Here is a 56,868-nt window from a genome sequence, read left to right on the forward strand (position 1 = left end):
TAGCGGCCAACTAAAATTTTATCATAGGAGTTTTTGTTCTTGAAGCTTAAGCTGATTTTGTCCACCTGCATAGCAGGTGGTTTATTTGTTTCAAATTAACCATTTGAAACGCACTAAAGTGACACAATACAAGAAGAGCTTTTCCGATGATGAGTCGGATAAGCTCTTCTTCATTTGAATCAGATCTTATGTCCATAGGCTTTCAATATGCGCAGGCATCTAAGAGTGTTGAACCGTCCGCGTCTTCCTTCTTCCAGAGGAAAATGGACACTTCCTGAATAGGAGGGGCCTCTGGGGAAGGTGCCGTCTTTCCGCTGTTTCTCCATAAGGAGCAGAAGCGCTTCCTTCATCCTTGCATCATAGGGAAGTGTTGCATCAGCAAAGTGATACAGTGCCCGGTGGATGTCATATTTCCAACGGGTGGGGAAGGCGAGAAGTAGAAACTTCGGATCGATGATCTCACCAGTCCGGTCGGACCGGAACAGGTGGTGCATCAGAAGAAATTCTGAGGCTTTCTCCATGGCTGTTTCCACATCCTTCAGTCTATGGGTGTAGCCTCTTCGACGGTATTCCAGAAAGCCCTCCAGCACACTGATGGTGGTATGCATGGAGCCATGATGGACCTTGTTCCGGTTGAATCGGCAGTTGAAGCCTCCGTCAGGGAGAAGAGATGAGAGCAGCTGGTCCACAAGGGGAATCAGCAGCTGCTCCTCTACACCGAAATAGGAGGCAAAGTTGAGATACATGCCGTTGACGCACAGATCGCTGAGCTTATCGCTGCTGATGGCGATGCCGCCATCCCGGGCCCGATGCTCCAGCAGGATGTTTCTGGCTGGAATCCGGGCTCTTTCAGTATCTTCTGGAATCTCCAGATACCGAAGATCCAGCAGGGTGTAGTGGGTGCTGGTCCATTTTCCCACATAGTGGCTCTGCCCGAAGCTACCGTCTTCATGCTGCACATCAAAGAATTTTTTTCCGAAACCTGTCAAGAGCGTTTCCTTCTGAAGGTCTTTGAGTGTTTCCTCTTCTTCTTCCAAAAGGTATTTTCTCGTCTGATAGGCGATGGAGGGGTCTCCTGTAAGCAGAAAATCCAGTACACTTTCATTCAGCTCAAACTTCTTCATATTCTATTCCTCTTCTTTCAGGGTATAGATTCTGCCCTGGAAATCCACGATGTAGAGTTCCCCCTGATTGTCTAAACCGAAAGAGGAAATCATGAAGTCCGTGTCAAGAAGTGTATGGTTTTCCGCCTGATTGTTCGGATCCAGCCAGAGTGCCCAGATGGTCCCGGATATGAAATCTCCATAGATATAAGCGCCCTGAAGGCTTTCCATGGCGTCTCCGTAATAGGTGAACCCGCCGGTGATGGATCTGCCTTCCGAATGCGGATACTCATAGACCGGAGGAATGTGATCTATTGGTGGTGCCCCATCCTTGTAGGGTCTGGTTCCCTCGAAGCGGTTCCATCCATAATTTCCACCCGAGACGATGAGATCGATCTCTTCGATTTCTCCCTGGCCTACATCCGCCGCTACAAGAAGATCTTGTCCTTCATCGAAACTGAACTTCCAGGGATTTCTGAGACCATAGGCATAGATCTCGGGTCTGGCTTCCTCTTCGGAATGAAGCAGTGGGTTGTCTGCTGGAATCAGATAGGGCTGATCCTCTGTATCCACATCGATTCTTAGGATTTTACCAAGATAGCTTGTGAGATTCTGCGCTTCGTCATTGGGGTCTCCACTGGAACCGCCATCTCCAGAGGAGATGTAGAGGTATCCGTCGGGTCCGAAGAGAAGCGTGCCGCCATTGTGGTTGCTGTAGGGCTGGCTGTAGGTCAGAAGCATCTTTTCTGAAGCGAGGTCCACAGTCTCCCTGTCGCTGCTATTGAATCTGGAAATCACGGTTTCGCCTCGTCTTGTGTAATTGACGAAAAGGAAGCCGTTTTCTTCGTAATCGGGATGAAAGGCCAGACCCAGTAGGCCCATTTCCTGACCGCTGGTGTCCACAAGCTTCGTAAGATTCAGAAACGGTGTTTTTTCAGAGTCAGGTTTTTTAAGGTTTAAGAGATAAACCATTCCTTCTCTTTCCACCACATAGATGCGTTCATCAGAAAAGCCGTCAGAAACCAATGCTAAAGGCTCCTGGAAGGAAGCGGAGGGGAAGGTGTCTTCTACTCTGTAGCGGGCAGGACTGAATTCATCCGGCAGGATAAAAGGATTCTCCTCTTGTGGCTTTTCCTCCGCAGGCTCTTCCGACACAGGTGGTGTTTCGGAAGGGGTCTCCACGGGCTTCTCCATCACAGGGTCTGTCGGAACCGGCTCTTCTTCAGGATCTATTGTGCAGGCAGTCAGGATCAGTGCCAACAGCAAAATCATCAGTTTTTTCATGGTCCTTCACTCCTTATAAATGAAAAGAATTTTCAGATAACTTTTATGTAGCCTGATTGTAGCAAAGTTCCCGGCAGTTGTAAAATCCATTGCGACTGCGATCTCTGCGTAAAACCAATCTTTTGGCGGATGGATTCATGAGGGGATGCAGGCCTCTAAGGCATCGGAAGGTCATGGTCAATCTTCGCGGATTGTGCTAAAATTCTGAATATAGAGCAAAAAAAATCAATGCTGAAGATCAATGAATGCGAAGTGAGGTGCAGCATCATGAATGAAAAATCCGGAATCACCATTTCGAAGAAATCATTTTTCTCATCCGTCACGATTCTTGGCGTGCTTATGGTCCTGGCAGGGGTGCTCACAAGAGTCATCCCGGCAGGGGTTTATGAGCGCGTCATGACTGAGGGGAGAGAATCCGTTGTTCCGGGGTCCTTCCAGTTCATCGGGGAAGTGGACTACCCTCTCTTCAGGTGGCTTACTGCTCCCGTGGAAGTGCTTTTCGGATCTGACGCGGTGACCATCATCGTCATCATCCTGTTCCTTCTGTTCATAGGATCCTCCTTCCGGGTGCTGGATCGAAGCGGAATCCTGCGCTACATCATGGAGTCCATCGTGAAGCGCTTTGAGAAGAGGAGATATCTGCTCATGGGGATTCTCATCCTTTTCTTCATGCTTTTCGGTTCGCTCTTCGGCATTTTCGAGGAGCTCATTGTCCTGGTACCCTTGGCGGTGACCTTGTCCTATTCCTTCGGATGGGATTCTCTGGTAGGTCTTGGCATCAGTGCCATGGCTTCGGGTTTCGGCTTTGCGGCAGCAATCTTCAATCCCTTCACCCTGGGTGTGGCGCAGACCCTTGCGGACCTTCCGCCCTACTCCGGAACGCTCTATCGGGTGCTGATCTTTGTGACCATCTATCTGATTCTATATGGATTTCTCTATTTCTATGCAAGAAAAATTGAAAAAAGGCCTTCTGCATCGCCGGTCTATCAGGAGGACCGTGCTGTGAAGATGCGGTTCAATCTTGAGGAGAAGGAATCTCTTCTGGGCAAGGAGAAGCTGAAAAAAGCGGTGAAGATCTACGTGGCCTTCCTGGGCCTCATGATCGGAACCATTCTTCTGGGATTCTTCATTCCTTCCCTTTCTCTTCTCACGCTGCCTCTGGTGGCTGTGATTTTCCTTGTGGCAGCGGTTCTGGGTGGCATCATCAGTGAGTATGCAGAGTTTGCAGATCTTCTGAAAGATCTCTACAGAGGGCTATTCTCCATGCTTCCTGCGGTGGTCCTCATACTCATGGCCATGAGCATCAAACACATCATGACGGAAGGCCGTGTCATGGACAGCATTCTCTACTATGCATCAGGGTACATGGAAGGACTCAGTCCCAATCTGGGTGTAGTGGGTCTTTACCTTTTGATTCTGGTCCTGGATTTCTTCATAGGATCCGGTTCAGCCAAAGCGTTCCTTGTGATGCCCATCGTACTGCCGCTGACCGACATCATCGGCATCACCAGACAGACCACCATACTGGCCTTCTGCTTCGGAGACGGGTTCAGTAATCTTCTTTTTCCCACCAATCCCACACTGATGATCGCTCTGGGGCTCACGGTGGTGAGCTATCCGAAGTGGATCAGATGGTCCATAAAGATCCAGCTGGTGGTGTTTCTTGTGACAGTAGTGTTTCTATTTCTGGCCAATAATTTCGCTTACGGACCGTTTTAGGAGGAACAGGCATGACAGCAGCAGACAGAAGCAGAGCAGCAGCGCACCTTTCGAAGGCGCTGACCTACCGCACCATCTCTTTTTCTGAAGAAGACCTTGCGGATGACAGCGCCTTTGAGGCATTTCTTTCTTTTCTAGAAAGAACCTATCCCACGGTCTACGAAAGGATGAACGTCACTCTCATCAATAAATACAGTCCGGTTTACCACCTGAAGGGAAGGCAGAAGGGGAAGCTCCCCGTTCTTCTTCTGGGGCACTATGATGTGGTGCCCGTGGAAGAAAACACGATGACGGATTGGAAGAGAGATCCCTTCGGTGGAGAAGTTCATGAGAGTCATATTTATGGAAGGGGTGCCATGGACGACAAGAATCAGGTGATCTCCATCATGGAATCTCTGGAAACGCTTCTTCACGAAGGATATGAACCGGACAGGGATATTTTTGTGGCTTTCGGCTTTGACGAGGAAGTCGGTGGAGAGCAGGGCGCCAAGGCCATCGCGAAGTATTTCGAGGAGAAAGGTCTTCGCTTCCATCTGGTTCTGGATGAAGGCGGCGCAGTGGTTCTGGATACGGTGGAAGGGGTGAAGACGCCCCTGGGTCTCATCGGTGTTGCGGAAAAAGGTTCTTCCATGATCCGGATCACCGCTTACGGAGATGGAGGACATTCCTCCATGCCGAAAAAGGGCTCTTCTGTGGAGGTTCTCTCCCAGGCGGTGCTGAATCTCATGCGAAATCCCATGAAACCCAGGCTCACTCCACCGGTGAGAGAACTGTTTCATGGCATGGCGCCGTTTCTGGGCGCAAAGGGCATTCTTTTGCGTCACGTGGACTGGACGTTTCCAGTGCTTGCCAGGATTCTTTCCTCCAGCAGTGTCATGAATTCCATGGTGAGAACCACCATGGCCATGACCATGGCAAAAGCCGGATCCGCCATGAATGTGATGCCTCAGGAGGCATCGGTCTATGTGAATGTGCGGATTCTGCCAGGGGACACCTTTGAGGATGTGCTCCTTCATATGAAGACGGTGAACAAAGACTTGGATCTGTCCTACGAAGTTCTTGTGAGAGAAGAGGCCTCGCTCATCTCTCCCCATGAGTCGGAAGCTTTCAAAGCCGTGGAGCGCAATGCGCTGAAGGTGCATCCGGATGCCAAGGTGCTGCCGTACCTCATGGCTGGTGGAAGCGATGCGAGAAAATATGAGAAGCTTTCGGATCATATTCTGCGCTTTTCCTGCGTCAGAATGACCAGTGCGGATCTGGACTCCATTCATGCCACCAATGAAAGAATCCATGTGGATCAACTTTTCGGCATGATCCGATTCTACGTGGAGCTTCTGAGGGATTACGAGACATCCGAGTGATCAGCTGTAGCATCCGAATTACAGGGAATTCTGCAGCATAATAAGAGACCTGGTCCTTTTCAAAGACTTGCTTTGAAAAGGACCAGGTCTTCTGTCTGCGGATCACTTGTTGGAGAATTTCTTCAGAAACTGATTCTTTCTTTCCATGAGGGCTTCCACTTCATTGATCAGCAGATTGTCCTTATGGTGTCCGGTCTCCATGAAGAAGAGGGAGAGTCCGCCGGGACCCACGTGGGTTCCTACCGCAACGCCCATCTGCATCATGTAGATGTCGCCTTTGAAGGAGGTTTCTTCCAGAAACTTCGTTTTCAGGTTGTCGGCATAACTCTTGTCAGTGGTATAGCCGATGATGATGAAATCCGTCAGGGCTTCATCGTTTCTTTTGTTGAATTCGTTTATGTAGTGGGACAGTACTTTTCTTCTTCCTCTTTCTTTAGCCACGATGGAACCTTTTCCTTCCTTCATGGACATGATGGGCTTCAGCTTCAGCATTTTGCCGATGATGGCGCTGGCACCGGAAAGTCTTCCGCTTCGGATGAGATGGTTGAGATCGTCCACTGTGAGAAAGTGCTTCACGTTGGTCTTGTAGGTTTCGTTGAAATCCACAAGTTCCTGGAAGCTTGCACCTTTTTCGCGAAGTCTTGCACTCTTCATGAGCAGCCATCCGCTGCCATGGCTCATGGACTTAGAATCCACCACATGAATCTTCACGGCAGAATCAGGAAACTCCTCATAGAAGTAATCCTTGGCAAGGACCGCGGACTGATAGGCGCCACTGGTTCCGCTGGACATGCAGATGCAGAGGATTTCATTATGTCCGGTGGTGACGGCTTCCTTCATGATGTCCAGATAGGATGCGGGGCTGGGCATGCCGGTGGTCGGTGGATTCTCCAGATTCTCCATCATGCTGTAGAATTCATCCGCCGTGATGTCCACCCGGTCCAGATAGGTTTTACCGTCCATGGTGACGGTGAGGGGCGCGATACTGATGTCATATTGCTTCAGAATATCATCTGAAAGGTCGCAGGTTGAGTCTGCCATTATTTTAATCATTATTTTCCTCCAATGAGGGCATGGAAAGATTACGTATTCCATTGACTGCCCTGATGTTAATCTTTTACATTATACGTCAATGTCCTTAATTATCCTATAACTTTTTCCGAACATCTAGCCCTGATGAAAAAGATCGGGTAGGGTGTTACGCACTTGAAGGTATGTGCATGCTGATGCATCTTGTGAGAAGGTTTGGAAGGAGAGGAAGAAATCATTGATTCTGAACGGTCTTTCTGCCGATCAGAGGGTATACGGCAACCGCTGCGAGTACGGAGTAATAGATGATGAGGTTATTCAGGCTTATTCCAGGGAACAGGTAAAGCAGGAGAACAATAAACGGGAAAATCCTCTGGGTGAAGTTCATTCTCTTCACATGTACGGGTGTTCCTCTGTCATCCAGGACTCCGGCAATCCTGCTGGAAGGGGTGAAGGCAGGAAACAGAATGAGCACCGACATCAGCAGGAGCTCAATCCTGGGGGAAACAAAAGGCTCTGAAATGGAAAGAAAATTGAAGTAAAAGCTTTCCATGAGAAAGACTGCTGCGGCAAGAAGGGAAAAAACCAGTGATGTGCGGGGTTTTTCTTTATAGAACAGGAGAGAAACGGAAGCGATGAGAAAGGGAATCAGGTAGATGCTGTTTTCGCTGCGGACAGATAAGTATACGCTGAATCCGAATACCACGATAAAATCGACTAGTGTGAGGCTTTTACCGCACACGCCGCTGATCATTCTCAGAAGCAGAATAATCCAGAAGAGGGCGAGCAGATTCAGACTTTCAAAGTAGAACAGGTTCACAAGGCTCAGCGCAGCACTCAAAAAAGCGGAGTATTCATGTTTCGGGTCCACTTCTCTTGTGAGCGCCCATGTGAGGAATATGCTGCCTGCTAAGGAGATCCCTGAAGAAAGAGATCCTGTCATGAAATAGCCGATGATTCCTACTATGATTGAAAACATGAGTATGATTCTATTGGTGGTATAATTGAGATCCACTTTTCTGACTAATGTAAACATCCATTTCACTCCTGACTTGCATCATATTAACTATAAGTATAACATTAGTTTCTTCTGGAACCTATGGCTTTCATCGGAAGCGGAGGATCACCAGACTATAAGATTGAGATGAATGGAGCGCAGCTATACTGAAGAGAGAAGCAGCCTGTTGGACAATTAAGAATTCAGTGCAGAATAGAAGCAGACTGGACAAGAGAAAATGGTATAATCAGTTCATGGATCAAATTAGAAGGTCACTCTGGAGGAAACATGATTTATTTAGCTTTGGCAATCATCTGCAGCGCATCCATCGCGCTGATTTTCAAGTATTCTGAAAGCAGCAATACCAACAGATATGCAATCACCACCACCAATTACTTCACCGCATTCATGGTGAGTCTTCTCATGATTCTTCTGAGAGGCTTACTGACAGGTGTAGAGAAGGAGATCCCCTTCCTGGAGGATTTCAGTCTGGTCTACTCAGGAAATCAGACGCTCCTGACTCCCTATGGCAGCATGCTCTGGGGAGTTCTCATCGGATCGGTGGCAGGAGCGTTCTTTTTCCTGTCCTTCATCTACTATCAGAAAAGCGTGAAGGAATATGGCGTGGGCATATCGGGAACCATTGCAAAGCTGGGTATTCTGATTCCCATGCTGTTTTCGGTCATCGTCTGGAAAGAATTTCCCACGGCCATCCAGGTGGTGGGCATCGCATTGTCCCTGGTGTCCATCCTTATCGTGAATCTCTCTCCGAAATCCCTGGAGAAACTGGATTTCAAACCGATCATCATGCTGCTCTTCGTCTTCGGGGGACTGGCGGAATTTTCAACGAAGATCTACCAGAAGTATGGACTGAATGAGTATAAGGACATATTTCTTTTTGCGGTGTTTTTTGTGGCCTTTTCCATCAGCGCTTATTATACGGTGAGGGCAAAAAGAAAAGTCACGAGGAAGGATCTCCTGACGGGCTTTGCTGTGGGGATTCCGAATCTGTTTTCCTCCTATTTCCTCATTCTCTCTCTGGATACGATCAACACCTCTGTGGCATTTCCTGTCTACAGTGCAGGGAGCATTGTACTGATCAACATCGGCGGGTTTCTTCTGTTTCGTGAGAAAGTGGCCAGAAAAAACCAGGTGGCGATTCTCCTGACCGTCATAGCCCTTGTGCTGATCAATCTGTAGACCATGAGACCTTGAAAGAGAAGGAGTAAAGACCGATGAAGCATATTCATCGGTCTTTACTCCTTCTCTTATAGGGTTCATGATTCATTCAGTCTTCATCGGAAGGTTCTGACTCATAGGTTCTTTCATCCAGGGAGGGGTCTCTTTCCACGCCTGTTTCCGCTTCGTACAGATCGATGTGGCAGTATCCGTTCACATTCTTCTGCAGATAATCCTGATGATAGTCTTCAGCCACATAGAAATTTTTCATGGATGTGACTTCTATAGCGAATTCTTCATCGTATTTCTTCTGTTCCAGTGCCAGTACTTTTTCGATGACTTCAATCTGGTTATCATCCACATAGTAGATGCCGCTGCGATACTGATTGCCTATGTCGTTACCCTGCCTGTCTACGGAGATCGGGTCTACGACTTTGAGGTAGTAGAGAAGAAGATCTGTCAGGTCTATTTTACTCGGATCATACTTCACCTCTACGGTTTCAGCGAATCCGGTGTCTTTACTGATGACGTCCTCATAGGTGGGGTTTTCCGTATGCCCGTTGGCATAACCGGAAACTGCATCCACGACCCCATCGATTCTCTGGAAATATTCTTCTACGCCCCAGAAGCACCCACCGGCCAGATAGATGGTTTCTACATCCTCTTCATTATAGTCTTTCGTTAGGCTGGTACTTAAGGTGCCAGGCGCAGAAGAAGGCGTATTTCTGCTATTCAGGCTGGCCAGGAGCAGAACTGTGCCTAATACAAGGAATGTAAGTACGATATATGTGCTTTTCATCATGCACCTCTTTCATCATGGCTAAGGAATCCTTCTTCATGTATACTGACGCTGGCAAATTCTCTGCGCAACGGATGAAATGAATGAAAAACCTGATTCGATATCCATGATACTTATGGAATGTGGATTTCTACACGTATTATTACGGGTATTATATCATGCTTATCAGTTGAGGCTGATGTATTAACACGTTATGCTATATTAAAGGCAGATAAAGGCAGATAAAGGCAGATAAAGGCAGATAAAGGCAGATAAAGGCAGATAAAGGCAGATAAAGGCAGTATTTCCTGATTGCTGAAAGTGCCTAGACGGACTGTATGAAATCTGAGCGTGTAATCAGGAAGATAAGAGAGTGAACGAGCCTGCAAAAGCTTCCCCCCTAGGATCTTCATGGGAAGGGGCTGGTCCATTTTCCCGGAGGGAACGCATCAGGTTTTATATTGAGCCGGAAGGGGGGTTCAGAATTCAGATAAACATAGCGGAGAACAAGACGTCCAAAGGAACCATACAGTTTCCAGTGAACAGACCACTTCAGGAAGACCTCATCAGGGAGATAGTGACATACCGGGCATTGAATCAGAATAATAAATGAACACCAGAAATGCTTTTTCTGGTGTTCGTTTCATCGATAATCAGAATATGGATTGAGTTCCGTTAGAAGTCTTATTCCAAATAGAATTCCATTCAAAGAATCTGAGCCGGAGGTATGTCCAATATTCAGTATCCTGTTCAGTGCATGATGGATACGATCGAGATTTTGAGATTGGAAAGCATCGTAAAGTTCAAGAACAGGTTGAGCAAACCGGTGCTTTACAGCACTTTGAAGAAAAGACGCAGAAACTCTATTTGTCGCATGTCTTTTCCTTTCAGTAAGTTCAAGCAGCTCTCGATGAAAAGACAGTTCGCAGTGGTTGTCAAAAAATGCAAAAACTGAAATCAAGCCAACAAGAAAATCATCCATGGAAGGAGTAAGGCCGTTTCCCAGTCCAATCAGTGAAGTTATGGGATGGGCTAATTTTGATAGAGATACACCTTCCAATTTACTGCGGATGAATTTCTCCAGGTCAGATTGCTCTATGGCATGAAACATGAGACCTGTCTTGTGAAAAGTGATATTCGATGCAAAATCTCTTAGTCCGGATGGGAATTCTTCTTTTTTGAGCACCATAGTGATCATAAGTGCGAGATTTTCAAGATCAGGTATCAAAATTGTATTTTGCGTTGAAAGCGAACTGGAGTAGATTGCGGTGCTCTGTAACTGCCCGATTAGTGCTGCTTTACATTCATCAATGGATGTTATGACATTCGTTGTGAGCTGGTATTTGAACTGATCAAAAGAATCGGAGTCTTCCATGACGACTGCAAATGGCGTTAGAGGGATATTCTGTTTTTGGACAGAGAAAAGGCCCATATCTGTGTCAATATTTACAATGTCATTATGAGAAGACAGGAGATGGAATCTCTCAGCATGGGTTAGAATGAAGTGCGCTGTCTCAGAAATTCTACTTATATTCACTATTTCCAATCCTCAGGACTGTTTGTCACATCAAATAGTTTCAGTAAAGCTTCCACTTTGAGTTTCCATCTTTCTATAATCTGTTTACTTATGGAATCATCAAGCACTTCGATTTTTTCAAAGGTGGTCATGAATATCACATCCTGTACAACGGAAGACAGAAAAATCTCATTGAATGTATCAGCTGAAAGAAGGCTCAGTTTCCCTCGCATGTTCATTTCATCCAGATATTTCTTCAGAAAATCCTTCAGGTCTGGATAGATTAGAAACTCATAGCCTAGTATCTCGCTTATCTGAATGGCGTTGGACAGATAGATTCTGGTCAGATGAATGTTCTCGAAATAGAAGTTTAAAAAATGCCCTGCAATCATAGTCAGATCTTCAACGGCATCATCAAAGGTCAGGGTGGATAGGATCGGGTTCTGTTTTAGGGTTACATTGCTTCCATATTTCGACAGCACATGAAGATAGAGATCTCTTTTGGTCTTAAAGAGCCTGAATATGGATGTTTCACTGACCCTGGCGTTTTTTGCGATTTCTGAGGTTCTGGTTTCATGATAACCTTGCTCGGAAAAGGACAGCAGGGCGATTCTTTCAATTCTTTCTTCAATGGTTTCTTTCATTGCTTTCACCTCTCAATAAATCCGAAAAGATATCGGTCAGATGAGATACACGGTTTTCTAATTCACCCTCATCATCAGAACTTTCCTTTCGAATCAGATAATCGAAGGCATCAACAAAAATTCTGCTGTAGATGAAGTCAATGACGATGTTGGCGTCGGCTTCCCTGATCATATTTCTGCTCTGCATTCCCTGCAGATAGTGGCAGAAAATATTCTTCTGATCGGCGAGTTCTTTCTCTATGTTTTCCAGAATCTCCTTTTTCACCAGGGATATCTTCACAAGAAGTCTGTAAGAAGGGATAAGCTCCAAGGACAGAATGAAGATGACTTCAATCATTCTGTGCAGGTCTGTCCAGAGATCCCCGCTGTAATCCATGATATCGAAATCAACAGACATCACTCTTCTCAGATTGTGTTCAATGGACGACTGGAAGAGGGTTTCTTTATTTTTAAAGTTTCGGAATAAGGTGCTTTCATTGACTTCTGCAGCCTCAGCGATTTCTGCTGTTTTTGTGGCTTTATAGCCTTTTTCCATGAATTTAATATACGCCGCTTCTATGATTTTCTGTATAGTATCATTCATATCGTTCTCCTTTACGCTCATCATCCTGTTTATTATAGCAAATTTTACTCGGTTGTTTCTCAAGAAAAGGCTTCTACCTCTCATAATTTGTGCGGTTCAGATTTGGGTCAATGAAGATGATAACGATTTATTGTTGACAAGATATCACTTGTTCCATTATGATTGGAGTAGTTACTTGCATGATAGAATTATACGACATGCAGTGATTAAAGTAAATACTTTTAAAGGGGTGGATATAGTGTCAGTTATGGGAATGATTAAGAACAATGCTTATTATGATTCAGTTACTTTGATGCAGGTTTCTCGTGCGGTTGAAGAAAGTGAATTCGTAAAGAAAGCGATGATCAGTATGGGAACTGATATGAACAAGGAACTGCTGAAGGCGGCAGGGCTTTTAGACAAATTATTTGAGGCGGCAAAGCCGAGTGACCTCATCATAGCGTTTGAGGCGGATGAGCATGCAGACATCGAGCAGATTTATCAGATCATTGAAGATAAATTGAACGAGAAGGCGAAAGATGACAAGGAAGAGGAAATGCCTCCGACTTCATTGTCTTCCGCAGTAAAGAGATATCCTGAACTGAACCTGGCAGTGATTTCCGTGGCGGGAGTCTACGCGGCAGCAGAAGTGAGAAAGGCACTGAACAAGAATCTCAATGTGATGCTGTTCTCTGATAATGTGAGCCTGGAGGATGAAATCGCGTTGAAGAAACTGGCCCATGAAAAGGGACTGCTGATGATGGGTCCTGATTGCGGTACAGCCATCATCAATTCAGTGGGGCTCTGTTTTGCAAATAAAATCAGAAAAGGTGACATCGGCGTTGTAGGAGCATCAGGTACTGGAACCCAGGAAGTGACTGTTCTCATTGATAAGATGGGCGGTGGAGTGACACAGGTCATCGGAACAGGAGGAAGAGATCTTTCCATAGAAGTAGGTGGCATCATGATGTATGACACCCTGGAGGCACTGGATCGGGATGAGAAGACAGATGTGATCGTACTGATCTCCAAGCCACCGGTGGAAGAAGTGGCTCAGCGTATCATCAAACGTGCAGAAGAGTCGAAGAAGAATATCGTCATCTGTTTCATCGGTAAGGATAATAATGAGTCTGCAGGGAATATTCACTATGTACCTACACTCGAAGAGGCGGCGAGAAAAGCAGTCCAGCTCTCATCCTCAAGCACATACAAGGAACTGGTAGATGCATATGACAGTGACGCTCTGATGGAGAACGTAAGACCACTGCTACAGGAGTCTCAGAAGTATGTCAGAGGTCTCTACTGTGGAGGAACTGTTTGTGATGAATCCGCAGGAATGTTTGATAAAGCGATACCTGGGAAGGTATTCAGCAATGTAGGAAAGGTAAGAAGACTGGAAGATGCAGGAAGGAGCACGATGCACAGCTTCATCGATTTAGGGGATGACGAGTTCACTGTGGGCAGACCGCACCCTATGATCGAGCCAAGTCTTCGAAACAGCAGAATCATCCAGGAAGCCATGGACGAAGAAACCGCCATCATTCTCTTTGATGTGGAACTGGGATACGGTTCACATAGAGATCCAGCTGGAGAAGCCGTCGCTGCGGTAAGAGAGGCTAAAAAGCTCCTGGCGAGTGAAAACAGGAACGTAATATTTGTTGCATATGTTTTAGGGACAGAAGACGATCTGCAGGGATATCACAGACAGATGGAACTTCTCAGATCGGAAGGTATCATCCTGGCCAGCAGTAATGCCAGAGCAGCTGAACTGTGTCTGAAACTGATAGGAGGCATGAGTAATGAATAAGATAAACGAACTGTTCAATTCAGAGCTGAAGGTTGTCAATTTAGGTATGGATCTGTTCAAGGAGGACATCTCTCTTCAGCATACAGATGCGGTTCAGGTGAAGTGGAATCCTCCTGGCGGAGGAGATCCTAAGCTGATAGAGGCTCTTGGCAAACTTCAGGACAATGAGAAAGTGGATCAGGCAAATGATCAGGCACTGGATATCATGATGAATTCCAGACTGGTGCTGCGTGGGGTTGCTCGAGCCATTGATGTGGTTCCAGGCATGACGCCGAAGACCATACTCCATGCAGGTCCGCCTATAAAGTTTGAAGATATGCCTGGGCCCATGAAGGGAGCTGTAATCGGTGCACTGATTTTCGAAGGACTGGCCGAGGACCCTGATAAAGCGGTGGAACTGGCGACTTCAGGAGAGATCATATTTGATTCATGTCATGATCATCAGATGGTTGGTGCAATGACCGGCGTTACTTCTGCCAACATGATTGTCCATGTGGTCCAGAATGAAACCTATGGCAATTTCGGATATTCAACGATTCATGAAGGTTCCGGATATACAGTCCAGAGATATGGTTCCTGGGATGAAGGAGTCATCAGGAGACTGAAATGGCTGGAAAGTGAATTCAGACCGGTGCTTAATGATGCCATTGAAAGGTCGGGCGGTATTGATGTAGGCGCCACCATTGCCCAGGCACTCCATATGTCGGATGAATGCCATAACAGAAACAAGGCTTCCAGCATTCTCTTCTATAGACAGATTCTTCCGTTTCTTCTGGATACTGACTATGATAAAGATGTGATCAAAAGAGTGTCGGAGTTTATCAACAGCAATGAACACTACCATCTGAGCATCACCATGGCGGCAAGCAAAGCACAGCTTGATGCGGCCACCGGTATCGAACACTGCTCCATCGTTACTGCGCTTAGCCGTAACGGAAGCGAGTTCGGAATCAAGGTTTCAGGATTAGGAAAGGACACCTGGCTGACTGGAAAAGCCCAGCTGGTGGATGGGCTGTTCTTCCCCGGATATTCACAAGCGGATTCGACCCCGGACATGGGAGACTCTTCCATTGCGGAAACGGCTGGTTTGGGCGGGTTCTCACTGGGAAATGCTCCAGCCATCGTACAGTTTGTCGGTGGTACCGTTGCGGATGCCCTATCCTATGTCAAGAAGATGTATGAAGTGACTTGGAGTGAGAACAAGAACTATACCATACCATTTCTGAACTTCAGGGGAACCCCTGCAGGAGTGGATATCAGAAAAGTCATTGAGACTGGAATTCTTCCCATCATTACTACAGGTATTGCACATAAGGAAAGAGGTAAGGGTCAGATCGGAGCAGGCATCGCCAATCCTCCGATGGAGTGTTTTGAAAAAGCCATCGTCAAATTAGCTGAGAAAGAATAAAAATAAATATTTAGGAGTAAAATGATGACAAATTCAAGAAAGAAAATCAAGTTAAGCACAAAAATGATTGTCGCATCTGTTCTCGGTATTGTATTCGGACTGATCTTTGGACCGGCCATGGGCAACATCAAATTTCTGGGAGACATTTTCCTTCGACTCATGCAGATGTCCGTGGTGTTTCTTGTCATGGGCGCCATCTCTGAAGCCATAGGCAGCCTGGACATGAAAGACATCGGGAAACTGGGTGGAAAGACCATAGGACTTTTCGTTGTTTCCACACTGTTCGCTTCCTTTGTCGGCGTGATTCTTTCCATCATCATCCGTCCTGGCGTGGGTGTCACCGGTGTGGAAGCGGCAGCGTACGAAGGTACACTTCCTGAAGGAAACCCGCTGGATCTTCTGGTGAACTTCTTTCCTAAGAATATAGTGGAATCCATGTCTTCCGGTGCGATTCTTCAGGTGATCGTATTCTCGATATTCCTGGGCCTGGCCTTATCCATGATGAAGAATGAAAAACACGGCGAAGCGATTCTTGGTCTCATCAAAAGCTTCAATGTTGTGATCATGCAGATCATCAAGATCATCATGAACTATGCGCCTGTTGGTATATTTGCTCTTGTAGCCTCCATCACAGGTACATCTGGAATCAATATGCTGGCAGCCCTCGGGAAATTCCTCATCGCACTGACGGTAGGATGTCTGGCTGTACTTGCGCTGATGATTCTCATAACTTCAGCCTATGGAAAACTCAATCCTTACAGACTGTTCAAGAAGCTCAATAATACCATTGTGGTAGCAGTGACCACAACCTCTTCAGCGGTATCTCTTCCAGTTCAGATGGAAGACGCGGAGCAGAGAATAGGCGTCAGCAGAAGAGTGTCAAGACTGGTCAATCCTCTAGGCATGAATCTGAACAGCCATGGTCTTGCCATCACCGTTGCAGTGGCATGTGTCACAGTGGCGCAATTCTTCAATATTGAGATGACACTTTCCAACTACATTCTATTTGGTGTCATGTCTACCCTGGCTACATTCGCGAACCTGGCTGTTCCAGGGGGGGCTCTTGTAACCATGGCCATCGGATTCCAGATGGCTGGTCTGCCACTGGAAGGGGTCGCCATCATGGCTGGTGTGGACTGGTTTGCAGGAATCATCAGAACCCTTCTGAATGTCGTAGACGATGTACTTATTTCAGTTATTGTTGCAATCAGTGAAAAGGAACTGGATATGGATGTATTCAATTCTGATGAACCGGTGATGATAGCAGAAGTGGAATAATGTGAACAGGACAGTAAAAACTTTACTGTCCTGATTACTCATCCTGGGAGGTGTATCTTGAAGAAAATCAACTTCAGTCTACAGATTGTCATTGCTACAGTTCTGGCCATTTTATCTGGGCTTGTATTTGGAGAAGCCATGGAGAAAATAAGTTTTCTGGGAGACATTTTTCTTCGTCTGATTCAGATGTCTGTAGTGCTTCTTGTGATGACGGCGATCATAGAATCAGTCGGCGCCATTGAACCTGGAGAATTCGGAAAAATCGGACTCAAAGCAATCATTCTTTTTGTTATTACTACGGTATATAGTGCGGTGATCGGTGTCTTCGCGGTGAATATGATCAAACCGGGAGTGGGGGTCATTGGCGTGGAGCCTGCCGCGTATCAGGGAGAAATCTTCAATATCAGGATTCAGGATCTTATTACAAGCTTCATCCCCAGAAATGTGTTTCAGTCCATGGCCGAAGGGAATATGATTCAGATCATCGTTTTCTCCATATTTTTCGGGATGGCAGTTTCACTGCTGAGAAAAAAGCATAAGGAGCCTGAAATCTATCGGGTGGTAGTCAGTTTCGGGAAAGTGATCATGGAGATCATAAAGAAAATCATGCTCTTTGCTCCTGTGGGTATCTTTGCCTTATTGAGCAGTATTACGGGTAGCATGGGTACCGCAATCATCATGCCGCTTCTGAAGTATCTTTTTACCATGTTCTTCGCTACTTTTTTCATTTTCACTACATTTCTGATTCTGGTTTCTCTTTATGCTAAAGTGAATCCATTCAGACTGATCATGAAAATGAAGGACACCATTATTGTTTCCGTGACGACCACATCTTCAGCCATCTCGCTGCCGGTGCAGATGAGTGACTGTGAGCATAAAATCGGCATCAGTTCAAGGATATCGAAACTGGTCAACTCACTGGCCATGTCACTGAACAGTGATGGACTGGCACTGACCTTATCCATATCCACCATCACCATTGCCCAGTTCTTCGGCATCGAGCTGAGTCTCCAGCAGCAGATTGTCATTGTTGCGGTGTCCACCCTGAGTACATTGGGGAATCTTCTGGTTCCGGGGGGAGCGCTGGTTGCCATGGCCATCGCGCTGAATATGACTGGGCTTCCTTTAGAGGGGATTGCCCTCATTGCTGGAGTAGACTGGTTTGCCGGAATTGCAAGAACGCTTTTGAATGTAATCAACGATGTGCTCTGCACATTTTATATCGCGGTCAGTGAGAGGGAGTTTGATAGAGAAATATTTGATAAAAATTAGACTGATAGGAGAGTAGGAAATTGGGGAATAAAATAGTAGTTGCGCTCGGAGGAAATGCTCTGGGCAACACGGTGAAAGAACAGCTGGAACTGGCATCGGTGGCGGCCAAATCCATTGTGGATCTGATGGAAACAGGCCACGACATCATAGTGACCCACGGGAATGGTCCTCAGGTCGGAATGATCAGTAAGGCCATGAACTATGCGTATGAGAAAAATATTATTGGGACGGAATTACCCATGGCAGAGAGTTCAGCGCTTAGTGTGGGCTATATCGGATTCCATCTGCAAAATGCCATTCAGAATGAACTCAGGAAAAGGGGCATGAATAAAGGGGTGGCCTCTGTGGTCACTCAAGTGTTGGTAGACAAAGAGGATGGTGGCTTCCGAAACCCCACAAAACCCATCGGTGCGTTTGTTGCCAAGGAAGAAGCGCAGATGTTGGAAAAAGAGACGGGATATAAGTTTGTTGAAGATTCAGGCAGAGGGTACAGACGTGTCATCGCCTCCCCGAAGCCCGTGGACATCATCGAACTCGAATCCATTCGAAATCTCAGTGATCATAGTGTGGTAATCGCCTGCGGGGGCGGCGGTATACCTGTCATTGAGGAGAATGGTAAGCTCATAGGGGCAGAGGCTGTCATCGATAAGGATCTGACCTCAGCTTTGCTGGCTAGACTCATCGATGCAGATGTGTTCATTATCTTGACAGCAGTGGAACACGTAGCCATCAACTTCAACCAGCCGAACATGAAGAAGCTGGAGGTCATCACGCAGAAAGAGCTTAAAACTTACGTTGGGGAAGGTCATTTCGCTGCAGGGTCGATGCTTCCGAAGGTATTGGCTGCAATGGACTTTACCGGGAGCGGGAAGAACAAGAAAGCAATCATCACATCCCTTGAAAACTCGTCTAGAGCACTCAGGGAAAACGCTGGTACCATAATCATCAGTTGATCCACAATAGAACCATGAGTGCTGTCAGTTCCTGACGAATACTCATGGTTTTATTGCGGAATGACCTATACAAGGTTATTTTGCGATTTAGACCGAAAATAGGAAGATGACAAGGAAATATCCCCTCATATGAGATGAATCGATGCAGAGAGATTACTGTGGAACAGGACGGGGGGTGCATCAGAGAGAGGGCTCATGAAAGATGATGTGGTCCTTACATTCTAGCTGTTAATCAAGTATAATAGTAATATGTTGAGAAGCATAATATCTGTTGCTATTAGGCGAGGACCAGGATTCAAGCTGGTCTGACAGGAGGTAAAATGAACACTGAATCAGATGAATCCCATGGGAAATTCAGAAGTATCGTCGCCGAGTGGATGAAATCCATGATCGTCGCTCTATTGACAGCTCTGTTTGTCACAACATTTCTTTTCAGCACTGCAGTGGTGAAAGGGAGCTCCATGTATCCGACGCTTGAGGAAAATGATCGTCTGATTGTGAAGAAATATGAAACGCTGTTGAAAACTGAAGAGTACAGAAGAGGGGATATCATTGTGTTTGAGTCTCCGCTTGAATATGAGGAGAAGTATTTCATCAAAAGAGTCATAGGTCTCCCTGGAGATCGGATTACCATCTCAGATGGTAAGGTCCATGTAAATGATGAGATCATCGAAGAAACCTATACTGATCAGAATGCATTTACGGAAACTCTGTTTTTCGGGGACGATTATATCGTTTCAGAAAATGAGATATTTGTCATGGGAGACAACAGACTTTCCGGAAAAAGCCATGACAGCAGAAGTTTCGGGAGCATCTCCATAGATAAGATTGAAGGGAAGGTCCTGTTGAGAGTACTTCCTCTTGATAGAATCGATAGTGATCTATGAGTGCGTGATCCTTATAAGCATATGAGCTTATTTCAGATCTTACGGGTATGATCCAGCAGAAATGGAGTGTTCCGGAATAACAAGAAGGCAGCTTCACATATAGGAAACTGCCTTCTTGTGCTTTAGCACATAAAAATAAAGCAGCTGCTTATGCAACTGCTTTGTCTTTTAAGATTATCTGTTAAATCTTTCTGCTTTTCTTGCTCTTCTGCAATCTGGGCATCTAACAGGATCGTTTTCGAATCCCTTTTCCTTGTAGAATTCCTGCTCACCTACTGTGAATACGAATTCGTTGTTGCAGTCTCTGCATGTGATCTTCTTGTCTTCCATTGATTTTTTCCTCCTTAGAAACAGACATACATAATTCTCTGACGCTAAGGCGAAATTGAAATCTTTGTAATGTGCTGTATAATTTTTTTTGTTCCGTTTACCGGACTATGTCAGTATAACATACTCTCAGGGATAACGCAAATGCGATTCCCTTGATAAAATAAAAAGCAGCTGCCTAAGCAACTGCTGATTTACCAGATTATCTTCTGTTGAACTTTTCGTTCTTTCTTGCTCTTCTGCAATCAGGACATCTTACTGGTTCGTTTTCGAATCCCTTTTCCTTGTAGAATTCCTGCTCACCTACTGTGAATATGAATTCGTTGTTGCAGTCTCTGCAAATGATCTTCTTGTCTTCCATTGATTTTTTCCTCCTTAGAACAGCTATCCTTGAAATTTCCTGCCCCCTAAGGTGAAAGTAAATCTTCTCGTTTAGTACTGTTATTTATGTCCCTTTGTTAGGACTAGTTCAGTATAACAGATTGATTCGGAAATAGATATAAGGATGGAGAGATATGCAACTATGGCTTTTTATTGGGATAAATGATGCCATTTCAATTGATAAAGTCATGTTAATTTACGAAGTAGGATGATATTTCATGAATTTTCTATGCAGAGAACTGAAAATGTATTATGATTTGAGTGGATCGAAAAATAGAAGTGATCCAAATAATAGGCAAAGGAGTGGTACTTTATGATAAAGGATATTGCAGCAGGAGAAAGAAAGCCAGCGGGAGGATCTGCCTATTAAAAAAGCAGCCTCCAAGTAAACACATGGAGGAAAAAGTATTGAATACAAGAATGGAAAATTTAGGATTTACGGAAAGGATCCTCATGGAAGCGACGCTTCATGAGGGCCTATATCTTGGAAGAGTCATCTCACAGTCCAAAGATCTCTACAGGGTTGCAATGACAGATGGAGAACTCTATGCAGAGGTTTCGGGAAAGATGCGCCATCAGGCGGCATCGGTACTGGAATTTCCTGTGGTGGGGGACTATGTCATGGTGGACAGGGAAAGTGACGAGAAGGGCAATGGCATCATCCATGAGATTCTGCATCGAAAGAGCCTCTTCGTCAGAAAAGCTGCAGGGAAGACGCAGAAGCCTCAGGCGGTAGGTGCGAACATCGACACGGTATTTCTCTGCATGGCACTGAACAATGACTATAACCTGAGAAGACTGGAAAGATATTTCGCGGTGGCCCTGGACAGCGGCGCAGCGCCGGTCATTGTCCTGACGAAATCGGATCTCTGCGGGAATCTGGAAGAAAAGAAGATGGAAGTGGAAAAAACCGTACTGGGATATGATGTACTGGTGACCTCCGCTTATGTGGAAAACGGTCACGAGATTCTGAAGCCCTATCTTTCTGCCGGAAAGACCGTGGCTTTTATCGGCTCTTCAGGGGTGGGGAAATCCACTCTCATCAACAGACTGCTGGGAGAAGAAGCCATGGAGACCCAGGGGCTTCGCAATGATGACAAGGGAAGACACACCACAACGTCAAGGGAACTCTTTCTTCTGCCGGAAGGCGGTGCTGTTATTGATACACCGGGCATGAGAGAGCTGGGCATTGATCATGCGAACATCGAAGAGTCCTTTGAGGACATCTCGGATCTGGCCCTGCAGTGCAGATTCCATGACTGCCGTCATGAGAAAGAGCCTGGATGTGCCATCAAAGAAGCACTGGAAGAGGGAAGACTCGACAGGGCACGCTATGAGAACTATCTGAAGCTCAAGGCGGAGAATAAATATGAAGGGTTAAGTTCCAGACAGATCGAAGACCGGAAAATCAAGGAAATGTTCGGCGGAAAGAAGGAAATGAAGAAACTCCGAAAAGAGTTCAAGTCCAAGAACAGATGAGAAGCCTTGAGGTCTCTGAATCGGAAAATCTCAACTGAATAAGGATGAGAAGGTGTATGAAGAATCATATGCCTTTTCTTCTTTCGCAGGTATTCTTTCTCCTTTCGCGCAGCAAAGGGAAGCTGCGGGAAAGGTATGATATAATCAGTATGATATTTGAAGCGCATTTTGATTGAAAAGACCATGCAGGAAATGGCAAGAAGGAGAGAAGATGAGCAAAGTTTTAGTGCTGGCTGAGAAACCCTCAGTAGGAAAAGATATAGGAAAAGCCCTGGGCATCCATGGCGGGAAAGACGGATTCATGGAAGGGAAGGATTATGTCATCACCTGGGCCATGGGCCATCTGGTGACCCTGGCTGCACCCGAGGAATACAGACCGGAGTACAAGGAGTGGAAGATGGAGCTACTGCCCATGCTTCCGGAGAAGATGAAGCTTTCGGTCATCGGAAGAAGTGCGAAGCAGTATAATACGGTGAAGCATCTCATGAACAGAAGCGACATCAAAGAGATCGTCATCGCCACGGATGCAGGACGAGAAGGAGAACTGGTGGCCAGATGGATCATCTACAAGGCAGGAGTCAGAAAGCCCATGAAGAGGCTCTGGATCTCTTCTGTCACAGAAAAGGCCATCAAGGATGGCTTCCGGAACCTGAAGGATGCGAGAAACTACGAGAATCTCTATAAGTCCGCAGAAGCCAGAAGCAAGGCGGACTGGATCGTAGGTATCAATGCCACCCGTGCTCTGACAGTGAAGCATAATGCGCAGCTTTCACTGGGACGTGTGCAGACACCGACCCTTGGTATTGTAAAAACCAGGGAAGAGGAAATCAGAGGCTTCAAGCCTGTCTCCTATCACACCATAAAGGTGAAGGCAGGTGGCGTATACTTCCACCATGAAGGTGGAAGAATCTTTAGAGAAGAGGAAGCCAGAAAGAAGCATAAGTCACTGGAGGGAAAGAAGCTTCTCGTCACCGATGTGAAGACCACGGAGAAGAGAAAGGATGCACCCCTTCTGTACGACCTTACAGAGCTTCAGAGAGACGCCAGTAATCTATACGGGCTGAGTCCCAAAGAGACCTTAAACACCATGCAGGCCCTCTATGAAAGGCATAAGGTGCTGACCTATCCGAGAACGGATTCCAGATATCTGACGAAAGACATGACGGCAACTTTAGCAGACCGCGTAAAGGCATCGGCCAAGGGGGACCTGACCAACATCGGCAGAGAGATCCTGAGAAAAGGAATCAAAGAGAAGAAGAGCTTCGTCAATGATCAGAAAGTGTCCGACCATCATGCCATCATTCCGACGGAAGAATCCGTGGTTTTAAGTACCCTGACGGATAAGGAAAGGAAGATCTATCTTCTGGTTGTGAAGAGATTCCTCAGTGTGCTCATGGACCCTTATGTCTATAAGGAAATGGTTGTAACGGGGATCATAGGAGAGGAAATCTTCAGGAATAAATCCAAGGTCACCGTCAGTCAGGGCTACAGATCTCTCTTGAAGGAACAGGATGAGGAAGAAATCGAAGAAAGAGAAACCCTCTTCAAAAAAGGAGACCAGCTGTCCCTGGAAAAGGTCTATCTGGAAGAAGGCAAAACCAAGCCGCCAGCCTACTTCACCGATGCGACCCTACTCTCCGCCATGGAGAATCCCGTGAAGTACATGGAATCAGACGACAAGAAGCTGGAAGCGATACTGAAGGAAACCAGTGGTCTGGGTACGGTGGCGACAAGAGCGGACATCATAGAAAAGCTCTTTTCCTCCTTTGTGCTGGAAAAAAGAGGGAAGGAAATCCATATCACGGAAAAAGGAAGACAGCTTCTGGATCTTGCGCCGGAAGAGCTGACTTCTCCTGAAATGACAGCCCGATGGGAATCCAAACTGGAGAGGATCAAAAACGGACAGCTGAAAGAGGAAACCTTCATCAAAGAAATGGAGGAGTACACAAAGAAGATCATCACGGAGATCAAGACCTCCAAGAAGACCTTCCGTCATGACAATATGACCGGGCAGAAGTGCCCGACCTGCGGAAAGAATCTGCTGGAAGTGAAGGGGAAAAAGTCCACCATGCTGGTCTGTCAGGACAGAGAGTGCGGCTTCAGAAAAACCTTAAGCAGCCAGTCCAATGCAAGGTGTCCTGAATGCAAGAAGAAGATGGAGCTTGTGGGTGAGGGAGAAGGAAAGTACTTCAAATGCAAGTGCGGCTACAGAGAAAAGCTCACAGCCTTCCAGGCGAGAAGAGAAAAGGAAGGCACAGCCATGAGAAAGGGTGAAGTGAAGCAGTATCTGAGTAAGATCAACAAGGAAAATGATGAACCGCTGAACTCCGCCTTAAGTGATGCGCTGAAGGATCTGTTCAAATAGGCACAGAGGTAAAGTAAATAGCTGCAGATGTATTGCGAACATAGTGCATATAATATAATATGAGTATGTAAATAATACATGATGAATAGATGAAGGGTGCTATAGGAGGATGAAATTGAAGAAGAACAGAAAACTGATGATGGGTATGTTGATGGTGATTCTAGTGACTTCTGTTGGCATTTCCATCTTTCAGAGCTACAAGGTAAGCGTATATGAAAGAGAACTGACGGATGTTGTAAGAAAACATCTGCAGAGCTTTGCAGCCAATGCGGGACAGGTGGAAGGTAAGAGAATCTATGCGGAGCAGTATGCGAACATCACCGCTGCCCAGGAAGCCTATATCGTACTGAGTGAAAAGAGCGCTTATGACGAAAGAGAGTGGGAAGAAAGTCTTCCGGGTCTTTTTCTGAAGCTGAAGCAGGTCATGGTCAATGATGAGGAAAAATTCAGGGAAGCGTTTTCTGACACGGGTGGAAGAAGGCTGATGTTTGATATTTCAGATGACTTTGAGGATCATGAATCCATCAGAAAAGTGTATGAACTTCTGAACTGATGCATCGGAACAGAAATGAAATAGGAAGACAATCAAAAGGGAGCTTATCAGATGATAGGCTCCCTTTTTGGTATAAGCAGATGATGAAACTGATGTGCTAGAGCGACCTGCTTCTTTCGAGATAACTTACGGCATACTCGGCATAAAGCAGCGCACCGTTAATAAGCGCATCCTCATCGATGTCGAAGTGGTCATTGTGATGGGCAAGATCCGTCTTCTTCTCTTTGTTTCCGGACCCGATGAAGGCGAAGCAGCCAGGCTTCTTTTCCAGGTAGAAGGCAAAGTCTTCTCCACCAGTGGTCTTTTCCATAAGGACGACATTTTCTTTCCCCATGATCTTTTCTGCAGCTTCCCGGGCGATCTCTGAGGAGGTTTCCTCATTATGCACCGGAGGCAGATTATGAATGTAGGTCAGCTCTGCTTCTGCGCTGTAGAGAGAGGCCGTGTGCTCCATGACTCTTCTTACAGAGCCTTCAATGGTGTCTCCGATCTCTTTTCTGAAATACCTGACCGTGCCTTCCAGCTCTGCCTCACCGGAAATGACGTTGAAGGCTGTGCCACTGTGAATGGAACCCACAGAGACCACAAGGGGGTCCAGAGGGCTGTATTCCCGGCTCACAATGGTCTGGAAGTTCATGACCATGGCAGAAGCCACCACCACGGCATCCACCGTCTGATGGGGCATGGAGCCATGTCCTGATAGCCCTTTGATGCTGATACTGAACCGGTCCGTGGCAGCCATTCGCTCTCCTGCTTCCACGGAGACCTTTCCTGTGGGCAGGCCAGACCAGATATGGGCTCCGAAAACGTTGTCGGTTTGTTCGTACCAGTCGCCTGTCTCAATGAGAATCTTTGCACCCAGTCCGATCTCTTCGGCAGGCTGAAAAAGAAGATGGACGGTGCCATGAATCTCATCTTTTGAATCCATAAGCATCTTTGCAGCCGTAAGTAGAATGGACATATGGGCGTCATGGCCGCAGGCATGCATTCTTCCTTCTGACTGGGACCTGTAGGGGACATCATTTTTCTGAGTGATCTTCAGGGCATCCATATCGCTTCGAAGGGCGACGGTTTTTCCCGGATGTTTTCCTTCTATGGTGGCGATGAGCCCCGTGGGATTTGCCTTGATGTAAGGTATCCCCAGCTTATCCAGTTCTTGGGCGATGAAGGCTGTAGTCTCCACCTCTTCCATACTCAGTTCCGGATGCTGATGAAGATATCTTCGTAGGGATACGATCTCGTCTTTGTAGCGTTCTTTCAGGACTTTTCTATTCAGCATGTTGTGCCTCCAATATACTCTATTTTCAGACTATTCTAAAGGAAGCTGGATAGCCTGTCAATGAACTTCTAAACAGATTGTGAAGAGAAGTATACAAAACATGAACATTAGGGAGAATGCCTTGAAACTTATACCCCCTAGTGGTATATTCGGTGTAAGAATATAAACTTTGGAGGAAATGAAATGATTGTATATGAAAAGAAGACAGAGAAAAGTTTCGATGTGGCGCTGGAGGATCTCAAGAAGGCACTGGCGGAGCGTAAGTTCGGTGTCCTGTGGGAAATGAACTTCAAAGATAAGCTTCAGGAAAAGGGATTAGATTTCAACAAGAATTTCAAAGTCATGGAAGTTTGTAATCCGCCTAAAGCGAAGGTGGTTCTGGATCGGCATCTGGAAGCGGGCTATATGCTGCCCTGCAAGATGGTGGTTTACGAGAAGGAAGACGGAGTACGCATCGGCATGATGAAACCCACAAGCCTTGCCGGAATCATGGAAGGCATGGAGCTGGATGATGTGGCCATGGAAGTGGAAGAGATTCTCACGGAAGCCATTGAAGCTGCTATATAGGGAAGTATTCTTCTCCTCAAATGAACAGTAAAGTGATAAAAAGGAAGTCAGAAGCCATTAATCAGCTTCTGACTTCCTTTTCATCGGGAAACATATATATAAATGAGTGGAAAACTAGGATGCTTTCCGCTGGGTGGAAGGGCCGGGTGAGCGCTTCCTGTTCTCCATGATATAGATGTCGGAAATGGTGTTCACCGGACAAATGGTGCACCATGTTCTCGGTTTATATAGATAGGACAGGGAAAGCCCTATAAGGGTAGTTGTCATCATCATGGAAAACATGCGGAAAGCAAAATGAGTGATCCACACAGGTATACCACTTAGGGTAATCAGCTGCGGGAATGCAACCGAGATGGGCAGCAGGATCAGAAATCTCGGAATGAGCATGGGTGCCATGTTGCCCAGAGCCACCTGAAGGGTGGACATGAGGGCGATCATCAGACTGATTCCGAAATAAATCAGAACCACATTCTTGACATTTCCTTTAATGAAGGACATGGGGGTAACCTTGCCTTTCTTCTTTCTCATTTTTCCTAAGGTCATGTACAGATTCGATCTCGGGCAGTATCCCTGACACCAGGTTTTCTTCTTGTCTCGCTGAAGAAGAACCATGGGAATGGTCATGCAGATGACGCCAAGTATCGCAAAATGGATGTTTACAAAGGACAGGCCGAAGAAGGCCAGGGTGATCAGATATAAATATTTATGATTTTTCACGTGTTACCTCACTGATGCATTTTTCTTTTGTTTATTGTTTTATGTTAGGCTTTGTCTAAAAAGTTGAACCAAGCAGGGTACCCACTACGGATCCGTATAGAATGGAACGCCAAGGGTTAGAGGATATGGGGCAGGTTCCATCGCAACCGATGAAATAATAATAGAGATAACCTGCAAGTCCTCCGATGACGATGCCAAGGGCAATCTTCATGATTCTCTTTCTCCTTCTGGTTTCTTTTGAAGTGTTTGTATTCTCCATAAGTTCTCCTTCTCTGCAGATGAAGAAAAGGATGGCTGATTGTCATCCTTGTTTCCTCATGTATGTAAGGGAAGTGTATTTGTTATCGTATTATGCGATGCTTTCTATGGTGTTCAGGAATTCCTGGATTGGCTGGTTTCCAAGCAGATCATGTTCATCGTTGATGACGATCTTTGGCACACCGGATACGTTGTGCTTCATGGACAGTTCGCCGAAGGTTTCCGCTTCGATCATTTCCGCATCGATGAATGGATTCATCAGAGCAAGCTTATGGGCCTTCTGCACTGCACCTGGGCAATGAGGACAGCTCAGTGTGATGAACACCTTGATGTTGATGGGCTTACTGATCTTCTTGATTCTTTCTTCCAGTTCTGCAGGCATTTCACTTTCATTTCCTGATACTTCAAGGATTGCAGGGATGAAGGAGTTGATCTCGTGACCAGCAGGAATTCCGTTGAACTTCACGCCCTTGTATTCCTTGTTCCCGTCCAGCATAACGATGGATGGTACCATGGCTACGTTGTACTTCTTCGCAAGTTCGGCATCCTTGTTGATGTCATACTGCACCAGATGAATCTTGTCACTGAGCTCTTCCACTTCCTGCATGTAGGCCAGTGTCTCCGCACATGTTGGGCATTCGCCTTCCTTGGTGAACAGTGCGATGGTCACATCGCCCTTCATTTCCTGGAATATTTCCTTTAACTGTCCCTGGATTTCTTCATTAAACATTTTCATTATTTCTTTACCTCCATAAAGTGTGTTGTGTGGTGTATATTTTAATTTTAATAATTAACTGATTTTCTGTGCATTCAGGTATTCGCTGACGGCAAGAGCCGCCTTGGCTCCATCGCTGGCTGCGATGACGATCTGTTTGTAGGGAAGCGTCGTCACATCGCCTGCGGCGAAAACACCGTCGAGATTTGTGTGATTCTTCTCGTCCACAATGATTTCATTGAAGTCATTCAGCTTCAAATGATCTCTAAAGGGTCCCAGATTCGGTACATGACCGATTTCTATGAATAGACCGTCTGCGAAAAGTTCATGTTCGCTGTTCTTCTTCTTATCGAGTACGCGGATGCCTTTCATGGCGTCCTCCCCGAAGATTTCGAGAATCTGTGTTTCCAGATGCACGGTGATATTGGGATTGGCATAGAGCTTCTCCACAAGGATATTGTCTGCTCTCAACTGGCTTCTGTGTACTAAGGTCACAGACTTTACAACTTTTGCAACATCTATTGCCGCTTCAACAGCGGAGTTTCCTCCACCAGCTATGAGTACATCTTTTCCTTTGAACAGGGGTGCATCGCATATGGCGCAGTAGGCCACGCCTTTCCCGGCGTAGGTATCTTCACCTTTGACATCGAGATGTCTGGGATTGGAACCTGTTGCCACAAGAATGGTCTTTGCCCTGAAGATTTCTCCGGAATAGAGGGTCAGAAGATGGATGTCACCGTCTTTGCCGTACTGCACGACTTCACTGTCGTCTTTGATGGGCACTTCCAGTGTCTCCACATGGGCCAGAAACTCTTCGGCCATGGTTTCTCCGCTCATCTCTTTGGTTCCCAGATAATTCTCCACCGTGGAAGTGTCAAGAAGAAGGCCTCCCTTTCTCTTGGTGATGATGCCGACTTCCAGTCCTTTACGCTTCGCATAAAGCGCTGCATTAAGGCCTGCAGGTCCGCCGCCGACCACAAGCAGATCATAGGTCTTGTCCATATCCAGCTGATTTTTGTTCATTATTCCGAGTCCTTTTTTCAGATCTACCTGAAAAGAAAATGACATGTTAACCCTCCTGTCGTACTGTTCTCCCATTTCATGAGGGGACAGAACTTGAATTGATGATTTAAATAAAAGGCATGTTGCCATGCGTTTATTTTGCACATTCTGTGTTTAAGATTTTGCAGATGCTTGATTCGGAGAGTCCTCCGAACAGAATGCCCAGCTCCTTCAGTGAGAGGGAAGAGTTCTTTCTGAATTTCAGAATCAGATTGTTTCGAAGATCCTTCTGTCTGAAGAGTTCCTTCAGCGAAAGACCTGCTTCTTCTGAAACCTCGAAAAGTCTTTTCTGCGCCTCCTCGATGCTGTCGATGCAGTTTCTGCATTCCTCTGGATCCTTCGTCTCCTTAAGACCAGCAATGGGGGATACCCAATCCAGTCTTAATGGGGTTTCGGGATCGTAGATGCAGTAGCTGTTCCACTGCGTTTCCTGAGCCGCTCCCTTATCGTGAAGCTTCTCCACAACATCCAGTGTGCTTTCCGCATTCTTTAAAAGGGTGCTTTTATATCGGTCTCTGAAAATCGGTTCATCCAGATCTAGATACATGGCGTATCCGATGTTGATGCTTTTCATGACCTTGCTCATATCTGCACCGTTCAGGTCCATGACCAGGTGATAGGCATTATCTGACAGAAGACAGTAGGCATACAGTTTAAACTGATATTTTGCCTGAGCACGTCTTAGAATTTCAAGAAAATGCGCCCGGTCTTCCTCTTTTTCAAACAACTCTCTTTTCACCCCACCGGACTGTGTGATATGAAATGTTCCGTATGGATCTTTTATTCGAGCTTGCCTTGCCACTTGTTTCACCGCCTTACAAAAAGTATGATAACATAGCTTCCGATAAAATTCAAGTACCGTCCCCAAAAATTTAATGCTTTTTCAGAAAAGGATGCATAAGTAGGTAATAGAAGGCTTTGAGGCTTTTAAGGAAGAAGGAGTGTGCTTAGTATGAGAAAACCTGGAATTTATCTTTCACCCAGCAGGCAGCCAAAGAACATCTATGCAGTAGAAAGTACCAATGAGGAGAAGGAAATGGTTGCCGTATCGGAAATCATCCGGGACATCCTGGCAAAGGAGTACAGTTATCCGGTACATCAGGCAACCCTTTCCCTAGACATCGGAAAAGAGGGAAGACCCAGAGAGGCTGAAAGAAAAGAGTGCAGCATCTATCTGGCCATCCATTCCAATGCGGGCGGAAAGGGGAAGGCCAGAGGTGCAGTGGCTCTTTATCATCCGAAGAGTGAAGAGTCGAAGATGCTCGGGACCTATCTTGCCGAGGAGCTCAACAGAATCTGCCCTTACAAGAGCAACCGTGCGCAGACCCTGGTGAACGGGATGGAGGCTTTTAACGGGAAAGGATACGGAGAGATCCGTGCGCCCTATGAGCTGGGCATGATTCCTGTACTCATGGAGACGAATTTTCATGATCATCCGGACATCGCCAGATGGATCATTGATCATAAACAGGAGATCGCCAGAGCCTATGTGAAGGGTATTGCCAGGTTTCTATCATTAAAGCCTGCAGAGGAGGGAGCGGAAGAGAAAAAGGCAGTGGAGAATCATAAGGCTCTGCAGGAAGAAGGGGATAAGCTCTACAGAGTTCAGGTAGGGGCCTTCAGAAAAAAAGAAAATGCGGAGATTCTTCTCGCGCGTCTATATAATGAAGGGTTTGATGGATTCATCCATTTTTCGTGAGATGGATTTCGTTTTTCCGGTTACTCCTCTTTTTCGAAAACCAGATCCACTTCCTTGATGACACCATAGCCGACGAACTTGGCAGGAATAGCGGTTACAAACCGCCAGCCCTCTTTGCTGTGCTGATCAATAAGCTGCTTGTAGTCTGATTCACTGAAGAGACCTCCGGTGGTTGCCCTGACATACATGTATTTATACATAGATGCGTCCTCCTGTTTGGATCTTGTTATCTTTTCCATGACTTTTCAGATGTTTTCCTCAGCACTGCATTTCTTAGCGCTAACCGATATCAGCTGTTTCTCCTGATGTAGGTTTTCAGTGCGTTCGCGAGAATCACCAGGGTGTAGATGGCGACAATTCTCAGCGTGACTTCCAGAAACATGAGTAGGAGACTGAGATAACCGGCGTTGACAAGTCCTAAGTTCATAGTATATTCCTCCTTTTGCATATATCAAATAATCCTTTGTGTATGTTAATAGAATAACATAAGATAATAAATTATACTATGGAACAGAAATAATATGATTTTTGGCAATAAAAAAGCCTCTTCTGGTGTAGGGAAGAGGTTTTTTTATAAATGTGTTAGGGAGATACACTTATGAAAAATAGGTTTGTTGGCACCTATTTGTTAATAGTTTAACATTATTTGAACGTGAAGTAAACCACTATTTTGAAAATATTTTTAGGATTCAAGGGGAAATCTACTGATTAAGCCAATCTCATAGAAAGGAATCATAGAAAATCCGGCAATATTCTGATAATTTTTTAACGATAAAATTCGCGAAATCCTATGAGATTCTAAGCCGATGGTCATTTCTTCAAAGGGAAACAGTCTGGTCAAGATCTTCTCATAATTTGTACAAATTCATAGGGTATGATGAAAGATAAGAATATAGATAAGGAAGGAAGCAGATTATGGATGATGGAATGAACAGATTGAAAAGTGAGCAGTCTCCCTATCTTCTCCAGCATGCAGAAAATCCTGTGGACTGGTATCCCTTTGGAGAAGAGGCCTTTGAAGAGGCGAAGCGAAAAGACAGACCCGTATTTCTTTCCATCGGGTATTCCAGCTGTCACTGGTGTCATGTGATGCGGGAAGAGTCCTTTGAAGATGAAGAAGTGGCAGAGATTCTGAATCGCTATTTCATCTCTGTGAAGGTGGACCGGGAGGAAAGGCCGGACGTGGACCATGTTTACATGAGTTTCTGTCAGGCCATGACGGGGCATGGCGGCTGGCCCATGACCATTCTCATGACAGGAGAAGGAAAGCCCTTCTATGCGGCCACCTATCTGCCCAGGGAGTCCAGGCAAGGCCAGTTGGGTCTGAAGGAGCTGCTTCTTGAAATTCATCGATTGTGGGTGGAGGAAAGAGAGAAGATTGTCTCTTCTTCCGAGTATGCTGTTAAGGCAGTGAAAGAGGCTCTAAACGAGAAAAAGGAAGGAGACCTTTCTTCGGATGTTTTCAGGAAGGGATATCTTTCCTTGAAGAATGCATATGATGAAGTTCATGGGGGATTCTACATCGCCCCCAAGTTTCCGGTTCCCCATCATCTTCTGTATCTACTGAGATACTGGCATAAGGAGAAGGAGCCGGATGCCCTGGAGATGGTGGAGAAAAGTCTTCTGGGTATGTATCAGGGAGGCATCTTCGATCATCTGGGCTATGGATTTTCAAGATATACTGTAGATGAAAGATGGCTGGTGCCTCATTTCGAGAAGATGCTTTATGATAATGCCCTGCTTCTTAGCGTCTATACGGAAACCTATCAGGCTTCGGGAAAGAGAATCTACAAGGAAATCGCTGAAAAGATCATAGCCTACATAGATCGCGTCATGACAACGCCGGAAGGAGCCTTCTACTCGGCGGAAGATGCGGACAGTGAAGGAGAAGAAGGGAAGTTCTATCTCTTCACCAGGGAAGAAGTCCTGGAAGTGCTGGGTGAAGAGGATGGTGCATGGTTTTCAGAGGTCTACGGCATCACCTCCTCCGGCAATTTCGAAGGAAAGAACATCCTGAATCTTCTTCATCACAGTCTGGAGGCGCTGGAGAAAGAGGAGGATGAAAAGCTCGTCAGACTGCGAAGGAAACTCTTTGCCTACAGGGAGAAAAGAGTAAAACCGGGTAAAGATGATAAGATCCTCTCTTCCTGGAACGGACTGATGATTTCCGCTCTGGCCTATGCCGGTAAAGTATTTCAGAAGGAGGAGTATGTACTTCGCGCAGAGAAAGCCCTTCGGTTCATGATGGACCACATAACGGACGAAGAAGGAAACCTCTATGCTTCCTACAGGGAAAGAAGAAGCATGCATAAGGGGTTTCTGGACAGCTACGCTTTCCTTCTTTATGGCGTCCTGTCTCTTCAGGAAGCGACCCTTCGGAACCGCTATCTTCATCTGGCGGAGCAGCTGGCAGGAGATATGGTGGAGGAATTTTATGACAAAGAGAGTGGGCTCTTCAGGCTCAATGGAAAAGGTCATGAGAAGCTGGTGCTGGAAGCGGAAGACATTCATGATTCTGCACTGCCTTCAGGAAATTCCATGGCAGCAGCTTCCATGGGGAAGCTCTGGAGTCTCACGGGAAAGGAAAAATACAAAGCGATACTCGAAAAGACTTTCAACGTCCTGGGCGGAGAAATCATGGAAGACACTATGGGATTCAGTTTTCTTCTTACTGCCTACCGAACTCTATCAGATGGACCCAAGGAAGTGGTCCTTTCAGGAAAGCTGGAAGAGAAGCCGCTTCGTGAGATGAAGCACAGCCTTGCAGCAATATATCTTCCGGAATACACCGTGGTGCATCATGATCCGAAGAGGAAGGATAGAGACGGTGAACTGTTTTCCTTCTGGAGAGAACCGGAAGAGGGAAAAGGCACGGCCTATGTCTGCAGGGACTTCACCTGCAGTATGGGGATTCATGATGCGAAAGCCCTTCTTAAACACCTGAGAGAAGGATGATTTCAAAGAAAAGAATCAGAACCCTGCAAAAAGAGACTGTATAAATTATTATGACATAAAGGAAAGGCTCATGATCCGGTGAATTCCGGTTCATGAGCCTTTCAGGTTATCTGCCCGCTAGTTTCCAACTGGTATCGGAATGAGAATGGGTTCTTCCAGTGTATACTCTGGACCTGAGGTCAGGATAAATTCCAGTTCTTCATAATCCGCTTCTTCAATATGGTAAAGATGAAACTGCTCCGTATCGGTGCTTCGATAAGCTTCTTTCAGGATTTCCACACTATGGCCCTGATCGGATATGAAAGCGAATGGAGAGTAGGGATAACGCTCGGATGTTTTGAAGGTGAAAATCAGTTCTCCATCCATATGCTCTACATCACTGAGCTCGATGCCTTCGGTCTCGGGCGTCAGGGTCCTGGCATCCAGGTCTACTTTGATTTCGCGTTCCTCTTCTCGGATGATCGTATAGCGGTCAATACTGATGCTTCTGGACTTGGGTGGATCAAAATAATCACTTCTGATATGGATGGTTTCTGTTTTGGTGCCATCAACGGTCTGTGAGAGGTAGGCATAGCTGCCCAAAGAGGATTTGACACCATCTTCCAGAAGAGAGAGTCTCAGGTTCATATCCGCATCATTTTCTTCCGAAAATTCAAATGTGATTTCCGAACGGACCGGATAGCTCACCATTTCCTTGAATAGAATCTTCTGTCCTTCGATGATGATTTCCTCGTTGAGTGGGTAGGTGACTGGTTTTCGGAACTCATCCAGGGATAGGTCAAACTGGAAGGAGTCGATGGAGAGGGGACGCTGCAGATACTGGTCCTCATTGCTGTACCTGGTGAGGGACAAGGAGAGAGTGAACGCCTTCGGAAGTTCCTTCACTTCGGGATATCCAGGGAGGTTTCGATCCACAAACTCCATGGATACGGAGAGGAGTGGATCCTGTCCTTTCGTGTAGCTGCCGCTGAAACTTAAGAATCCGCTGGCGATGAAATCATCAGTGGAAAGATCCCTCAGATGATCAATACTGATATCATAGCGTTCATTCTCAGAGAGCTCCAGATTCTCAGGCATTTCAAGAAACAGAACAAGGTTTTTGGAATCGGCGATGACGTAGGGGAGCTTCAGCTCCAGATCTCCGTTTTCGGATTTGAGATTCACATACTGGATGTTTCTGTTCTCCACTGCGCTTTTCAGGGATTTATTGTACATGACCAGTTCCGAAATCCTGGAAAGGATGGGAATGTCTGCCATGGTGCGAGCGAATACAACGCTGGTGTTCATGAGAATCACAAAGAGAAGCGCAGCTGCGGTTGTGGGTATGCTAGAGAAGAGCAGTCTCTTCTTTCTTTTTTCTTTCCTGATTCTCAGCGCCAGTCTGTCTGTGGACTGATAGAGTTCTTCAGGATAATCTGCAGATTCTGTAAGGTAATCATTCCAGTTTTCATGACTTTTTTTCATAGATTTTTTCTCCTTCCTTCTCCATCAGCTCAATTCTCAGGATGGATAATGCTTTTCTGGCCCTGGAGGATACCGTTCCGTCGGGAATGCCCAGAAACTCCGCTGTTTCCCGGATGGTCATGTCCGCAAAATAGCGGAGTATGATGACCTGGCGAAGATCCTCAGGAAGGGACTGAAGGGCGAGCTTCGTACTTAGAGAAATGGGTTCTTCTCTTGCATCGACCACATCCGGTGGTATTTCATAAAAGGAAAGATGGTCTCTTTTTCTGAGCATCCGGTAGCATTCGTTGATGAGAATCCTGGTGAGCCAGGTTTTCGCATAGTCCGGCTCTTTCACGGTCTTTCGTTTGGCATAACCAAGATAGATGGCTTCGTCGATGGCTTCCAGAGCTTCCGCTTCATTTCCCAGATATCCATAGGCGATGCGATACATGGTTTCTCTGTACTGCTCAATCAGTCTGATATAGGCATCCTTCTCGATGCCTTTTCTGTTAAAATAGCCCATTTTTCGCCTCCTTTACCTATTAGAGTATCCAGGACCGGTTTTTCATTACGGAATCTGAAAAAATTCATGAAAAATCTGAAATTTTTTTATATTAGATGACAGAGATCTATTTTTAGTTGTTCTGAGTTGGGAGCGGATCATAGACTTTGATGCTGTTTTTTCTCAGATACTGATTGATCCCTTCGTAATCCTTGTTCTTGTAAGCCTGCCTGTTATCTTTCAGCACTTTTTCAAGTGTCGAGGATACCACCTGACGCTTCCCGTCAAAAAGAGCATCAATCTCCTTTTTGATGGTGGTTACTCTATAGGCGTCTTTACTTACCACCAGATATCCGTTCTCCTTGATTTTTGTAATCATTTCCTTCATTTCATTGTGGGAAGGAGATTTTTCCACAAGAAATTCATCGGTGAGATCCTCTCCCTCATGATTCACAATGACATAGTCTATGCTCCCTGGAAGGTTTGCCAGGGTTTCATTAAGTATCGTATAGAGCTTGCTTCGGATCTCTTCTTCCGGCTCTGCATTATAGGTCAGGCTGCTCTCATAAAAGGGCAGCACTTGGGTATCCACCACGATGCTGCGATTGTAGAGGGTTTCTTCTTCCCTGGTGCAACCGGACATGCTCATGACGCTTAGGATCAGCAGAAGCAGTAGAGTCATCGTTCTCTTTTTCAAAGTTAATCTTCCTCCTCGATATTACATCTGTAAGCATGGAAGGACAGGTGATGCATGGGCTCAAAACGCCTTCATCACCTGTCCTTCATAATTATTCTACAGGAACAGTCTGGTTGCAAACCAGTAGATCACATAGAAGACGGCAAGGATGGCAAGAACACCTGTGAGGTTTCGAAGAAGCCTCTTTCTCTTCTGCGCTTTATAGGAAAAATTCTCCTTGTCTCTTTTTTCCTCATCTGGTATCTCCATCCGGTTCTTCTCTTTTCTGGCCTGTTCCTTGATTTCCACTTCCTGACCCACTCGATTGGCCACGTGTCTGTTCTGATCAAAGTTAAAACTCATATGTTCACTTCCTTTCAGGATGTTAAGGTGCAGGTTCAAATTCTTCAGGGACATCAATAGGTATTCTTATGGGCTGTTCCAGTTTGTGGATGGGCATTTCACTGCCGCTTCTTTTTAATATGATTGTATCATTGATGTCCTCTTCGAAGATATAGGAAATATTTCTATATTCACCGAGATTCTGAAAGCTGCCCATAGGCATGCGTTTTTTCTCGCCGCTTCCTGTTTCATACTCGTAGTGGAAAATACCTTCAAATCCTTCAGGATCCTCTATGGTCACTTTGAAACCTAGCAGCGTTTTGTATCCTGTGGAATAGGTGGTCAGTTCAATGTTCGTCATGCTCTTGTCGACGGTTTTTTCAGCCGGTGTGAAGGTGATGTACTCCTCTTCCTTGTCCAGAAGCTTCACGCCATCGATGACCAGTTCCAGTCTGCCCGGCTGAGAAGACAGTCGGGATAGATCAAGAAAGATGCCGTATTGAGGGTGTGCTTTACTGAAGACCTGGTAGTCCAGGTTATCTCTTATGACCTCCTTTGTTTCAGCGTCCAGAACCTTTCCTCTGATGCTTACGATACGGTCTTTGTTATCAGGTTCCTCTTCAAAGAGAAGGATGGTGGATAGGGAACTGGTCTCGAGAGACTTCACGATCAGGTTGTTTCCGAGAAGGTCAAGGGAGACGTTGATGTCATTTCTTGGTCTTTCTATCATGTTTTCCAGTTTCAATTGGAATGAGAATTCTCCCAAAGCTTCTGAGCCAATCACTTTGTAGTACTCCTTCGTACCGGGCTCCCCCCTTAAGATCACTGCGCTGAATTCGATGCCCAGCTCCTCCGGGAAAGAAAGATCGCTTCCTGGTGGAAGCATCCCCATAAGGCTGAAATAGTGATTGTTGAAATTTCCGGAGGTGACCGCTTCACCGAGATAGAAATACTGTCCATACTCTTCTTTTGTTTTCAGATCATAGACTTTGAAATGCTCTATCTTCAGACGGTCGTAGTCATCCAGATTGATGTTCTCAGAGGTTTCAAAATAGAATCTGATATTCTTATCATCGGATAAAGCATACTGGAGATACATCTGATAATCTCCACTCTCAGAGAGCAGTCCCAATTCATCCAGGTCATCCTCATAAGGAGTAAGAAAGGACATGGCGGATAAAAAATCCTTCAACACGGGAATCTTTCTGATGTTTTCCGCCCAGGCGGTGTCGGTGTTGGCTGTGATGAACATGAAAACAAGCAGAAGACTGGTCACGGCGGAGCTGATCTTGATTCGTTTCTTTCTTCTTTCTTTCCCGAATCGCTTTTCGAATCGCTCTTCCACGCCGGAAAGGGCAGAGGGTTCGGTGTAGTTTTCTTCAATGAGATTTTTCAGATTGTCTTCATAGAGATTCATGGCGAAACCCTCCTTCCATGGAGATGAGATCTTCTTTCAGAAGTTCCAGTGCCTTCCTTGCACGGGTGGCTACGGTTCCCTGGGGAAGATCCAGAAAAATGGCGGTGTCTCTGACGCTGTAATCGGCAAAATACCGCAGGATGATGATTTCCTTCAGCTCTTCCGGGAGATTCTCCACGGCGCTTTTCACAGTCATGGACGTCTCGGTTTCCACTGCCTCGATATCAGGCAGATGCTCAGCTGGAACTTCCTTTTTCCTGCTTCTTAGGATTCTGTGGCATTCATTGATGAGAATCCTGGTGACCCAGGACTTCAGCGCTTCCGGGTCTTTCAGCTGTTTGAGCTTCGCGTAGCCTAAATAGACAGCTTCATCCACAGCTTCCAGGGCATCCGCCTCCCTGGACAGGTAACCATAAGCGATTTTGTACAGGATGCTTTTATAGGATGTGATGAATGAAAGATAGGAGTCCTTAGTCAGTGGTTTTTTCGCAAATAAGCCCAATGGTTTCATCCCCCCTTTACTTATTAGAGTGACCAGATGGCAGTATTATTCGGTTCCATACGCTTTTCGGTGTGATGGGATAATGAGTTTTACAAAGCAGTTGATCCTTCAATATCCACCAGAAGGTTCCGGATGCAGTTGCTCTCCTTATCCTATGTTTATCTGGAATCTCATCCGGGTTTTCATCGCTGCGCTGATTGCAGGTATGCCTGTTTATCGTAGATAGGATTATGGAGCAGGTGCAAATGCTTCAGGGATATCGATGAGGACTCTGGCCGGCTCTTTCAATGGCAGATAATGATTGTCGTTCCATCCATTTTGCTGCAAGGTGATTGTACCCTGAATTTCCTCCTCGAATTCATAGGAAATGGTGGACTTGTCCCCTACAGTGCTGTAGGAAGCATAAGGGAGGGGTTTCACTTCACCATCTTTCGTTTCGTAGTTGAAATAAAACGGGGTTGTAAAACCATTGGAGCCGACGTTGTCGATCTGGAAGGTGAGAACAGATTTTCCGCCGACGCTGCCTATGATAGATTCCATGCCTTCCATTTCCGGGCTCATGGTCTTCTTGTCAAAATCGATGGTAATGTATTCTTCGCTTTTATCCAGAAGATGGACGCCAGTGATGATGAGTTCAGCAGTGTGTGCCTCATTACGCATAGAGCGGGAGCCCAGCGCAATGCTTCGAATGTGAAAATCAGTATCATAGGAAACAAAGGATAAATCATCCGTGATGACTGCGCCTGTTTCCGTATCTATCAGCATGCCCTCGAATACGGTGATCCGGTGAGCGTTTTCAGGATCTTCTGAGACGATCAGATCTGCTGAGAGGGGACTTCTTTCCAGGGATTTGATGTTCAGATTGTTCCCGGCAAGGATCAGCGTCTCATTGATCTCACTTTTCTTTGTCTTGGACATTTTCTGCAGAGAAGTTTCAAAGGAGAATTCACCTAAATCTTCTGTGCTCTTCACTTCCATTCCCTGAGAGGAGGTGAAGTCTCTCCGCTCGATGGAGGCGGACAGGACAAAACCCATTTCAGTCGGGAAATGCATGTCCAGACCATGAGGCAGCATGCCCATGATATTCAGGTAATTGTGCTCAAAGGACTCTGCAAAAGCACTGTTTTCAGGCATAAAGGAAGAGGTATAATCATCACCGGTTTTCAGATCGTAAACCTTTTTTACCTCTACTTTCAGTCGGTCATACCCTTCCAGTGTGATGTATTCTGGAAACTGAAGATACAGAATAATCTCTTTCTCATCAGACAGGGCGTACTGGAGGTAGAGCTCATGCTCCCCATTGTCGGAAACAAGACCCAGCTCTTCAATCTGGTCCTCATAGTTAGAACTGAATGTCATAAAGGAAAAAAGCTCCTGCAATACTGGAATCTTTCTTAAGCTTTCCGCCCAGGCGGTATCGGTGTTGGCTGTGATGAACATGAAAACAAGCAGAAGACTGGTCACGGCGGAGCTGATCTTGATTCGTTTCTTTCTTCTTTCTTTCCCGAATCGCTTTTCAAATCGATCTTCCACGCCGGAAAGGGCAGAGGGTTCGGTGTAGTTTTCTTCAATGAGATTTTTCAGATTGTCTTCATAGAGATTCATGGCGCAACCCTCCTTCCATGGAGATGAGATCTTCTTTCAGAAGTTCCAGTGCCTTCCTTGCACGGGTGGCTACGGTTCCCTGGGGAAGATCCAGAAAAATGGCGGTGTCTCTGACGCTGTAATCGGCAAAATACCGCAGGATGATGATTTCCTTCAGCTCTTCCGGGAGATTCTCCACGGCGCTTTTCACAGTCATGGACGTCTCGGTTTCCATTGCCTCGATTTCAGGCAGATGCTCAGCTGGAACTTCCTTTTTCCTGCTTCTTAGGATTCTGTGGCATTCATTGATGAGAATCCTGGTGACCCAGGACTTCAGCGCTTCCGGGTCTTTCAGCTGTTTGAGCTTCGCGTAGCCTAAATAGACGGCCTCATCCACAGCTTCCAGGGCATCCGCCTCCCTGGACAGGTAACCATAAGCGATTTTGTACAGGATGCTTTTATAGGATGTGATGAATGAAAGATAGGAGTCCTTAGTCAGTGGTTTTTTCGCAAATAAGCCCAATGGTTTCATCCCCCCTTTACTTATTAGAGTGACCAGATGGCAGTTTTTATTTCAATTTAAGAAAATTTTTTATTTTATTTTCATCAAACTATGGTACTATAATAAAAGTCTAAAGATATGCTTAGATGAAAATGCGTTATCTCTATTATAGATTCAATTCTAAAGAAGATGAAGCATCTTTGGGTTCATTTTGAGAAAAGGGAATGGACGGAGCCTGATTATGTATAAAGAATCACAAAAAAATCGGAATCTTATAGTTTCGGTTAAATATGTTTCCGAATGCTTAAGTAAGGATGAAGCTTATCTTAAACAAATGTCGAAACTATAGTATTATAAATGGATTTTGGTATGATAGATTCAAAGAATTATGCACGGAAGGTGCAAGAGGTGAAATGTATGGACAGGATGATCAAAAGACTGACAAAAAACAAATGGACACTACCACTGATTCTGGTCGTGGTTTTATATTTGAAGTCCCTATTTCTTCTGGTGACACTCTATGAGGCAAGTCCCAGAATATTTCTCATGAGTCTTCTGAGTTTTGCGCCCATCAGCGTCATCGTTTCCTTCTCCTTTCTGTTTGAAGGAAGAAAGAAACTGATCTACCTGTTTCTGGTCAACGCATTCTACTCCATCACCTTCTATGCGGACATGACCTATTTTGACGGGCTCAACAGACTCTTCAGTCTCTATGTGCTGTACCTCAAGAACATCAGTCCTGAGTTCGCAGCCAGCACCGGGGAATACTTCATGAATCTGAATTTCCTTGTATTCACCGACCTTCCTTTTGCCCTGTACTTTGTGGTAAAGAGCAAGGGCATCGTGAAGAGAGAGACGGAAGCGGTGAAGAGAAACAGAGAGGCAACACTGAAGAAGATCAGTCTTTTCGGTACGGCTTTCGCCATGAGCTTCATCGTCATGCTGACACAGTTTTTCACTGTGTCAAAGACTGCGGGCATCGAAAACTACGAAAACCATGCACTGATGCTTTCTCCGGTGGGTAATCATATGATCAATATGGCAGCCTATGTAAGAGACAGCGTGAAGAGACTGAGTGAAGAAGAAGTAAGCGAAGTGGATGCCTGGTTCAACAGAAACAGCACCCACTTCAGCATAGATCAGCAGTATGAAGACCTGAAAGGAATTCTGGCAGGAAAGAACCTTATTGTGGTTCACTTTGAATCGCTGGAAAGCTTCGTGCTGGATTACGAGTTCGAAGGACAGGAGATCACGCCAAGCATCAACAAGCTGATGGAAAACAGCATCAGCTTCCCGAACGTATATGAGCAGATCCAGGAAGGGGTCAGTTCAGACTCAGAGCTCATGTTCAATACAGGACTCTACCCTGCACAGAAGGGCAGCGCCTTCATGAGCTATGGAGAGAATACGTACTTTGCCCTGCCTAAGCTTCTTCAGCGAAGCGGATACCATACCATGGCGGTGCATGGGGACAAGGACACATTCTGGAACCGAGACATCGTTTATCCGAATATCGGCATCGACGACTATATCCATGAGGATCTCTTTGAAGACAAGAGGTACAGCGGCCTGGGTATTCTCGATGAATCCCTGTTCAAGCAGTCTGTGAAGGAAATAGAGAGAACCTCAAAACCTTACTATTCCTATGTGATGACCGTCACTTCCCATACTCCGTTCACCATTGAAGAAGAACATCGATACCTTGGCGTACCAGGAGAGGACAATGACGCGGGGTATCTTGAGAGCATCCATTACACGGATTATCATCTTGGAAAGTTCTATGAGGAGCTGGAAGAAAAGGGTGAACTGGACAATACGGCCATCATCGTCTTCGGCGACCATGAAGGAATCCACAAGTATCATGAATCCGCTCTTCCTGAAAACAACAAAAAAGTGCCGTTCTTCATCCACATACCTGGTATGGAAGGAATGGAAGTGGACACCATCGGCGGCCAGGTAGATATGCTCCCTACAATTCTCTATCTGTTAGGAGCTGAGGAAGAGACCTACAGCGATAAGGTCATGGGCAGCAATCTCCTAAGAGAAGGTGTGGGTTCCGTGATTCTCTCCACAGGAGAAGTCATCGGGGTTCCCCATGATATGGACCACCTGACAGAGGCTCCCTACATTTCCAATCTCATCCTTACGGGAGACTACTTCGCGGTTTCTGATACGGATATCGATCTGGATGACATCATTGAAGTGGTGCACAGCGGAGAGAGAAAGAAAGACACCTATCTGGATTAGGGTTTCGTGAAGCGGGATCCAGGATCCCAGAACAGAAAAAAAAGAGAATAATGAATATAAAAATGACGCCTTTTAGAGGGCGTCATTTGCTTTTCAGAAATTCTGTCGGAAACTCAATGCCATACTGTTCTTCGGTGACATCCAGGTAAATGTCCAGAAGTTCTTCCTTCCCCGTCATTTTGAGAATGAAGAAGGCGGAGAACAGAGAGGATTTGTAGGTTTTATGTCGGAGCTTGTATTCTGCGATGCCTTTTCTGTAATAGAGAGAATTCAGTGCGTGAGTCAGTTCGCGGCTGAGGCAGTACGCTATTCCTTCATTGGCGACTTTGATCACTCGTTTGTGATTGTCCTCCAGATGATAGTTGTAGGAAATATTGGTGTAGATCTTGATGATGAGAAAATCCTGGTATTTTGAAGTGGTGCTGGTTTTTAGTCTGTCCAGGATGAAGTAGAGAATTTTAGTGCTGAGGGCCACTTCCTGATCTTCCGCTATGAGGATGGAGAGAAGAAGAAGAATCCGTAGCTCGATGTAGCTGTACTTATACTCCTTATAGTCTTCCAGCCTGAATGCAGGGATGGTCAGCTTCAGCGCATCCTGAAGAATGTTTCGTGCATCCTTGTGATCGCTGGCGAATCTGGAGTGATAGAGAGAGGCGCCTCTGATGAGCAGGAGAAACTGAATCACTTCATTGGGATTCACGATGGAGGATTCATTCTTTCCGGTGAATCCGAGCCGGATGTCCTCTTCCAGCTTCTTCATTTTCTGATCGTCGTAACAGGTGATGATGTCATCGAGCTCATCATGATATTCCGTGAGAAGCTTGTTGCTTCTGGCATTTTTCAAAAGCTCCAGAAGATCTTCCTTATAGATGGAGGAAAGCAGTTCCAGTGTTTCGTATCTTGGAATCACTTCTCCCTTTTCAATACGACGAAGTCCATCTGAACTGACTCCAGCCAGTTTCTGGATTTCCACCTGACTATAGCCCAGACTTTTTCGAAGTTCCTTCAGCTTTTCACCGAATTCCAGCAGATTGTAACTGATAAACATGTTGATACCTCATTTGCTATGTGTTTGTTACTTTCATTGTAAAACATACTTTTCCTGATGTATATCCTATCCATGTGAAATTGTCACAAAATTTAATGACGGTTTATAGGACGTACTTCTTTTTCCAGCGCCTTATCGAAGCAGTTTGTGGAGCAAAGAGGGAGGGATGGAAAGAGAAGAATCTGTATCTAACCTCATTGCAAAGAAAATTTAAGAAGCATAATTATTCACATACTGTGTAAAATCTGCATGGAATGTGCATGAAGTGCAAGGGTTCATATATATAGTAAAATGAAATACTAAATATTCTGAAAAAATACCATTTAGTTTCAGTTGGAAGCATTTTTGCTCAAAACACCCCCGAAATCCCGAAGAAGTTCGGGGTTTGTCCTCCGAAATAACTTGTATAATGAAGGCATAAAATACAAATATGTCTTGAAGGAGGAAAAAATCATGGCCAAAAAGTTTATCGCAAAAATGCTAGTTGCTGTTTTACTGTTTAGTACGGTGTTATCCGTACGAGCCTATGCCGGTGAGAACGATATTCCTCGTGTATTTCAGAGAAGTTCAATCATTGAACCTTTTGAGAGAGGGGACAACTGATTTCAGACAGCTGAAGGGGTAATGCATCTGCACAAGTAAGCGAATAAGGAGGTTTCCCATGAGTATGTTGCATGTAAAAGAGAAGTTCATAAATGTAGTGACGTCCATAAGGAATCCCGCCTTACTGGAAGAAAGATACCTGGAGCAGAGTCTTAGTTATCCCATGGCACTAGTCAGGAGGAACTTCATATACGAAGAAGCTGCTGCCACTAGGGGCCAGAATGAAATTTCCATAACGGATGTGTCCTTAAGAATTGGACAGGAGAAGATGCTGGATTGTGTCAGCATGGATTTTCTCCCAAAGAAGAAGTATCTGATCCTGGGCAATGAAGACTCAGGAGTGGATGTGCTTCTGGGCATTCTCACAAAAAGAATTCAGTCCTATGAAGGTACAGTCAGTGTGAAAGAGAAAAATCTGAAAAGAATAAGCAGAAATAGATTATCAGGGGAGCTTTCACTGATCAGTGAAGACATCCCTGTGCTGGAAGGCGATTATTACCGCAATGTGGTTCTCTCCAAAAACTGTGATCCCGAAACAGTAAGAGAGAATCTGGGGAGAGTAGGTCTTCTGACAAAAGAAGAAGGAGATTACAGGATGGAAAGAAACGAGTTCACTGCAGAGGAAAGAAAGAGAATATCCGTGGCAAGAGCACTGATGAATCATTCCTCCATACTGATTCTGGATGGAACAGCAGGCTCTGAAAAGAATGAGTCTGATTATGAGCTGGAAGAGCTGATACTCAATATGAGAGAAATGACGGTGCTGTCCATCAGCCATAAACTCACGAAATCACTGATGGAGAAATATGACAGAATCTTCATCATGGAAAAGGGATCCATCGTGGAAGAGGGCAGTTTCAGTGAACTGCTGCTGAACAATGATCATTTCTACAAATCCTATGTTTCCAGCGAAACATAGATTGTATAGCTGGCACAGAAATAAGCATGTCACTCTCCTTGGTGAATATAGACTTACTACTGAATGTGCCCCTAATAAGCGAATAGCGGAATCACCCACCCGATCCGAAGATTCTTCAAGTACACTTCCGAAAATGGAAGAAGGACTTGAAGAATCTTTTTTTGTGTTTTCTGTCATGAAAGGAGATGCGAAGAGAAAAGCGTTGGGGTGCATAGAAAAAAACCTATTTGTGAAAAGATTAATTTAATCAGAAATAGCTGTTGACGTTTACAGGTTTTGTGATTATAATGGTCGTATACATTGTATACATCGTATACGGTGAATACAATTCAAGGAGGAAGTTATGATAAATTTTTCGTTAGAAGGTAAAGTTGCGATCGTAACCGGAGCAGGAACAGGACTGGGTCAGGGCATAGCACTGGCTATGGCTGAAGCTGGAGCGGATATAGTGGGCGTGGCGCATATCGCCATGCCTGAAACAGAAAAGATGATTACGGATATGGGAAGAAGATTTGTCGGCATAGAAGCCGATCTTCTGAGCATTGAACCTGTAGAGCGAATCGTTTCTGAAGCAGTGGCTGCCATGGGGCATGTGGACATTCTTGTGAACAATGCAGGAATCATAAGGAGACAGGATGCGCTGGAATTCTCAGAGGAGAACTGGGACAGCGTCATGGACATCAATCTCAAGACCGTATTCTTCCTGTCCCAGGCTGCGGCAAAGCAGTATGTGAAGCAGGGAACCGGGGGAAAGATCATAAACATCGCATCCATGCTTTCCTATCAGGGTGGAATCAGAGTGCCTTCCTATACCGCAAGCAAGTCTGGCGTGAAGGGCATCACCATGGCCATGGCCAATGAGTGGGCGAAGCACAACATCAACATCAATGCCATCGCACCTGGATACATGGCCACGGACAATACGGCGGCACTGCGATCCGATGAAGAAAGAAGCAGCGAGATACTGGGCAGAATTCCAGCGGAAAGATGGGGAACCAAGGAAGACATCGGTGGACCGGCAGTATTCCTGGCATCGGAAGCATCAAGCTATATGAACGGATTCACGGTAGCTGTGGATGGCGGATGGCTTGCACGATAAGCATAAACGAAGGAGAACCAAATGAGATTAGAAACAAGATACTCGACTCATCCGGAGGATTCCAGACACTACACCACGGATGAAATCAGAGACCATTACCTGGTGGAGGAAGTATTTCTGCCAGAGGAAGCAAACTTTGTATACTCCCATAATGACCGAATCATAGCAGGGGGCATCATGCCGGTGAACGGCAGAGTCATCCTGGGCGTCGGAAAGGAATTGGGCGTTGAGTTTTTCTTCCAGAGAAGAGAGGGTGGAATCATCAACATCGGTGGAGCCGGTCAGGTGAAACTGGATGGACAGGTCTTTGACATGGGCCAGTATGACGGACTCTACATCGGCATGGGCACAAAGGATGTGGAATTCACAAGTATGGACAAAGAGAATCCTGCCAAGTACTACTTCAACAGCGCACCCGCCCATCACAGCTTCCCTACGAGAATCATCACGCTGGAACAGGCCAATAAGGTGCATCTGGGAAGCGTAGAAAACCTCAACAAGAGAACCATCAATCAGTATGTGCATCCAGCTGTATGCGAAAGCTGCCAGCTGGTCATGGGCATGACGAGACTGGAAGAAGGCAGTGTGTGGAACACCATGCCCTGTCACACCCATGAAAGAAGAATGGAAGTGTATTTCTATTTCAACCTTCATGAAAACGACAAGGTCTTCCATATGATGGGACAGCCTCAGGAGACAAGGCATATCATAGTAAGCAACGAGCAGGCGATCATTTCGCCAAGCTGGTCCATCCACAGTGGTGTCGGTACAGGAAAGTATACCTTCATCTGGGGCATGTGCGGAGAGAACATCGAGTTCACCGACATGGACCATGTGGATATGCAGGATCTGAGATAATTCAATGAGAGACCGAAGACATTCAGCAGCAGGTATCAATTAATAAAAAAATAAATTTTACGGGGGACAATATGAAAAAGATCGTATCAATCATGATGGCAGTTACAATGGCGCTAGGCGTAATGGCAGGATGTGGTGCAGATAAGGGCGCAGCGGAAGAAGGAAATGGCGGAGCTGTGAAGGAAACGGTTCTGAAGATCGCATTCAACCAGTCTGAAAATCATCCGCAGTACAAGGCGCTTGCAGCCTTCGGTGAAAAACTGAAGGAAGAAACTGCAGGAGCATACAGCCTTGAAATCGCACCCAATGCGCTTCTTGGAGACCAGAGAGCGACAGCGGAGCTTGTTCAGTCCGGAACCATCGCCATGGCAGTGGTAGGAAACCCCATCGTTGAGAACTTCAACAAGGAATTCGCTGTCATCGGACTTCCCTACATCTACGACAGTCTGGATCATCAGAAGGAAGTGTTCACATCCGGTGTTCTGGATGAACTCTTCGCTTCCACAGAAGCCAATGGATTCTTTGTAGCAGGTTCCTTCACAGCAGGTTCCAGAAATGTGTACACAGACAAGCCTATTGAAACTCCAGAAGATCTCGCCGGATACAAAGTCAGAGTCATGGAATCAGACACCATGGTGAAGATGCTGGACCTCATGGGTGGCGTTGGTACACCAATGGGCCAGGGTGAAGTCTACACAGCTGTGCAGCAGGGTGTCCTTGAAGGTGGAGAAAACAACGAAGTGACCTACGCGGATCTCAAGCACTATGAAATCGCACCTTACTTCTCCTACACACAGCATCTTATGGTACCGGATCTGATCATCATCAATGATGACATCTACAATGGCATGACCGCTGAAAACAAGGAGATCTTCGACAACCTGATGAACGAAACCATCATCAATGAATTTGAAGTCTGGAATGAAAGTGTGGAAGCAGCCAAGGCCATCGCGGTGGAGAACGGCGCAACATTCGTTGATGTCAACATCAAGCCTTTCCAGGAAAACGTGAAGCCGCTTCATGACGAAGTGACCGCAGCTTCCGAGGGAGCCAAGGCCATCTATGAAGCCATCAGAGGACTTGTAAAGTAAGCATAGGCAGGCAGTTTTGGAGAATCTGGGAAGCATGCTTTCCAGATTCTCTTTATGAAGAAACCCTATTTGCAAAAGGAGCAAAAAATGAAAACAATCAAGAATGGTTTGGATAAGATTCTAGAGATATTCTGCATAGCAATCATGGGCATCATGACGATCCTTGTTTCCTGGCAGGTGTTCACAAGGTATTTTCTCAATAATCCAAGTGCGAAGACGGAAGTGCTTTCCCAGTACCTCTTTGTGTGGCTGGTCATGTACGGCGCAGCCTATGTATTCGGAAAGAGAGACCATATGGCCATCGTCTTCATCAAGGATAAGTTCAAGGGGAATATGAGAGTTGCGGCAGATATTCTCAGTGAAATCGTCATAGCGGTTTTCGCAGTGGGTGTCATGATCTACGGTGGGTTCATTTCTCTTGGCAGTCAGATGGGACAGACCGATGCGGCTCTACAGATTCCCATGGGCGTCATCTACTCCGCCATCGCTTTCAGCGGTGTATGCATCATTTTCTACTGCATCTACAACATCAAGGAAACGCTGGATCAGAGAAACGCCGGCGTAAAGGAGGCCATCTAATATGGATATTGCATTACAGGCAGGTCTGATCATGCTGGTGGCGGTACCGATTCTACTGATCATCGGTGTCCCCATCAGCATCGGAATCGGCCTATCCTCAACCCTTGCCATGGCACTGATCCTGCCATTCGAGAATGCCATGGTCACATCGGCGCAGAGACTGTTCATTGGAACGAACTCCTTTTCCCTGCTGGCCATTCCGTTCTTCATTCTAGCAGGCAACATCATGAACAACGGAGGCATCGCCATCAGGCTGGTGAACTGCGCTAAGGTCATCAGCGGAAAGCTGCCTGGCTCACTGGCTCAGTCCAACATCGTAGCCAACATGCTTTTCGGCGCCATCAGTGGCTCCGGTGTAGCTGCTGCAGCTGCTGTGGGTGGTACCATGGGTCCTCTTCAGGAAAAGGAAGGATACAGCAAGGAGTTCAGTGCAGCGGTGAACATCGCTTCAGCCCCTACGGGCATGCTGATTCCTCCCAGCAACACCCTCATCGTCTATTCCACAGTGGCCGGCAGCGTATCGGTTTCCGCGCTGTTCATTGCAGGATACATCCCAGGGATTCTATGGGGCCTTGGTGTCATGATCATTGCAGGCATCATGGCGAAGAAAGAAGGATACATCTCAAAGGACAGTTACTCCCTGAAGAGAGGACTCATGGTGTTTCTGGATGCCATTCCAAGTCTTCTTCTCATCGTCATTGTCATCGGTGGTATCTTAAAAGGCGTCTTTACAGCCACAGAGGGATCCGCCATTGCGGTAGTCTATTCTCTCGTGCTATCCTTTATCTATAGAGCGCTGAAACCCAAAGATCTGCCCAGGATTCTTCTGGATTCGGCAAGGATGACGGCCATTGTCATCTTCATGATCGGTGTATCATCCATCATGTCCTGGGTCATGGCCTTCACCAATATTCCACAGATCATCGCCAATGCTCTGCTTGGCATCACCTCCAGTAAGATCATCATTCTTCTGATTATGAATGTGATTCTTCTGGTCATCGGAACCTTCATGGATCCGACACCAGCGGTGCTGATCTTCACACCGATCTTCCTGCCCATGGCGGAAAGCTTCGGCATGCATCCGGTGCAGTTCGGTATCATGATCGTGTTCAATCTCTGCATCGGCACCATCACACCACCGGTGGGACCGATCCTGTTCACGGGCTGCAAAGTCGGGAGTGTGAGCATCGAGCAGGTATTCAGGAGACTGATTCCATTTTTCATCGTCACAGCGGTGATTCTGCTTCTGGTGACGTTCCTGCCTGAACTGTCTCTGGCGCTGCCAAGGCTACTGGATCTTGTGAAATAATTGAAACATTGCATGAAGCAATCGGAAGGGAAAGGTGAAAATATGATATACAGCAGCATCAGAACCTGGAGAAAAGAAGAACAGATCTATACGGAAAGACTTCATAAGGCGCTGACTTTTCTGGAGCGTCTGGATCCTGAAACCATGGAAGATGAGAAATTCGTGCTGGAAGAGGGAACAATCTTCGGATTCATTACCTCTGTCCATACGGAAGAAATCGAAGCCAGAAGACCGGAATCTCATGGAAAACACATGGATATTCAGTTTCTTATTGAAGGAAGAGAAAAAATCGGATTCATCCGAAAAAATCATGCAATAGAGATTCTCACCGATGAGCTGAAGGAGAAGGATAACTGCTTTTATCGGAAAGATCTGGATGGAGAGATATTTCTGGATCTGAAACCTGGAGATTTTGCGGTGTTTTTCCCGGAGGATATTCACAGACCGCAGTGCATCTCCGGAGAAGATTCAGCCATCAGAAAATGTGTCATCAAGATCAGAGTCGATTAGAACGGGAAAGACTCTGATAAAATTTAAACAGCAGAGAGGTTGTTTCACGGGAAGTTCTGACCGTGAGGATCTTCTGTCAGGGAGAAGGCAGACTTTATAATGGTCTGCCTTTCCATGTTTTCAGGCAAGTTCATGGAGATACTTCGGACTGATGAAAAGTGGAGAATGATCAGTGCCATGGCGTGTAATCTGTTAAAAATATAATTAGCATAGCGGAGGACAGGTGAACCTTTCATGAATAGATGTCAAAGTGGTTGCATGAGAAGGGCATTGACGATACAATGATTGTATATGATGTATACAATCTAAAAACAAGGAGGCTGCAATGGATCGATTTTCATTAAAAGGAAAAGTTGCTGTTGTGACAGGTGCAAGAACAGGGCTTGGTCAGGGCATCGCACTGGCACTGGCGGAAGCGGGGGCGGATATCGTAGGAGTGGGTTCCACGACGCTGGATGAGACAGAGAAGCTGGTGACGGATTTGGGCAGACGATTCCATGGAATCACAGCAGACCTTAGAGATACAGAGAACGCCAGCCGGGTCATAGAAGAAGCAGTGGAGAAGATGGGTCATGTGGACATTCTGGTCAATAATGCAGGCATCATCAGGCGTGAAGATGCACTGGACTTCAATGAAAAGGACTGGGATGATGTGATGAACATCAACCTGAAGACGGTTTTCTTCCTGTCCCAGGCGGCAGCCAGGCAGTATGTGAAGCAGGGCACCGGAGGCAAGATCATCAACATTGCCTCCATGCTTTCCTATCAGGGAGGCATCAGAGTCCCATCCTACACGGCCAGCAAGGCAGGCGTCAAGGGCATCACCATGGCCATGGCCAATGAGTGGGCAAAGTACAACATCAACATCAATGCCATCGCGCCAGGTTATATGGCCACGGACAATACGGAAGCTTTGAGAAAGGATGAAGAGCGCAGCGAAGAGATTCTGAAGAGAATCCCACAGGGCAGATGGGGCACCAAGGAAGACATGGGCGGACCCTGCGTATTCCTGGCCTCAGAAGCATCCAGCTATATGAACGGATTCACCATGGCCGTGGACGGCGGATGGCTGGCAAGATAAGAAGAAAGAAGACACAGGTTACAGAAACAACGAAGAAAGACCAATAGGAGGATAAAAATGAAACTGGAAACAAGATATTCCACACATCCGGAAGATTCTAAATTCTATACCACAGAAGAGATCAGAGACCATTACCTGATTGAAGAAGTGTTTGCGGCAGATGAGGCAAGCTTCGTCTATTCCCATAATGACAGAATCATCGCAGGCGGCATCATGCCGGTGAATGGCGAGGTCAAGCTGGGTGCCGGAAAGGAACTGGGCACGGAGTTTTTCTTCCAGAGAAGAGAAGCTGGTGTAATCAATGTGGGTGGAGCCGGGAAAGTGAAGCTGGACGGAGAAGTATTCGATATGAATCCGGAAGACGGCCTTTATATCGGCATGGGTACGAAAGATGTGGAATTCATGAGCGTGGATGGAGAAAATCCGGCCAAGTTCTATTTCAACAGCGCACCTGCCCATCACGGCTATCCCACTAGAATCATCACACTGGAAGAAGCGAAGAAAGTTCATCTGGGCAGCACAGAAAATCTCAACAAGAGAACCATCAACCAGTATGTGCATCCCGATGTTGTGGAAAGCTGTCAGCTGGTCATGGGTATGACAAAGCTGGAAGCGGGCAGCGTCTGGAACACCATGCCCTGTCACACCCATGAGAGAAGAATGGAAGTGTACTTCTATTTCAACCTCAATGAAAACGACAAGGTGTTTCATATGATGGGACAGCCCCAGGAAACAAGGCACATCGTCGTGAGCAATGAACAGGCCATCATTTCCCCGAGCTGGTCCATCCACAGCGGAGTGGGCACAGGGAAATACACCTTCATCTGGGGCATGTGCGGAGAGAACATCGAGTTCACGGACATGGACCATGTGGATATGAAGGACCTGAGATAAGAAGCAGATCGTACTGAAAAGGATTTGAGGTGAACGCATCATGGAAAGAAACAATCTATACAAGGCCAATACCATGGGTGATGATGTCTATGAACTCATGAAGAAAGAGATTCTCAGTCTTGAAATCAAACCTGGCACCCTGATCACGGAACAGATCATCTGTGACAAGTATGGCATTTCAAGAACACCCAGCAGGCACGTGATGCAGAGGTTAAGGGATGAGGGGCTTATCCACTCCATTCCCTATAAGGCGAGCTATGTATCGCTCCTGGATTTTGATAGCATCAAACAGCTGATCTACATGAGAGTCGCCATTGAGACCCGTGTCATCAGAGACGCCATGAAAAGCGGAGGGGAGGGCTTCATCGAAAGGCTGGATGCGAGCCTGAAAAAGCAGGAGAAACTGCTGCAGGGCGACTTCACACCCGATGAGTTCTATGAACTGGATAGTGAGTTCCACAAGAACTGGTTCGTTGAAACGGACAAATGCATTGTCTGGGAAGAGATCCAGAAGCTTCTGGTTCACTACACCAGATTCAGAATGCTGGATATCGTAGTGGTGAAGAACTTCCATGCCATCTATGAAGAGCACAAGATGCTGGTTCAGATGATGAAGGAAGGACGCTTCGAGGAAGTGGAGCCTATGATCACAAAGCATCTCTATGGGGGCATCGAAAGGCTTGGAGACAAGATCCATGGAGAATATGCTGATTATTTCATAAAGGCATAAAGGTATAAAAACATACAAGCCAGAGATTGAAGGTAGACTGAGAAGGTCTGCCTTCCATCCATTTTCAGAAAAAAAGGAAAGAAGAAATCCTGAAACCACTTTGGAGAAGTCAGGCAGGTTTCAGGAAGAGAATTTGAAAGATGAGGATATTTTAACTATGCAACATGAAAATTTTTACACCAGGCTGGACAAACGGGAGAAATTCATCCTGAATGCGGTATTTTATGTGTTTTTCGTCAATGGTATCTTTGCCATGGTCATGGGATCGCTGCTTCCGCTTATAAGCAGGGAGTACGGTCTTTCCGACACCTTGAGCGGATCCCTGATCTCCGCCCATTCCCTCGGGAATCTTGCAGCAGGATTTGTGGCAGGCGTTCTGCCGCTCTATTTAGGCAGAAAAAGGTCCATCGTGATGCTCTCAAGCTTTGTGGTCATCGGATTTACGCTGATGATTGTAACGGGCAGTCCGCTGCTTCTTCTTGTGGCGTTCCTTTTCACAGGGATCAGCAGAGGCAGCGTCAGCAACTTCAACAACACCATGGTCAATGAGGTTTCGGACAGCAGCCCTTCAGCCCTCAGCTTTCTGCACAGCGTATTTGCGGTGGGGGCGATCCTTGCGCCGATCCTGGTGATCTTCTCCACGAAGATCGCCGGAGACAACGGCTGGAGACTCAGCGCCCTGATCATTGTTGTGCTGACCTCTTTCTCTGTGTTCTTCTTTTCCAGAATGGAGATGAAGGAGAAGGTGGCGGTGAAGGAAGGAAAGAAGGGCTACGAATTTCTGAAGTCCAAGGTCTTCTGGGTTCATGCGGGTATTCTTTTCTTCTATCTGGCCGGTGAAGCCACCATCAACGGATGGATCGTGAAGTATTTTGTGGATGCTGATATCATGAGCATCGGCTATGCTCAGGGGCTGGCCTCCATGCTGTGGATGGCCATTCTTGCAGGAAGGCTTACCGTGAGTTTCTATGGTGACCGCATAAAGAAGGAGACGCTCCTCCTTGTGACCACCACAGGAACGGTGCTGTTCTATTTTCTTCTGCTGTCCACCACCAATGTGACACTGATCACCATTGCCATCTTCGGCATCGGGCTGTCCATGGCGGGTATCTATCCCACCACCGTATCTAAGGTGGGAAAGACCATCAAGGATTTCCCCATGGCCATGGGCGTGCTGCTGCTTCTGGGCGGTGTCGGCGCCATCGTGATGCCGATACTCACGGGGGCGCTCTCGGATGCCTTCGGCATCTATGCAGGTATGAGTGCCATCGTGGTGGTGCTCATCATGATGATGGTTCTGGTGGTGCTTTCCATTCTTCAGGGCAGAAAAGCCAAGGCCGATGCCATTCGTTAGGAAGCTTTACAGAATGTTTCTTCTATCGTCACAGGATCGCTTCACTTCCTTGTTAAACTATCTGTAACGATATTTTCATAGGAGGTAAAGTACATGTCAGTAGTAAAGGTGATTGAAATCTTAGCTGAATCCAAAGACGGATTTGAAGCAGCCACCAAGGTGGCGGTGAAGGAAGCCGCCAAGACCGTGAAGAACATCAAGAGTGTGTATGTGAAAGATATGCAGGCCATTGTCGAAGGAGAAGAAATCGTCAATTACAGAGTGAATGTGAAGATTTCCTTCAAAGTAGACTAAGAGAAAATCAGAAGTAGACAGAAAAGCCACCTTCGGGTGGCTTTTCTGCTGAAACGGGTCCCTATTGAGGTTGCGTAAAGATACGTGGTTTTATTGAAAAGAGAAGCGCAACCGAAAAGTGCGAGGATGCAACCGCCTTTCTCTTTCGGAAAAGAGATGTGTAAAGTATACTGAAGAGGAGGTGAGACAGAATGACTTTTTCGGAAAGACTGAAGAATTTAAGAAAGGAAAGAGGGGTTTCTCAGGAGGAGCTGGCCAAGGTGCTTCACATCACCAGGCAGTCCATATCCAAATGGGAGACGGGTGCAGCGATTCCTGACATGGATAAGATGAGGATGCTTGGTGACTACTACGGACTATCCCTGGATGAGCTCATGGATGAAGATTTTTCCGGCAGGAAAGAACCTGATGATGTTATGGATGAGGATGAGAATCAGGATGATCTGGAAGAGAATCTAATCTTAGGCGGATTCATCATTGGCATAGGGTTAGGATTTGTTACGGGGAACTTTCTTCTAGGCACCGCTGGCGGACTCATAGGGTTGGGACTTCTTTATATCATGAAGGCGGTAAAGAAAATGAGATGAGCCTCGCATGATACAGTTTTCAATAGCATCATATAAGCAGAGAAACTCCACCTAAGGGGTTTTTTCTTTTGTTCCGATATTAACATTTTTAGTATATGGTCGATATTATGAATGGTCTGACTACTATCCAATATTTTGTGGTTTGCCATTTTCTTAATTATTGAATTATTTTATAAAGACAGAAACAAAGGATGTGAGCGCTGATAACGGGATAATTGAGCCTTGTGCTCTATGGCTATAGCAATCATTACGATAATCATCATGAGGATTATATTTCTCAGACAACGTTTGAAAGAGGGTAGAACATGAAAATTAGAAGTAAACTGATCCTGAGCTTCACGGCGCTCATCGCCGTCATCACCATCGCGCTGGGCGCTGTGACCACCATATCAGCTTCTGATATGATGAAAGAAAAAGCAGTGCGGGACCTCTCCTATAAAGCCATCGAAGGAACAAAGCTTGTCGAGAGTGAAATGCATACCCAGAGACTGTCACTGGAAGTTCTAGCAGAACTGGACCAGATGAAGGCCATGGGGCTGGAAGAACAGTACAACATCATC

59 protein-coding genes (1 of these 59 only partly in view) are annotated in these 56,868 nt (G+C 46.1%); 32 read left to right on the forward strand and 27 right to left on the reverse strand.

What is annotated here, in order from left to right; all coding sequences use genetic code 11:
* Positions 1–179: 179 nt before the first annotated feature.
* A complete protein-coding gene (locus tag J3A84_RS09565; RefSeq protein WP_207599804.1) occupies positions 180–1,124 on the reverse strand; it encodes a hypothetical protein in 945 nt (314 codons plus the stop codon).
* A gap of 3 nt (positions 1,125–1,127) precedes the next feature.
* The gene (locus tag J3A84_RS09570) at positions 1,128–2,387 is read right to left on the reverse strand and encodes a PQQ-dependent sugar dehydrogenase (RefSeq protein ID WP_207599805.1); all 1,260 of its coding nucleotides are present in this window, start codon (positions 2,385–2,387) and stop codon (positions 1,128–1,130) included.
* Positions 2,388–2,654: 267 nt separating this feature from the next.
* Here J3A84_RS09570 and J3A84_RS09575 point away from each other — a divergent pair, with 267 nt between their 5' ends.
* The gene (locus J3A84_RS09575; RefSeq protein WP_207599806.1) at positions 2,655–4,106 is read left to right on the forward strand and encodes a YfcC family protein; all 1,452 of its coding nucleotides are present in this window, start codon (positions 2,655–2,657) and stop codon (positions 4,104–4,106) included.
* 11 nt (positions 4,107–4,117) lie between these two features.
* Positions 4,118–5,467: a M20/M25/M40 family metallo-hydrolase gene (locus J3A84_RS09580; RefSeq protein WP_207599807.1), complete on the forward strand. Its 1,350-nt coding sequence runs from the start codon at positions 4,118–4,120 to the stop codon at positions 5,465–5,467.
* Between the two features lie 102 nt (positions 5,468–5,569).
* On the opposite strand, the gene J3A84_RS09585 is transcribed toward J3A84_RS09580, so the two are convergent.
* On the reverse strand, positions 5,570–6,520 hold the full coding sequence (locus J3A84_RS09585; RefSeq protein ID WP_207599808.1) for a DegV family protein: 951 nt from the start codon (positions 6,518–6,520) through the stop codon (positions 5,570–5,572).
* A 211-nt stretch (positions 6,521–6,731) separates the two neighbouring features.
* Entirely contained in the window at positions 6,732–7,532 is an 801-nt protein-coding gene (locus J3A84_RS09590; protein ID WP_207599809.1) for a hypothetical protein, read from the reverse strand.
* 249 nt (positions 7,533–7,781) lie between these two features.
* Here J3A84_RS09590 and J3A84_RS09595 point away from each other — a divergent pair, with 249 nt between their 5' ends.
* Positions 7,782–8,693, forward strand: coding sequence for an SMR family transporter (locus tag J3A84_RS09595; protein WP_207599810.1), 912 nt, complete (start codon positions 7,782–7,784; stop codon positions 8,691–8,693).
* 88 nt (positions 8,694–8,781) lie between these two features.
* On the opposite strand, the gene msrA is transcribed toward J3A84_RS09595, so the two are convergent.
* The gene (msrA, locus tag J3A84_RS09600) at positions 8,782–9,471 is read right to left on the reverse strand and encodes a peptide-methionine (S)-S-oxide reductase MsrA (RefSeq protein WP_242694135.1); all 690 of its coding nucleotides are present in this window, start codon (positions 9,469–9,471) and stop codon (positions 8,782–8,784) included.
* 352 nt (positions 9,472–9,823) lie between these two features.
* Here msrA and J3A84_RS09605 point away from each other — a divergent pair, with 352 nt between their 5' ends.
* A complete protein-coding gene (locus J3A84_RS09605) occupies positions 9,824–10,063 on the forward strand; it encodes a hypothetical protein (RefSeq protein ID WP_207599812.1) in 240 nt (79 codons plus the stop codon).
* A gap of 30 nt (positions 10,064–10,093) precedes the next feature.
* On the opposite strand, the gene J3A84_RS15465 is transcribed toward J3A84_RS09605, so the two are convergent.
* Genes J3A84_RS15465 through J3A84_RS09620 form a run of 3 tightly spaced genes read right to left on the reverse strand, consistent with a single transcriptional unit; the run spans position 10,094 to position 12,193 of the window.
* Positions 10,094–10,987 (reverse strand): oxamate carbamoyltransferase subunit AllH family protein, encoded by an 894-nt coding sequence (locus tag J3A84_RS15465; protein ID WP_207599813.1) that lies wholly within the window; start codon positions 10,985–10,987, stop codon positions 10,094–10,096.
* Positions 10,987–11,610, reverse strand: coding sequence for a TetR/AcrR family transcriptional regulator (locus tag J3A84_RS09615; protein WP_207599814.1), 624 nt, complete (start codon positions 11,608–11,610; stop codon positions 10,987–10,989). The genes J3A84_RS15465 and J3A84_RS09615 overlap by 1 nt, the downstream gene beginning before the upstream one ends.
* Positions 11,594–12,193, reverse strand: a complete 600-nt coding sequence (locus J3A84_RS09620; protein ID WP_207599815.1) for a TetR/AcrR family transcriptional regulator — start codon at positions 12,191–12,193, stop codon at positions 11,594–11,596. The genes J3A84_RS09615 and J3A84_RS09620 overlap by 17 nt, the downstream gene beginning before the upstream one ends.
* Before the next feature lie 253 nt (positions 12,194–12,446).
* Here J3A84_RS09620 and fdrA point away from each other — a divergent pair, with 253 nt between their 5' ends.
* The 6 genes from fdrA (at position 12,447) to lepB (ending at position 19,777) form a co-directional block, all read left to right on the forward strand.
* Positions 12,447–13,979: an acyl-CoA synthetase FdrA gene (gene fdrA / locus J3A84_RS09625; RefSeq protein ID WP_281069632.1), complete on the forward strand. Its 1,533-nt coding sequence runs from the start codon at positions 12,447–12,449 to the stop codon at positions 13,977–13,979.
* Positions 13,972–15,387 (forward strand): YlbE family protein, encoded by a 1,416-nt coding sequence (locus J3A84_RS09630; protein WP_242694137.1) that lies wholly within the window; start codon positions 13,972–13,974, stop codon positions 15,385–15,387. The genes fdrA and J3A84_RS09630 overlap by 8 nt, the downstream gene beginning before the upstream one ends.
* A 24-nt stretch (positions 15,388–15,411) precedes the next feature.
* Positions 15,412–16,665 carry a dicarboxylate/amino acid:cation symporter gene (locus tag J3A84_RS09635; RefSeq protein WP_207599817.1) on the forward strand — a complete coding sequence of 418 codons (1,254 nt, stop codon included), beginning with the start codon at positions 15,412–15,414 and terminating at the stop codon, positions 16,663–16,665.
* Positions 16,666–16,722: 57 nt separating this feature from the next.
* Positions 16,723–17,937 (forward strand): dicarboxylate/amino acid:cation symporter, encoded by a 1,215-nt coding sequence (locus J3A84_RS09640; protein ID WP_207599818.1) that lies wholly within the window; start codon positions 16,723–16,725, stop codon positions 17,935–17,937.
* A gap of 20 nt (positions 17,938–17,957) precedes the next feature.
* Positions 17,958–18,890, forward strand: coding sequence for a carbamate kinase (arcC, locus tag J3A84_RS09645; protein ID WP_207599819.1), 933 nt, complete (start codon positions 17,958–17,960; stop codon positions 18,888–18,890).
* Positions 18,891–19,210: 320 nt separating this feature from the next.
* A complete protein-coding gene (lepB, locus tag J3A84_RS09650) occupies positions 19,211–19,777 on the forward strand; it encodes a signal peptidase I (RefSeq protein WP_207599820.1) in 567 nt (188 codons plus the stop codon).
* A gap of 174 nt (positions 19,778–19,951) precedes the next feature.
* Here lepB and J3A84_RS09655 read toward each other — a convergent pair whose 3' ends face one another.
* Together J3A84_RS09655 and J3A84_RS09660 are read right to left on the reverse strand one after the other, a co-directional pair.
* The gene (locus J3A84_RS09655) at positions 19,952–20,107 is read right to left on the reverse strand and encodes a zinc-ribbon domain-containing protein (RefSeq protein WP_207599821.1); all 156 of its coding nucleotides are present in this window, start codon (positions 20,105–20,107) and stop codon (positions 19,952–19,954) included.
* A 199-nt stretch (positions 20,108–20,306) separates the two neighbouring features.
* Entirely contained in the window at positions 20,307–20,465 is a 159-nt protein-coding gene (locus J3A84_RS09660; RefSeq protein ID WP_031574354.1) for a zinc-ribbon domain-containing protein, read from the reverse strand.
* Between the two features lie 428 nt (positions 20,466–20,893).
* Between J3A84_RS09660 and rsgA the strand changes: the two genes are divergently transcribed.
* The 3 genes from rsgA (at position 20,894) to J3A84_RS09675 (ending at position 24,882) form a co-directional block, all read left to right on the forward strand.
* Positions 20,894–21,964: a ribosome small subunit-dependent GTPase A gene (gene rsgA, locus J3A84_RS09665; RefSeq protein ID WP_242694139.1), complete on the forward strand. Its 1,071-nt coding sequence runs from the start codon at positions 20,894–20,896 to the stop codon at positions 21,962–21,964.
* Between the two features lie 211 nt (positions 21,965–22,175).
* Positions 22,176–24,329 carry a DNA topoisomerase III gene (locus tag J3A84_RS09670; RefSeq protein WP_207599823.1) on the forward strand — a complete coding sequence of 718 codons (2,154 nt, stop codon included), beginning with the start codon at positions 22,176–22,178 and terminating at the stop codon, positions 24,327–24,329.
* Positions 24,330–24,444: 115 nt separating this feature from the next.
* The gene (locus J3A84_RS09675; RefSeq protein WP_207599824.1) at positions 24,445–24,882 is read left to right on the forward strand and encodes a hypothetical protein; all 438 of its coding nucleotides are present in this window, start codon (positions 24,445–24,447) and stop codon (positions 24,880–24,882) included.
* 97 nt (positions 24,883–24,979) lie between these two features.
* Here the strand turns inward: J3A84_RS09675 and J3A84_RS09680 are convergent, their stop codons facing one another.
* The gene (locus tag J3A84_RS09680; RefSeq protein ID WP_207599825.1) at positions 24,980–26,161 is read right to left on the reverse strand and encodes an amidohydrolase; all 1,182 of its coding nucleotides are present in this window, start codon (positions 26,159–26,161) and stop codon (positions 24,980–24,982) included.
* Positions 26,162–26,344: 183 nt separating this feature from the next.
* On the opposite strand from J3A84_RS09680, the gene J3A84_RS09685 reads away from it, so the two are divergent.
* A complete protein-coding gene (locus J3A84_RS09685; RefSeq protein WP_207599826.1) occupies positions 26,345–26,728 on the forward strand; it encodes a DUF302 domain-containing protein in 384 nt (127 codons plus the stop codon).
* 114 nt (positions 26,729–26,842) lie between these two features.
* Here J3A84_RS09685 and J3A84_RS15470 read toward each other — a convergent pair whose 3' ends face one another.
* The 5 genes from J3A84_RS15470 to J3A84_RS09710 form a co-directional block, all read right to left on the reverse strand.
* On the reverse strand, positions 26,843–27,445 hold the full coding sequence (locus J3A84_RS15470; RefSeq protein WP_207599827.1) for a 4Fe-4S binding protein: 603 nt from the start codon (positions 27,443–27,445) through the stop codon (positions 26,843–26,845).
* 55 nt (positions 27,446–27,500) lie between these two features.
* Positions 27,501–27,704: a DUF6132 family protein gene (locus J3A84_RS09695; protein ID WP_242694141.1), complete on the reverse strand. Its 204-nt coding sequence runs from the start codon at positions 27,702–27,704 to the stop codon at positions 27,501–27,503.
* 90 nt (positions 27,705–27,794) lie between these two features.
* Positions 27,795–28,439, reverse strand: a complete 645-nt coding sequence (gene pdo, locus J3A84_RS09700) for a protein disulfide oxidoreductase (protein ID WP_207599828.1) — start codon at positions 28,437–28,439, stop codon at positions 27,795–27,797.
* A gap of 54 nt (positions 28,440–28,493) precedes the next feature.
* Positions 28,494–29,486: an NAD(P)/FAD-dependent oxidoreductase gene (locus tag J3A84_RS09705; RefSeq protein ID WP_242694142.1), complete on the reverse strand. Its 993-nt coding sequence runs from the start codon at positions 29,484–29,486 to the stop codon at positions 28,494–28,496.
* Between the two features lie 88 nt (positions 29,487–29,574).
* Positions 29,575–30,282: a transposase gene (locus J3A84_RS09710; RefSeq protein WP_207599829.1), complete on the reverse strand. Its 708-nt coding sequence runs from the start codon at positions 30,280–30,282 to the stop codon at positions 29,575–29,577.
* Positions 30,283–30,432: 150 nt separating this feature from the next.
* Between J3A84_RS09710 and J3A84_RS09715 the strand changes: the two genes are divergently transcribed.
* Positions 30,433–31,179: an N-acetylmuramoyl-L-alanine amidase gene (locus J3A84_RS09715; RefSeq protein WP_207599998.1), complete on the forward strand. Its 747-nt coding sequence runs from the start codon at positions 30,433–30,435 to the stop codon at positions 31,177–31,179.
* A 20-nt stretch (positions 31,180–31,199) separates the two neighbouring features.
* Here J3A84_RS09715 and J3A84_RS09720 read toward each other — a convergent pair whose 3' ends face one another.
* Together J3A84_RS09720 and J3A84_RS09725 are read right to left on the reverse strand one after the other, a co-directional pair.
* Entirely contained in the window at positions 31,200–31,379 is a 180-nt protein-coding gene (locus J3A84_RS09720) for a DUF4177 domain-containing protein (RefSeq protein ID WP_207599830.1), read from the reverse strand.
* An 89-nt stretch (positions 31,380–31,468) separates the two neighbouring features.
* A complete protein-coding gene (locus J3A84_RS09725) occupies positions 31,469–31,606 on the reverse strand; it encodes a hypothetical protein (protein WP_207599831.1) in 138 nt (45 codons plus the stop codon).
* Between the two features lie 500 nt (positions 31,607–32,106).
* Between J3A84_RS09725 and J3A84_RS09730 the strand changes: the two genes are divergently transcribed.
* A complete protein-coding gene (locus J3A84_RS09730; RefSeq protein WP_242694143.1) occupies positions 32,107–34,134 on the forward strand; it encodes a thioredoxin domain-containing protein in 2,028 nt (675 codons plus the stop codon).
* Positions 34,135–34,251: 117 nt separating this feature from the next.
* On the opposite strand, the gene J3A84_RS09735 is transcribed toward J3A84_RS09730, so the two are convergent.
* From J3A84_RS09735 to J3A84_RS09770, 8 genes are all read right to left on the reverse strand, one after another.
* Positions 34,252–35,598 (reverse strand): DUF4179 domain-containing protein, encoded by a 1,347-nt coding sequence (locus J3A84_RS09735; RefSeq protein WP_207599833.1) that lies wholly within the window; start codon positions 35,596–35,598, stop codon positions 34,252–34,254.
* The gene (locus J3A84_RS09740; RefSeq protein ID WP_207599834.1) at positions 35,582–36,103 is read right to left on the reverse strand and encodes a sigma-70 family RNA polymerase sigma factor; all 522 of its coding nucleotides are present in this window, start codon (positions 36,101–36,103) and stop codon (positions 35,582–35,584) included. The genes J3A84_RS09735 and J3A84_RS09740 overlap by 17 nt, the downstream gene beginning before the upstream one ends.
* Before the next feature lie 112 nt (positions 36,104–36,215).
* Positions 36,216–36,779 carry a hypothetical protein gene (locus J3A84_RS09745; protein WP_207599835.1) on the reverse strand — a complete coding sequence of 188 codons (564 nt, stop codon included), beginning with the start codon at positions 36,777–36,779 and terminating at the stop codon, positions 36,216–36,218.
* Between the two features lie 96 nt (positions 36,780–36,875).
* On the reverse strand, positions 36,876–37,121 hold the full coding sequence (locus J3A84_RS09750) for a hypothetical protein (protein WP_207599836.1): 246 nt from the start codon (positions 37,119–37,121) through the stop codon (positions 36,876–36,878).
* 22 nt (positions 37,122–37,143) lie between these two features.
* Positions 37,144–38,517 carry a DUF4179 domain-containing protein gene (locus tag J3A84_RS09755; protein ID WP_207599837.1) on the reverse strand — a complete coding sequence of 458 codons (1,374 nt, stop codon included), beginning with the start codon at positions 38,515–38,517 and terminating at the stop codon, positions 37,144–37,146.
* Entirely contained in the window at positions 38,504–39,019 is a 516-nt protein-coding gene (locus tag J3A84_RS09760; protein ID WP_207599838.1) for a sigma-70 family RNA polymerase sigma factor, read from the reverse strand. The genes J3A84_RS09755 and J3A84_RS09760 overlap by 14 nt, the downstream gene beginning before the upstream one ends.
* A gap of 228 nt (positions 39,020–39,247) precedes the next feature.
* A complete protein-coding gene (locus J3A84_RS09765; protein ID WP_207599839.1) occupies positions 39,248–40,624 on the reverse strand; it encodes a DUF4179 domain-containing protein in 1,377 nt (458 codons plus the stop codon).
* Complete coding sequence (locus tag J3A84_RS09770; RefSeq protein ID WP_207599840.1) at positions 40,611–41,126, reverse strand: sigma-70 family RNA polymerase sigma factor; 516 nt, start codon at positions 41,124–41,126, stop codon at positions 40,611–40,613. Before J3A84_RS09770 ends, J3A84_RS09765 begins: the two co-directional genes overlap by 14 nt.
* Positions 41,127–41,522: 396 nt before the next feature.
* Here J3A84_RS09770 and J3A84_RS09775 point away from each other — a divergent pair, with 396 nt between their 5' ends.
* The gene (locus J3A84_RS09775; RefSeq protein ID WP_207599841.1) at positions 41,523–43,352 is read left to right on the forward strand and encodes an LTA synthase family protein; all 1,830 of its coding nucleotides are present in this window, start codon (positions 41,523–41,525) and stop codon (positions 43,350–43,352) included.
* A gap of 82 nt (positions 43,353–43,434) precedes the next feature.
* Here J3A84_RS09775 and J3A84_RS09780 read toward each other — a convergent pair whose 3' ends face one another.
* The gene (locus tag J3A84_RS09780) at positions 43,435–44,400 is read right to left on the reverse strand and encodes a helix-turn-helix domain-containing protein (protein WP_207599842.1); all 966 of its coding nucleotides are present in this window, start codon (positions 44,398–44,400) and stop codon (positions 43,435–43,437) included.
* A gap of 453 nt (positions 44,401–44,853) precedes the next feature.
* Between J3A84_RS09780 and J3A84_RS09785 the strand changes: the two genes are divergently transcribed.
* From J3A84_RS09785 to J3A84_RS09855, 15 genes are all read left to right on the forward strand, one after another.
* Positions 44,854–45,003: a hypothetical protein gene (locus J3A84_RS09785; RefSeq protein ID WP_207599843.1), complete on the forward strand. Its 150-nt coding sequence runs from the start codon at positions 44,854–44,856 to the stop codon at positions 45,001–45,003.
* A 58-nt stretch (positions 45,004–45,061) separates the two neighbouring features.
* The gene (locus tag J3A84_RS09790; protein ID WP_207599844.1) at positions 45,062–45,922 is read left to right on the forward strand and encodes an ATP-binding cassette domain-containing protein; all 861 of its coding nucleotides are present in this window, start codon (positions 45,062–45,064) and stop codon (positions 45,920–45,922) included.
* 343 nt (positions 45,923–46,265) lie between these two features.
* Positions 46,266–47,021 carry a 2-dehydro-3-deoxy-D-gluconate 5-dehydrogenase KduD gene (gene kduD / locus J3A84_RS09795; RefSeq protein ID WP_207599845.1) on the forward strand — a complete coding sequence of 252 codons (756 nt, stop codon included), beginning with the start codon at positions 46,266–46,268 and terminating at the stop codon, positions 47,019–47,021.
* A gap of 21 nt (positions 47,022–47,042) precedes the next feature.
* On the forward strand, positions 47,043–47,879 hold the full coding sequence (kduI, locus tag J3A84_RS09800; RefSeq protein WP_207599846.1) for a 5-dehydro-4-deoxy-D-glucuronate isomerase: 837 nt from the start codon (positions 47,043–47,045) through the stop codon (positions 47,877–47,879).
* A 71-nt stretch (positions 47,880–47,950) separates the two neighbouring features.
* Positions 47,951–48,970, forward strand: coding sequence for a TRAP transporter substrate-binding protein (locus J3A84_RS09805; RefSeq protein WP_207599847.1), 1,020 nt, complete (start codon positions 47,951–47,953; stop codon positions 48,968–48,970).
* 87 nt (positions 48,971–49,057) lie between these two features.
* Entirely contained in the window at positions 49,058–49,549 is a 492-nt protein-coding gene (locus J3A84_RS09810; RefSeq protein WP_207599848.1) for a TRAP transporter small permease, read from the forward strand.
* A gap of 1 nt (position 49,550) precedes the next feature.
* Positions 49,551–50,858: a TRAP transporter large permease gene (locus J3A84_RS09815; protein WP_207599849.1), complete on the forward strand. Its 1,308-nt coding sequence runs from the start codon at positions 49,551–49,553 to the stop codon at positions 50,856–50,858.
* Between the two features lie 42 nt (positions 50,859–50,900).
* Positions 50,901–51,368 (forward strand): NanQ anomerase/TabA/YiaL family protein, encoded by a 468-nt coding sequence (locus J3A84_RS09820; RefSeq protein ID WP_207599850.1) that lies wholly within the window; start codon positions 50,901–50,903, stop codon positions 51,366–51,368.
* Between the two features lie 325 nt (positions 51,369–51,693).
* Entirely contained in the window at positions 51,694–52,449 is a 756-nt protein-coding gene (gene kduD, locus J3A84_RS09825; protein ID WP_207599851.1) for a 2-dehydro-3-deoxy-D-gluconate 5-dehydrogenase KduD, read from the forward strand.
* Positions 52,450–52,506: 57 nt separating this feature from the next.
* Positions 52,507–53,343: a 5-dehydro-4-deoxy-D-glucuronate isomerase gene (kduI, locus tag J3A84_RS09830; protein WP_207599852.1), complete on the forward strand. Its 837-nt coding sequence runs from the start codon at positions 52,507–52,509 to the stop codon at positions 53,341–53,343.
* Positions 53,344–53,383: 40 nt separating this feature from the next.
* The gene (locus tag J3A84_RS09835; RefSeq protein ID WP_207599853.1) at positions 53,384–54,073 is read left to right on the forward strand and encodes a GntR family transcriptional regulator; all 690 of its coding nucleotides are present in this window, start codon (positions 53,384–53,386) and stop codon (positions 54,071–54,073) included.
* Positions 54,074–54,230: 157 nt separating this feature from the next.
* A complete protein-coding gene (locus tag J3A84_RS09840; protein WP_207599854.1) occupies positions 54,231–55,427 on the forward strand; it encodes an MFS transporter in 1,197 nt (398 codons plus the stop codon).
* A 93-nt stretch (positions 55,428–55,520) separates the two neighbouring features.
* Positions 55,521–55,721, forward strand: a complete 201-nt coding sequence (locus tag J3A84_RS09845) for a dodecin family protein (RefSeq protein ID WP_207599855.1) — start codon at positions 55,521–55,523, stop codon at positions 55,719–55,721.
* Positions 55,722–55,912: 191 nt separating this feature from the next.
* Positions 55,913–56,308: a helix-turn-helix domain-containing protein gene (locus J3A84_RS09850; protein WP_207599856.1), complete on the forward strand. Its 396-nt coding sequence runs from the start codon at positions 55,913–55,915 to the stop codon at positions 56,306–56,308.
* A 305-nt stretch (positions 56,309–56,613) separates the two neighbouring features.
* On the forward strand, positions 56,614–56,868 hold the beginning of the coding sequence (locus tag J3A84_RS09855; RefSeq protein WP_207599857.1) for a methyl-accepting chemotaxis protein. Its footprint extends 1,728 nt past the window's final position; 255 of the gene's 1,983 nt are visible here — the first part of the coding sequence; its start codon is at positions 56,614–56,616; its stop codon lies off the right edge, out of view.

It is taken from the genome of Proteiniclasticum aestuarii, from assembly GCF_017368455.1.
GTDB classification, from domain to species: Bacteria; Bacillota; Clostridia; order Clostridiales; family Clostridiaceae; genus Proteiniclasticum; species Proteiniclasticum aestuarii.

What these genes read in the sequence shown, in the direction of transcription:
- J3A84_RS09570 (WP_207599805.1), bottom strand. Translation starts at nt 2,387, where the DNA reads ATGAAAAAACTGATGATTTTGCTGTTGGCACTGATCCTGACTGCCTGC.
- J3A84_RS09815 (WP_207599849.1), top strand. Translation starts at nt 49,551, where the DNA reads ATGGATATTGCATTACAGGCAGGTCTGATCATGCTGGTGGCGGTACCG.
- J3A84_RS09775 (WP_207599841.1), top strand. Translation starts at nt 41,523, where the DNA reads ATGGACAGGATGATCAAAAGACTGACAAAAAACAAATGGACACTACCA.
- J3A84_RS09735 (WP_207599833.1), bottom strand. Translation starts at nt 35,598, where the DNA reads ATGAAAAAAAGTCATGAAAACTGGAATGATTACCTTACAGAATCTGCA.
- J3A84_RS09730 (WP_242694143.1), top strand. Translation starts at nt 32,107, where the DNA reads ATGAACAGATTGAAAAGTGAGCAGTCTCCCTATCTTCTCCAGCATGCA.
- J3A84_RS09750 (WP_207599836.1), bottom strand. Translation starts at nt 37,121, where the DNA reads ATGAGTTTTAACTTTGATCAGAACAGACACGTGGCCAATCGAGTGGGT.
- J3A84_RS09765 (WP_207599839.1), bottom strand. Translation starts at nt 40,624, where the DNA reads ATGAATCTCTATGAAGACAATCTGAAAAATCTCATTGAAGAAAACTAC.
- J3A84_RS09575 (WP_207599806.1), top strand. Translation starts at nt 2,655, where the DNA reads ATGAATGAAAAATCCGGAATCACCATTTCGAAGAAATCATTTTTCTCA.
- J3A84_RS09785 (WP_207599843.1), top strand. Translation starts at nt 44,854, where the DNA reads ATGGCCAAAAAGTTTATCGCAAAAATGCTAGTTGCTGTTTTACTGTTT.
- lepB (WP_207599820.1), top strand. Translation starts at nt 19,211, where the DNA reads ATGAACACTGAATCAGATGAATCCCATGGGAAATTCAGAAGTATCGTC.
- kduI (WP_207599846.1), top strand. Translation starts at nt 47,043, where the DNA reads ATGAGATTAGAAACAAGATACTCGACTCATCCGGAGGATTCCAGACAC.
- pdo (WP_207599828.1), bottom strand. Translation starts at nt 28,439, where the DNA reads ATGAAAATGTTTAATGAAGAAATCCAGGGACAGTTAAAGGAAATATTC.
- J3A84_RS09820 (WP_207599850.1), top strand. Translation starts at nt 50,901, where the DNA reads ATGATATACAGCAGCATCAGAACCTGGAGAAAAGAAGAACAGATCTAT.
- J3A84_RS09630 (WP_242694137.1), top strand. Translation starts at nt 13,972, where the DNA reads ATGAATAAGATAAACGAACTGTTCAATTCAGAGCTGAAGGTTGTCAAT.
- J3A84_RS09595 (WP_207599810.1), top strand. Translation starts at nt 7,782, where the DNA reads ATGATTTATTTAGCTTTGGCAATCATCTGCAGCGCATCCATCGCGCTG.
- J3A84_RS09755 (WP_207599837.1), bottom strand. Translation starts at nt 38,517, where the DNA reads ATGAATCTCTATGAAGACAATCTGAAAAATCTCATTGAAGAAAACTAC.
- J3A84_RS09810 (WP_207599848.1), top strand. Translation starts at nt 49,058, where the DNA reads ATGAAAACAATCAAGAATGGTTTGGATAAGATTCTAGAGATATTCTGC.
- J3A84_RS09565 (WP_207599804.1), bottom strand. Translation starts at nt 1,124, where the DNA reads ATGAAGAAGTTTGAGCTGAATGAAAGTGTACTGGATTTTCTGCTTACA.
- J3A84_RS09715 (WP_207599998.1), top strand. Translation starts at nt 30,433, where the DNA reads ATGAGAAAACCTGGAATTTATCTTTCACCCAGCAGGCAGCCAAAGAAC.
- J3A84_RS09845 (WP_207599855.1), top strand. Translation starts at nt 55,521, where the DNA reads ATGTCAGTAGTAAAGGTGATTGAAATCTTAGCTGAATCCAAAGACGGA.
- J3A84_RS09585 (WP_207599808.1), bottom strand. Translation starts at nt 6,520, where the DNA reads ATGATTAAAATAATGGCAGACTCAACCTGCGACCTTTCAGATGATATT.
- J3A84_RS09615 (WP_207599814.1), bottom strand. Translation starts at nt 11,610, where the DNA reads ATGAAAGAAACCATTGAAGAAAGAATTGAAAGAATCGCCCTGCTGTCC.
- kduD (WP_207599851.1), top strand. Translation starts at nt 51,694, where the DNA reads ATGGATCGATTTTCATTAAAAGGAAAAGTTGCTGTTGTGACAGGTGCA.
- J3A84_RS09840 (WP_207599854.1), top strand. Translation starts at nt 54,231, where the DNA reads ATGCAACATGAAAATTTTTACACCAGGCTGGACAAACGGGAGAAATTC.
- J3A84_RS09670 (WP_207599823.1), top strand. Translation starts at nt 22,176, where the DNA reads ATGAGCAAAGTTTTAGTGCTGGCTGAGAAACCCTCAGTAGGAAAAGAT.
- J3A84_RS09720 (WP_207599830.1), bottom strand. Translation starts at nt 31,379, where the DNA reads ATGTATAAATACATGTATGTCAGGGCAACCACCGGAGGTCTCTTCAGT.
- J3A84_RS09790 (WP_207599844.1), top strand. Translation starts at nt 45,062, where the DNA reads ATGAGTATGTTGCATGTAAAAGAGAAGTTCATAAATGTAGTGACGTCC.
- J3A84_RS09685 (WP_207599826.1), top strand. Translation starts at nt 26,345, where the DNA reads ATGATTGTATATGAAAAGAAGACAGAGAAAAGTTTCGATGTGGCGCTG.
- J3A84_RS09590 (WP_207599809.1), bottom strand. Translation starts at nt 7,532, where the DNA reads ATGTTTACATTAGTCAGAAAAGTGGATCTCAATTATACCACCAATAGA.
- J3A84_RS09620 (WP_207599815.1), bottom strand. Translation starts at nt 12,193, where the DNA reads ATGAATGATACTATACAGAAAATCATAGAAGCGGCGTATATTAAATTC.
- J3A84_RS09740 (WP_207599834.1), bottom strand. Translation starts at nt 36,103, where the DNA reads ATGGGCTATTTTAACAGAAAAGGCATCGAGAAGGATGCCTATATCAGA.
- J3A84_RS09805 (WP_207599847.1), top strand. Translation starts at nt 47,951, where the DNA reads ATGAAAAAGATCGTATCAATCATGATGGCAGTTACAATGGCGCTAGGC.
- J3A84_RS09695 (WP_242694141.1), bottom strand. Translation starts at nt 27,704, where the DNA reads ATGGAGAATACAAACACTTCAAAAGAAACCAGAAGGAGAAAGAGAATC.
- J3A84_RS09835 (WP_207599853.1), top strand. Translation starts at nt 53,384, where the DNA reads ATGGAAAGAAACAATCTATACAAGGCCAATACCATGGGTGATGATGTC.
- J3A84_RS09725 (WP_207599831.1), bottom strand. Translation starts at nt 31,606, where the DNA reads ATGAACTTAGGACTTGTCAACGCCGGTTATCTCAGTCTCCTACTCATG.
- kduI (WP_207599852.1), top strand. Translation starts at nt 52,507, where the DNA reads ATGAAACTGGAAACAAGATATTCCACACATCCGGAAGATTCTAAATTC.
- fdrA (WP_281069632.1), top strand. Translation starts at nt 12,447, where the DNA reads ATGATTAAGAACAATGCTTATTATGATTCAGTTACTTTGATGCAGGTT.
- J3A84_RS09850 (WP_207599856.1), top strand. Translation starts at nt 55,913, where the DNA reads ATGACTTTTTCGGAAAGACTGAAGAATTTAAGAAAGGAAAGAGGGGTT.
- kduD (WP_207599845.1), top strand. Translation starts at nt 46,266, where the DNA reads ATGATAAATTTTTCGTTAGAAGGTAAAGTTGCGATCGTAACCGGAGCA.
- msrA (WP_242694135.1), bottom strand. Translation starts at nt 9,471, where the DNA reads ATGAAAAGCACATATATCGTACTTACATTCCTTGTATTAGGCACAGTT.
- J3A84_RS09680 (WP_207599825.1), bottom strand. Translation starts at nt 26,161, where the DNA reads ATGCTGAATAGAAAAGTCCTGAAAGAACGCTACAAAGACGAGATCGTA.
- J3A84_RS09705 (WP_242694142.1), bottom strand. Translation starts at nt 29,486, where the DNA reads ATGTCATTTTCTTTTCAGGTAGATCTGAAAAAAGGACTCGGAATAATG.
- J3A84_RS09780 (WP_207599842.1), bottom strand. Translation starts at nt 44,400, where the DNA reads ATGTTTATCAGTTACAATCTGCTGGAATTCGGTGAAAAGCTGAAGGAA.
- J3A84_RS09635 (WP_207599817.1), top strand. Translation starts at nt 15,412, where the DNA reads ATGACAAATTCAAGAAAGAAAATCAAGTTAAGCACAAAAATGATTGTC.
- J3A84_RS09655 (WP_207599821.1), bottom strand. Translation starts at nt 20,107, where the DNA reads ATGGAAGACAAGAAGATCACATGCAGAGACTGCAACAACGAATTCGTA.
- J3A84_RS09660 (WP_031574354.1), bottom strand. Translation starts at nt 20,465, where the DNA reads ATGGAAGACAAGAAGATCATTTGCAGAGACTGCAACAACGAATTCATA.
- J3A84_RS09580 (WP_207599807.1), top strand. Translation starts at nt 4,118, where the DNA reads ATGACAGCAGCAGACAGAAGCAGAGCAGCAGCGCACCTTTCGAAGGCG.